This window comes from Streptomyces sp. NPDC058525 (assembly GCF_042719495.1).
GTDB lineage: Bacteria > Actinomycetota > Actinomycetes > Streptomycetales > Streptomycetaceae > Streptomyces.
Genome location: NZ_JBHXNP010000084.1, coordinates 1 through 42,372 on the forward strand (window position 1 = coordinate 1; position 42,372 = coordinate 42,372).

Annotated in this window: 31 protein-coding genes, 1 pseudogene and 1 riboswitch; of the genes and pseudogenes, 16 read left to right on the forward strand and 16 right to left on the reverse strand. The window is 72.0% G+C overall.

The window, feature by feature from the left end:
• Window positions 1–119: 119 nt before the first annotated feature.
• From ACFWP3_RS30845 to ACFWP3_RS30885, 9 genes are all read left to right on the forward strand, one after another.
• Window positions 120–1,052: a serine/threonine dehydratase gene (locus ACFWP3_RS30845; protein WP_384227529.1), complete on the forward strand. Its 933-nt coding sequence runs from the start codon at window positions 120–122 to the stop codon at window positions 1,050–1,052.
• Between the two features lie 178 nt (window positions 1,053–1,230).
• Window positions 1,231–1,596 carry a hypothetical protein gene (locus ACFWP3_RS30850; protein ID WP_384227532.1) on the forward strand — a complete coding sequence of 122 codons (366 nt, stop codon included), beginning with the start codon at window positions 1,231–1,233 and terminating at the stop codon, window positions 1,594–1,596.
• 294 nt (window positions 1,597–1,890) lie between these two features.
• Window positions 1,891–3,225 (forward strand): ABC transporter substrate-binding protein, encoded by a 1,335-nt coding sequence (locus ACFWP3_RS30855; protein ID WP_384227534.1) that lies wholly within the window; start codon window positions 1,891–1,893, stop codon window positions 3,223–3,225.
• Window positions 3,226–3,332: 107 nt separating this feature from the next.
• Window positions 3,333–4,208: a carbohydrate ABC transporter permease gene (locus ACFWP3_RS30860; protein WP_384227589.1), complete on the forward strand. Its 876-nt coding sequence runs from the start codon at window positions 3,333–3,335 to the stop codon at window positions 4,206–4,208.
• Window positions 4,205–5,026 carry a carbohydrate ABC transporter permease gene (locus ACFWP3_RS30865; RefSeq protein ID WP_384227536.1) on the forward strand — a complete coding sequence of 274 codons (822 nt, stop codon included), beginning with the start codon at window positions 4,205–4,207 and terminating at the stop codon, window positions 5,024–5,026. The genes ACFWP3_RS30860 and ACFWP3_RS30865 overlap by 4 nt, the downstream gene beginning before the upstream one ends.
• A 106-nt stretch (window positions 5,027–5,132) precedes the next feature.
• Window positions 5,133–8,156, forward strand: a complete 3,024-nt coding sequence (locus tag ACFWP3_RS30870) for an alpha-mannosidase (protein WP_384227538.1) — start codon at window positions 5,133–5,135, stop codon at window positions 8,154–8,156.
• A 125-nt stretch (window positions 8,157–8,281) separates the two neighbouring features.
• Window positions 8,282–8,632, forward strand: coding sequence for a hypothetical protein (locus tag ACFWP3_RS30875; RefSeq protein ID WP_384227540.1), 351 nt, complete (start codon window positions 8,282–8,284; stop codon window positions 8,630–8,632).
• Window positions 8,633–8,809: 177 nt separating this feature from the next.
• On the forward strand, window positions 8,810–10,831 hold the full coding sequence (locus ACFWP3_RS30880) for an FAD-dependent oxidoreductase (protein WP_384227542.1): 2,022 nt from the start codon (window positions 8,810–8,812) through the stop codon (window positions 10,829–10,831).
• Window positions 10,832–10,884: 53 nt separating this feature from the next.
• Window positions 10,885–11,298 carry a PaaI family thioesterase gene (locus ACFWP3_RS30885; RefSeq protein WP_384227544.1) on the forward strand — a complete coding sequence of 138 codons (414 nt, stop codon included), beginning with the start codon at window positions 10,885–10,887 and terminating at the stop codon, window positions 11,296–11,298.
• A gap of 8 nt (window positions 11,299–11,306) precedes the next feature.
• Here ACFWP3_RS30885 and ACFWP3_RS30890 read toward each other — a convergent pair whose 3' ends face one another.
• Together ACFWP3_RS30890 and ACFWP3_RS30895 are read right to left on the reverse strand one after the other, a co-directional pair.
• The gene (locus tag ACFWP3_RS30890) at window positions 11,307–12,821 is read right to left on the reverse strand and encodes a sensor histidine kinase (protein ID WP_384227546.1); all 1,515 of its coding nucleotides are present in this window, start codon (window positions 12,819–12,821) and stop codon (window positions 11,307–11,309) included.
• Window positions 12,814–13,491 (reverse strand): response regulator transcription factor, encoded by a 678-nt coding sequence (locus tag ACFWP3_RS30895; protein ID WP_384227548.1) that lies wholly within the window; start codon window positions 13,489–13,491, stop codon window positions 12,814–12,816. Before ACFWP3_RS30895 ends, ACFWP3_RS30890 begins: the two co-directional genes overlap by 8 nt.
• A gap of 136 nt (window positions 13,492–13,627) precedes the next feature.
• Here ACFWP3_RS30895 and ACFWP3_RS30900 point away from each other — a divergent pair, with 136 nt between their 5' ends.
• Window positions 13,628–14,266 carry a hypothetical protein gene (locus tag ACFWP3_RS30900; RefSeq protein WP_384227550.1) on the forward strand — a complete coding sequence of 213 codons (639 nt, stop codon included), beginning with the start codon at window positions 13,628–13,630 and terminating at the stop codon, window positions 14,264–14,266.
• A 44-nt stretch (window positions 14,267–14,310) separates the two neighbouring features.
• Here ACFWP3_RS30900 and ACFWP3_RS30905 read toward each other — a convergent pair whose 3' ends face one another.
• Entirely contained in the window at window positions 14,311–15,714 is a 1,404-nt protein-coding gene (locus ACFWP3_RS30905) for a short-chain fatty acyl-CoA regulator family protein (protein WP_384227552.1), read from the reverse strand.
• 240 nt (window positions 15,715–15,954) lie between these two features.
• Window positions 15,955–16,175, forward strand: a riboswitch (cobalamin riboswitch).
• A 164-nt stretch (window positions 16,176–16,339) separates the two neighbouring features.
• Here ACFWP3_RS30905 and metE point away from each other — a divergent pair.
• Window positions 16,340–18,664: a 5-methyltetrahydropteroyltriglutamate--homocysteine S-methyltransferase gene (metE, locus tag ACFWP3_RS30910; protein ID WP_384227554.1), complete on the forward strand. Its 2,325-nt coding sequence runs from the start codon at window positions 16,340–16,342 to the stop codon at window positions 18,662–18,664.
• Between the two features lie 178 nt (window positions 18,665–18,842).
• A pseudogene (locus ACFWP3_RS30915) lies at window positions 18,843–19,464 on the forward strand (NAD-dependent epimerase/dehydratase family protein); the annotation flags it as partial.
• A gap of 63 nt (window positions 19,465–19,527) precedes the next feature.
• Here ACFWP3_RS30915 and ACFWP3_RS30920 read toward each other — a convergent pair.
• On the reverse strand, window positions 19,528–21,771 hold the full coding sequence (locus ACFWP3_RS30920) for an MMPL family transporter (protein WP_384227556.1): 2,244 nt from the start codon (window positions 21,769–21,771) through the stop codon (window positions 19,528–19,530).
• A 482-nt stretch (window positions 21,772–22,253) separates the two neighbouring features.
• Here ACFWP3_RS30920 and ACFWP3_RS30925 point away from each other — a divergent pair, with 482 nt between their 5' ends.
• Window positions 22,254–23,483 (forward strand): cytochrome P450, encoded by a 1,230-nt coding sequence (locus tag ACFWP3_RS30925; RefSeq protein ID WP_384227558.1) that lies wholly within the window; start codon window positions 22,254–22,256, stop codon window positions 23,481–23,483.
• Between the two features lie 24 nt (window positions 23,484–23,507).
• On the opposite strand, the gene ACFWP3_RS30930 is transcribed toward ACFWP3_RS30925, so the two are convergent.
• From ACFWP3_RS30930 to kdpF, 7 genes are all read right to left on the reverse strand, one after another.
• Window positions 23,508–24,068, reverse strand: a complete 561-nt coding sequence (locus tag ACFWP3_RS30930; RefSeq protein WP_384227560.1) for a hypothetical protein — start codon at window positions 24,066–24,068, stop codon at window positions 23,508–23,510.
• A 515-nt stretch (window positions 24,069–24,583) separates the two neighbouring features.
• Window positions 24,584–27,133, reverse strand: coding sequence for an ATP-binding protein (locus ACFWP3_RS30935; RefSeq protein ID WP_384227562.1), 2,550 nt, complete (start codon window positions 27,131–27,133; stop codon window positions 24,584–24,586).
• Window positions 27,134–27,183: 50 nt separating this feature from the next.
• The gene (locus ACFWP3_RS30940; RefSeq protein WP_384227564.1) at window positions 27,184–27,873 is read right to left on the reverse strand and encodes a response regulator; all 690 of its coding nucleotides are present in this window, start codon (window positions 27,871–27,873) and stop codon (window positions 27,184–27,186) included.
• 135 nt (window positions 27,874–28,008) lie between these two features.
• A complete protein-coding gene (locus ACFWP3_RS30945; RefSeq protein ID WP_384227566.1) occupies window positions 28,009–28,725 on the reverse strand; it encodes a potassium-transporting ATPase subunit C in 717 nt (238 codons plus the stop codon).
• 4 nt (window positions 28,726–28,729) lie between these two features.
• The gene (gene kdpB, locus ACFWP3_RS30950) at window positions 28,730–30,832 is read right to left on the reverse strand and encodes a potassium-transporting ATPase subunit KdpB (RefSeq protein ID WP_384227568.1); all 2,103 of its coding nucleotides are present in this window, start codon (window positions 30,830–30,832) and stop codon (window positions 28,730–28,732) included.
• Window positions 30,829–32,493 (reverse strand): potassium-transporting ATPase subunit KdpA, encoded by a 1,665-nt coding sequence (gene kdpA / locus ACFWP3_RS30955; protein WP_384227570.1) that lies wholly within the window; start codon window positions 32,491–32,493, stop codon window positions 30,829–30,831. Before kdpA ends, kdpB (ACFWP3_RS30950) begins: the two co-directional genes overlap by 4 nt.
• Window positions 32,494–32,501: 8 nt before the next feature.
• Window positions 32,502–32,591, reverse strand: coding sequence for a K(+)-transporting ATPase subunit F (gene kdpF / locus ACFWP3_RS30960; protein WP_037789535.1), 90 nt, complete (start codon window positions 32,589–32,591; stop codon window positions 32,502–32,504).
• A 577-nt stretch (window positions 32,592–33,168) separates the two neighbouring features.
• On the opposite strand from kdpF, the gene kdpB (ACFWP3_RS30965) reads away from it, so the two are divergent.
• The 3 genes from kdpB (ACFWP3_RS30965) to ACFWP3_RS30975 all read left to right on the forward strand — a co-directional run bounded on the left by kdpB (ACFWP3_RS30965) (window position 33,169) and on the right by ACFWP3_RS30975 (window position 37,146).
• Window positions 33,169–35,319, forward strand: a complete 2,151-nt coding sequence (gene kdpB, locus ACFWP3_RS30965) for a potassium-transporting ATPase subunit KdpB (protein WP_384227574.1) — start codon at window positions 33,169–33,171, stop codon at window positions 35,317–35,319.
• Window positions 35,320–35,392: 73 nt separating this feature from the next.
• On the forward strand, window positions 35,393–36,658 hold the full coding sequence (locus tag ACFWP3_RS30970; protein ID WP_384227576.1) for an MFS transporter: 1,266 nt from the start codon (window positions 35,393–35,395) through the stop codon (window positions 36,656–36,658).
• Between the two features lie 35 nt (window positions 36,659–36,693).
• Window positions 36,694–37,146, forward strand: a complete 453-nt coding sequence (locus tag ACFWP3_RS30975; protein WP_384227579.1) for an SRPBCC family protein — start codon at window positions 36,694–36,696, stop codon at window positions 37,144–37,146.
• 25 nt (window positions 37,147–37,171) lie between these two features.
• Here ACFWP3_RS30975 and ACFWP3_RS30980 read toward each other — a convergent pair whose 3' ends face one another.
• The 5 genes from ACFWP3_RS30980 to ACFWP3_RS31000 all read right to left on the reverse strand — a co-directional run.
• Window positions 37,172–38,743, reverse strand: a complete 1,572-nt coding sequence (locus ACFWP3_RS30980; protein ID WP_384227591.1) for an alpha/beta hydrolase — start codon at window positions 38,741–38,743, stop codon at window positions 37,172–37,174.
• 201 nt (window positions 38,744–38,944) lie between these two features.
• Entirely contained in the window at window positions 38,945–39,397 is a 453-nt protein-coding gene (locus tag ACFWP3_RS30985) for a hypothetical protein (RefSeq protein WP_384227582.1), read from the reverse strand.
• An 89-nt stretch (window positions 39,398–39,486) separates the two neighbouring features.
• Window positions 39,487–40,518 carry an SCO0930 family lipoprotein gene (locus ACFWP3_RS30990; protein WP_384227594.1) on the reverse strand — a complete coding sequence of 344 codons (1,032 nt, stop codon included), beginning with the start codon at window positions 40,516–40,518 and terminating at the stop codon, window positions 39,487–39,489.
• 158 nt (window positions 40,519–40,676) lie between these two features.
• Window positions 40,677–42,125: an NADH-ubiquinone oxidoreductase-F iron-sulfur binding region domain-containing protein gene (locus ACFWP3_RS30995; protein ID WP_384227584.1), complete on the reverse strand. Its 1,449-nt coding sequence runs from the start codon at window positions 42,123–42,125 to the stop codon at window positions 40,677–40,679.
• Window positions 42,122–42,372 (reverse strand): hypothetical protein (locus ACFWP3_RS31000; protein ID WP_384227586.1); only part of this gene is annotated, 251 nt, incomplete at its 5' end. The genes ACFWP3_RS31000 and ACFWP3_RS30995, both read right to left, overlap by 4 nt.

Sequence of the window (42,372 nt, forward strand, 5' to 3'; positions counted from 1 at the left end):
ATTGCGCATGTAGGGGCCACCCCATCAGTACTTACTTCACGCGGAATTCAACGTATCCACTGGAGTCCGTGCGCACGAGATAGCGGAACCCACACACCACCTGACCGGGGAGACACGCCATGCACTCCGCACAGCAGCTCGACTACGCGGCCGTCCGCGCCGCCGCCGACCGCATCGCCGGATCGGTACGGCCCGTCGCCGTCGTCCCCGCCTCGGACGGGGTCTGGTACGCCCTGGAACACCTCCAGCACACCGGCTCCTTCAAGGCCCGCGGCGCGCGCAACTTCCTCGCCGCCCACCACCGGGCCGGCACCCTCCCGGCCGCCGGGGTCACCATCGCCTCCGGCGGCAACGCGGGGCTCGCCTGCGCCTGGGCGGCCCGTGACCAGGACGTGCCCGCGACGGTGTTCCTGCCCGCCAACGCCCCCCGGGTGAAGGTGGAACGGCTGCGGGGGTACGGGGCCGACGTGCGGCTCGTCGGCGACCGGTACGCCGAAGCGCTGGCCGCCTGCGAGCAGTTCGCCGCCGGGAGCGGGGCCCTCAGCAGCCACGCCTATGACCACCCGCTCATCGCCGCGGGCGCCGGCACCCTGCTCGACGAGATCCGGGCCGCGCTGCCCGGACTGGACGCGGTGGTCGTCGCGGTGGGCGGCGGCGGGCTGTTCGCCGGGATCGCCACCGCCGCGCGCGAACACGGCGTACGGGTGGTCGCCGCCGAGCCGGAGAACTGCCGCGCCCTGAACGCGGCTCTGGCGGCGGGCCGCCCGGTGGACGTCGAGGTGGACTCCGTGGCCGCCGACTCCCTGGGTGCCACCCGCGTCTCGGCGGACGCGCTGGCCGCCGCGCAGGACGCGGGCGTCCTGTCGGTCCTCGTCCCGGACGCGGCGATCACGGACGCGCGGCGGGCCCTGTGGGAGGAGCACCGGATCGTGGTCGAGGCGGGCGCGGCCACCGCCCTGGCGGCCCAGCGCGGAGCACCGGAGCCGCTGGGCGAGCGGGTCGCCGTCATCCTCTGCGGGGCCAACACCGACCCCGGGGACCTGATGCGGTGACGCCCCGAGCCCGAGCTGCGCCGGCCCGGGAGCCGGCGCCGCTCGGGGTGCCGACCTCGAACGACGATCGTCGCGGCGGCCGACGACTTTCGAGGACAGCCCCGGGCCCCCGCCCTTTGTGAGGCTCGCAGTGTCCAGGCGACCGACGCCGGACGCGGAGCGACACGGAGGAATCGGCGTGGCACAGCGCAAGGGTTGTCTGATCGGCTGCGGGGTGGCCCTGGTGCTGGGCGTCGGCCTCGCCGTGGCGGCGGTCTTCGGCATCGGCAAGGTACTCGACATGGCCGACAACACCCTGATCGACCCCAAGGTCTACGAGGCGGTGAAGGCCGGCGACGCGGAGAGCGAGGTGCGCGCCAAGCTCCCGTCGGGCGAATCCTTCGTCAAGAGCGCGCTGAAGGAGGGCGGCCCGGCCGAGCCCGAGGGCAGCGTCTGCGCCTGGTACGTCTCCAGCGACGACCCCAAGAACGGCAAGGAGACCGTGCTCCGCTTCTGCTTCAAGGACGGCAAGCTCGCGGAGAAGGCCGAGTACCCGATGAAGTAAACCGCATTAGTGCGAGCCCGCGCGGACCGGCGACAAAGCGTCAGATCGCACGGGAGAGAGCGCTTCGTTATCGAATCGATACCACCGCCGACTGCCTTTGTACTAAAGCGCATTAGTCCAGCTCGGGGCATACGGCGCAGAGGCCCTTCGGGGCCCGCGCGCCCTGGTCGCGGCATTCCGGAACAGGCCCCCACCGGCCATGGGGGCACCTGCCTCATTGACGGGGTCTTGGTTCCCGGAGACCGTGGGCACCGCCTCCGGCAATGAGGCCGGACTTCTGCGAAGGCGGCAACGATGACCCGTTCGAACCCGACCCGTACGGCCGTTGCCGTGCTGGTGGCCGGCGCCCTCCTGTCGACCGGTGCGTGTGGAATGAGCGGCGGCTCGGGGGAGGTGAGAGAGGCCGAGCGGACGGGCAGAGTGTCGGGCGAGATCACCTTCCGCACCCTCCAGCTGAAGCCCGTCTTCACGGCCTACGTCCAGGGCGTCATCGACGGGTTCGAGGCCAAGTACCCCGACGCGAAGGTCAAATGGGAGGACGTCCCGGGCGACGGCTACAACGAGAAGCTCGTCGCCGACGCCCAGGCCGGAGCCCTGCCGGACGTGGTCAACCTGTCCACCGACTCCTTCCAGCTCCTCGGCGACCGGGGGATGCTGGCCGACGTCGCCAGACTCGACGGAGCGCTGGCCCAGGAGTACGTGCCGGGCGCCTGGGAGCAGTTCAAGCTGCCGGGCAAGGGCGACGGCGTGTACGCCTACCCCTGGTACGTGACCCCGGAGATCCTCACCTACAACAAGGAGCTCTTCGAGAAGGCCGGCCTGGACCCGGCCAAACCGCCCACCAGCGTCGAGCAGTTCTTCGACTACGCCGAGCGGATAGCCGTCACCTCCGGCGGCCGCACGGCCGCCTTCATGGCCGACCCCAAGGGCCGGCTGCCCGGGGACTGGCAGAAGATGGGCGTCCCGATCCTCGACGCGAAGGGGGAGCGGTTCACCTTCGACACCGACCGGGCCGTCGCGTGGGTGGAACGGATGAAGGACCTGTACGCCAAGGGCGCGATGCCCAAGGAGTCCCTCCTCAAGTCCGACGACATCAACCAGCTCTACGGCGGCGGCAAGCTCGTCTTCGGCCCCGGCTCCCCGGGCTTCGTCAAGGACATCAAGCAGAACGCCCCGCAGGTCTACGCGAACACCCAGGTCGCCGGAGCCGTCACGGGCACCCTCGGGCACATCGGCATCTACGCCCAGTCCCTCGGCATCAAGAAGGACACCAAGCACCTCGACGCGGCCGCCGAGTTCGCCAAATGGGTCACCAACGGCCCCAACCAGGTGGCGTTCTCCAAGAAGGCCACCATCTACCCGTCGAACGCCCAGGGCCTCGCGGACCCGTACTTCACGGACAAGGGCGACGGCAAGGACGCCGAGACCCTGGCCCGCGCGGTCGGCGCGGAGCAGCTGAAGACGGCCGAGCTCGACGCCAACACCCCCGTCCAGTGGACCAGTCAGGTCGGCGACGCCGTCGTACGGGAGATGCAGAGGGCCATCAAGGGCGAACAGGATCCCCGTACGGCCGTCAGGAAGGCCCAGGAGGAGGCCAACAAGCTGCTCGCCGCCGCGGCGCGCAAGTGACCCGCGTACTGCCCGCCGCCCGCGAGAAGCGGACCGGGCGCGAGAAGCGGACCGGGCGGGAGAGGCGGGCCGGGCGCGAGAAACGGGCCGGGCGGGCCGGGACCGCGGTGCGCCACCGCGCCTGGTGGACCCCGTACCTCTTCCTCGCCCCCGGCCTGCTCATGGTGGTGCTGTTCAGCCTCTGGCCGTTCGTCAACACCGTCGTCCTCTCCTTCACCGACGCGCAGATCCTGCGCGGCGGCGGCTTCGTCGGCTTCGCCAACTACCGCCGCGCCCTCGCCGACCCCGACTTCTGGACCGCGACCGTCAACAGCGTGCTCTACCTCGCCGTCGTCGTGCCCTGCCTGGTCCTTCTGCCGCTGGCCCTCGCCGTCCTCGTACGGACCAAGGTCCCCGGCATCGGCTTCTTCCGCTCCGCCTTCTACACCCCCGTGATCGCCTCTGCCGTGGTCGTCGGCCTCATCTGGCAGTGGGTGCTGCGCAGCGACGGACTCGTCAACACCGTCTTCCGCAGGCTCAGCATCGTCTCCGAGCCGGTCCCGTTCCTGACCGACAGCACGATGCTGCTGGTCTCCGCGATGATCGTGACCGTGTGGAAGGGCCTCGGCTACTACATGGTCTTCTACCTCGCCGCCCTCGGGAACGTCTCCGCCTCCCTCTACGAGGCGGCCGCCCTCGACGGCGCCGGCCCCGTCCGCCGCTTCTTCAGCATCACCGTCCCCCAGGTGAAACCGATGATGCTGCTGGTCGGCACCCTCTCCGCGATCTCGGCGCTGCGCGTGTTCACCGAGATCTACATCCTCGGCGGCGAGAGCGGCGGCCCCGGCGGCGGCGCCCGCACCCTGCCCTTCCTCATCCGGCAGGTCGGCCTCGGCTTCTCCGGCGAGACCGGCTACGCCTCCGCCATCTCGATCCTGCTGTTCCTCCTGACGCTCGTCTTCAGCCTGCTGGGCCGCCGCCTGTCGAAGGGGGACGAGAGTTGAGGCGCCGCCATGCCGGACTCGCCGGCCGGTACGTCACGCTGGTCCTGATCCTCGTGATCATGCTGGGCCCGATCGTCTGGCAGTTCCTGACCTCGATCCGCGGCCGTACGGAGAACGTGTACGACGGCGTGCTGCCCTCGCAGCCCACCCTCGACAACTACCTGCGGGTCGCCGAGTCGTTCCCGCTGCTCCAGTACGTCGGCAACACCCTCGTCGTGGCCGCCCTCGCCGTCACCTCGAACGTGCTGTTCGGGGCGATGGGCGGCTACGCCCTGTCCCGGCCCGGCTGGAAGGGCCGCAAGGCCGTCTTCACGGTGCTCGTGGCGACGCTGATGTTCCCCTTCGAGTCCGTGATGATCTCGATGTTCCTCACGGTCCGCGAGCTGGGCCTGGTCGACACGCTGATCGGCGTCTGGCTGCCCGGCGCCGTCTCCGTGCTCAACATCATGATCATGAGAGCGGCCTTCCTGGCCGTTCCCAAGGAGGTGGAGGAGGCCGCGGTCCTGGACGGCGCGGACGAATGGACCCGCTTCACCCGGGTGTTCCTGCCCGCCGCCAAGGGGGCCCTGGCCGTCGTCTGCATCACCAGCTTCATGGGCGCCTGGGACGACTTCCTGTGGCCCCTGCTGGTCCTCACCAACAGCGAGAACTACACCCTCCAGCTCGGCCTGAAGACCCTGGCCGGCGCCACCACCGTCAACGACCAGCGGCTCATCGCCGCGGGCGCCATGGCCGCGCTCGTCCCGATGATGCTCCTCTTCTTCTTCCTCCAGCGTTTCTTCTTCAAGGGAGTCGGAGAGGGAGCCGTCAAGATCTGAACCGCCGCCTCCGCCCCCAGCCCCTCCCGCCTCCGCGTCCCCCTCCTCCGCGTCCCCCCCCCGCCCCTCCCGTGTCCCGACCCCTCTCCCTCCTGGAGCAGCCGTCATGCACGACGACCGCAGCATCACCGAACACCGCCTCCGCCGGGTCCTCAAGGAGCGCATCAAGCCCGCCGTCCACTCCCGCACGGTCCCGCTGACCCTCGCGCGCTGGGAGGCCCCCGAAGAGCCCGTCCCCGTCGCCCAGGGCCTGGCGGCGGCCTACGAGCCCTGCGAGACCGGGGCGTCGTGGGGGCCGGCCTGGGGCACCACCTGGTTCAAGGTCACCGGCAGCGTTCCGGCCGACTGGGCCGGCCGTACGGTCGAGGCCGTCCTCGACCTCGGCTTCGACCGGATGATGCCCGGCTTCCAGTGCGAGGGGCTGGTCCATCGGGCCGACGGCAGCGAGGTCAAGGCGCTGAACCCGTACAACGACTGGGTGCGCGTGGCCGACCGGGCGGAGGGCGGCGAGCGCGTCGAGTGGTACGTCGAGGCCGCGTCCAACCCGGTCCTCGTCGAGCACACGGCCACGTACGAGGGCGACCGGCTGACCAGCGGCGACCAGCCGCTCTACCGGATCGCCCGGACGGACCTCGCCGTCTTCGAGACCGAGGTGTGGGAACTGGTCCAGGACCTGGAGGTCCTGTACGACCTGATGACCCAGCTCGACACCGGGGACGCCCGGCGGTACGAGATCCTGCGCGCCGTCGACGCGGCGCTGGACGCCGTGGACCTCGGTGACGTGCCCGGCACCGCGCCCGCCGCCCGCGCCTGCCTGGCCGGCGTGCTCGCCGCCCCCGCCCACGCCTCGGCCCACCGGATCAGCGCGGTGGGCCACGCGCACATCGACTCGGCGTGGCTGTGGCCGCTGCGCGAGACGGTGCGCAAGGTCGCCCGCACCTCCTCCAACGTGGTCGGCCTGATGGACGACCACCCCGAGTTCGTGTTCGCCATGTCGCAGGCGCAGCAGCTGGACTGGATCAAGACGTACCGGCCCGAGCTCTTCGAGCGGATCAAGAAGAAGATCGCGGACGGGCAGTTCGTGCCGGTCGGCGGGATGTGGGTGGAGTCCGACACCAACATGGTCGGCGGCGAGGCCATGGCCCGACAGTTCCTCTACGGCAAGAAGTTCTTCCTCGACGAGTTCGGCATCGAGACCCACAACGTCTGGCTGCCCGACTCCTTCGGCTACACCGCCGCGCTGCCGCAGATCGTCAAGCTCTCCGGTTCCACCTGGTTCCTGACCCAGAAGATCTGCTGGTCCCAGGTCAACAAGTTCCCCCACCACACCTTCTGGTGGGAGGGCATCGACGGAACGCGCGTCTTCACCCACTTCCCGCCCGTCGACACCTACAACTCCGACCTCGGCGGCGCCCAGCTGGCGCACGCCGCCCGCAACTACCAGGAGAAGGGCCGCGGCTCGCGGTCGCTCGTGCCCTTCGGGTGGGGCGACGGCGGTGGCGGACCCACGCGCGAACACCTGGCCCGCGCCAAGCGCCAGCGCGACCTCGAAGGTTCCCCGCGGGTCGAGATCGAGCGGCCGGACGCCTTCTTCGAGAAGGCCCGCGCCGAGTACGCGGACGCGCCCGTCTGGGCCGGCGAGCTCTACCTGGAGCTGCACCGCGGCACCTACACCTCCCAGGCCAAGACCAAGCAGGGCAACCGGCACAGCGAATCGCTGCTGCGCGAGGCCGAGCTGTGGGCGGCCACCGCCGCGGTCCGCGTGCCGGGCCACGCCTACCCGTACGAGGATCTCGAACGGATCTGGAAGACGGTGCTGCTGCACCAGTTCCACGACATCCTGCCCGGCTCCTCCATCGCCTGGGTGCACCGCGAGGCGCGCGAGACCTACCGGGCGGTGCGCGAGGAGCTCGAGGGGATCACCCTGGCCGCGCAGACGGCACTGGCCGGGGAGGGTGCGCAGGAGCTCGTCTTCAACTGCGCCCCGCACGCCCGCCGCGGTGTCCCGGCCGGCGGCGCGGGCGTACCTGCGGGGGAGGGGCAGCCGGTCACGGTGGAGGAGCGGCACGGCGGCGGCCACGTCCTGGCCAACGGCCGGCTGCTGGTGGAGATCGACGGCCGCGGGCTGGTCGTCTCGGCCTACGACCTGGAGGCGGGCCGCGAGGCGGTCGCGCCGGGCGGCGCGGCGAACCTGCTCCAGATCCACCCCGACTTCCCGAACATGTGGGACGCCTGGGACATCGACACCTTCTACCGCAACAAGGTCACCGACCTGGTCGCGCTGGACGCCATGGAGGTCACCGAGAGCGGCCCGTCGGCCGTCACCGTGCGGGTCACCCGCTCCTTCGGCTCCTCGACGGCCGTCCAGTCGCTCACCCTGCGGTCCGGGGCCAAGACGCTCGACCTCGTCACGGACGTGGACTGGCACGAGACGGAGAAGTTCCTCAAGGCGGCCTTCCCGCTGGACGTCAAGGCGGAACGGACCGCATCGGAGACCCAGTTCGGGCACGTCTACCGGGCCACCCACACCAACACCTCGTGGGAGGCGGCCAAGTTCGAGATCTGCGCCCACCGCTGGATCCACGCGGAGGAGCCGGGCTGGGGGGTCGCCCTGCTCAACGAGTCGACGTACGGGCACGACGTCACCCGCGACGTGCGGGCCGACGGCGGCCAGACCACCACGGTCCGGCTCTCGCTGCTGCGCGCGCCGCGCTATCCCGACCCGGAGACCGACCAGGGCGCGCACACCCTGCGCTTCTCGCTGGCGCCCGGCGCGGAGATCGCGGACGCCGTCCGCGAGGGGCACGCGCTCAACCTGCCCGAGCGGGTGGTGAGCGGCGCGGGCCCGGTCGCCCCGCTGCTGTCGGTGGACAACGACGCGGTGGTCGTCGAGGCGGTCAAGCTGGCCGAGGACCGCGGCGGCGACGTGATCGTCCGCCTCTACGAGTCCCGCGGCGGCCGGGCCGGGGCCACCCTCTCGGCGGGCTTCCCGGTGGCGGCGGCCGTCGAGAGCGACCTGCTGGAGCGCCCCCTGGCGGGCTCGGCGGTCGGCGCCTGCTCGCCGGACGGCACGGTCGCCCTCACCCTGCGCCCGTTCCAGATCGTCACGGTCCGCCTGCGCCGCGCCTGAGGCCCGCGGAGCCGGGCCCGGTTCCCCGCGTTCATCCGGTCGGCCGAGCAACGGAAGCCACCCGCGCTCCGCGGGGCAAAGCTGTGGGCAGGAACTGCCGCCACCGCACAGACGAGGACCGCGCCATGTCCCACAGCCGACGCATCAGCACCATCGTGGGGGTCGCGGCGCTGCTGCTGACCGCCACCGCCTGCTCGGGCCTGGGCCGGAGCACCGTGGGCATGCTCAGCTTCCGCGGCCACGACTCTCCGGACGAGCTGAGCTACTCCAACACCCTCGTCCGGGGATGTCACAAGATCGCCATCCCGAAGGGGGCCACCCACGTCGAGAACAACACCCTCGTCGACATCGTGCTGTACCGGACGGAGGACTGCGGCCGGGCCGACCGGGCCGACGGCACCTACGTGGCGACGACGCTCTCGAACGTGACGGCCCCCGCCAGCCTGTCCTGGCGCAGCTTCAGGGTCATCCACTGACGCGCCCCGCCCCGGGGGCCGTGGTGGCGTGAACTCCGCCACAGCCTCCGGCCGGCCGGGCCCCGGGCCCCGGGAAATCCCGGGCCGGCGGGGCCCCACCTGGTTTTGCACCTAGTTGCAAAACCGGCCTCCCCTCGCTACAACAGGGTCATCACCCCCGCGCGAGGAGGCGCCCCCATGTCCCAGAGCCGGTACCCGCACCTGCTGAGCCCGCTGGACCTCGGATTCACCACGCTGCCGAACCGCGTGATCATGGGATCGATGCACACCGGCCTCGAAGAGCACCAGGGCGGCTTCGAGCGCCTCGCCGCCTTCTACGCCGAGCGCGCCCGCGGCGGCGCCGGCCTGATCGTCACCGGCGGCATCGCCCCGAACGACGCCGGCCGCCCCTTCGAGGGCGGCTCCCGCCTCACCACCGAGGACGAGGCCGCCGAGCACCGGGTGATCACCGAGGCGGTGCACGCCGAGGGCGGGAAGATCGCCATGCAGATCCTCCACTTCGGCCGCTACGCCTACCACAAGGACCTGGTCGCCCCCAGCGCCCTCCAGGCCCCGATCAGCCCCTTCGTCCCCAACGAGCTCAGCGACATCGAGGTCGAGCGCACGGTCGAGGACTTCGTCCGCGCCGCCCGCCTCGCCAAGCTCGCGGGCTACGACGGCGTCGAGATCATGGGCTCCGAGGGCTACCTGGTCAACGAGTTCATCGCCGCCGCGACGAACAAGCGCACCGACCGCTGGGGCGGCGCGTACGAGAACCGCGTGCGCTTCCCGCTGGAGATCGTCCGCCGCACCCGCGAGGCCGTCGGCGAGGACTTCATCGTCATCTACCGCCTCTCCATGCTCGACCTCATCCCCGGCGGCTCCACCCTCGACGAGGTCGTCCACCTCGCCAAGGAGATCGAGGCGGCCGGCGCCACCATCATCAACACCGGCATCGGCTGGCACGAGGCCCGCATCCCCACCATCGCCACCTCCGTCCCGCGCGGCGCCTACACCTGGGTCACCAAGCGGCTGATGGGCGCGGTGTCCGTCCCCCTCGTCACCAGCAACCGCATCAACACCCCCGAGATCGCCGAGGAACTGCTCGCCGACGGCCGCGCCGACCTGGTCTCCCTGGCCCGCCCCTTCCTCGCCGACGCCGACTTCGTCGCCAAGGCCGCGGCCGGCCGCGCCGAGACCATCAACACCTGCATCGGCTGCAACCAGGCCTGCCTAGACCACACCTTCAGCGGCAAGATCACCAGCTGCCTGGTCAACCCGCGCGCCTGCCACGAGACCGAGCTCGTCCTCAGGCCCACGCGGCTGAAGAAGCGCGTCGCGGTCGTCGGCGCCGGCCCCGCCGGACTCGCCTGCGCGGTCTCCGCCGCCGGCCGCGGCCACGCCGTCACCCTCTTCGAGGCCTCCGGCCACATCGGCGGCCAGCTCGACATCGCCCGCCGCATCCCCGGCAAGGAGGAGTTCGAGGAGACCATCCGCTACTACGGCACCCAGCTCGTCGACAGCGGTGTGGACGTACGCCTCGGCTCCCGCGCCGACGTGGAGACGCTCCAGGGCTACGACGAGGTCGTCGTCGCCACCGGAGTCACCCCCCGCACCCCCGCGATCGACGGCGTCGACCACCCCAACGTCGTCAGCTACCTCGACGTGCTGCGCGACGGCGCCCCCGTCGGCGAGCGCGTCGCCGTCGTCGGCGCCGGCGGCATCGGCTTCGACGTCGCCGAGTACCTCACCGACAGCGGCGAGGGCGCCTCCCAGGACCCGGCCGTCTACTTCCGCCACTGGGGCGTGGACACCGCGTACACCGGCCCCGGCGGACTCACCGCCGCCGAGCGCCCCGCGCCGCCCCGCCGGGTCCACCTGCTCCAGCGCAAGACGACCAAGGTCGGCGCCGGCCTCGGCACCACCACCGGCTGGATCCACCGGGCCGAGCTCAAGCACCGCGGAGTGGTCTCCGTCGCGGGGGCCTCGTACGAGCGCATCGACGACGAGGGCCTGCACATCACCGTCGACGGCGAGCAGCGGCTCGTACCGGCCGACACCGTCGTCCTGTGCACCGGGCAGGAGCCGCGCCGCGACCTGTACGAGGCGCTGCGCGCGGCCGGGGTCGAGGCGCACCTGATCGGCGGCGCCGACGTGGCCGCCGAACTCGACGCCAAGCGGGCCATCCGCCAGGGCACGGAACTCGCCGCCGCCCTCTGACCGAAAACCGACAGGGGATTGTGGTGGTCCGGCCGGGCCGCCACAATCGCCCGGTGACGTTCTCCTCCGCAGACGCAGACAAGATCCTCGCCGACAACTTCGCCCCCTGGGTGCTCGCCCTGGGCCTGAGCGTCCAGGAGACCGGCGAGCGGCACGCCGTCCTGCGGCTGCCCTGGTCCGAGGCCCTGGCCCGGGACGGCGGCGGGCTCTCCGGCCAGGCCCTGATGGCCGCCGCCGACACCGCCACCGTCATCGCGATCTCCAGCGCGCGCGGCGCGTACGGCCCGATGACCACCGTCCAGCAGTCGACGAGCTTCCAGCGCCCGGTGACCGGCGCCGACGTCCTGATCCACGTACGGGTCACCAAACTCGGCAAGCGGATGGCCTTCGCCGACATCACCATGACCCCCGAGGGCGCCGCGGAGCCGGCCGCCACCGCCTCCACGGTCTACGCCCTGCTCGGCTGAGCCCCCGGCTACCCGGGCAGGGCCGGGTCCCCGCCGTCCGCCACCGGCAGCCGCACCACCATCCGGGCTCCCCGCGGGGAGTCCTCGGCGGTGAGGGTGCCGCCGTGGTGGGCGGCCAGGTCCCGGGCTATGGCGAGGCCCAGGCCGGCCCCGCCGTGGTCGCGGCTGCGGGCGTCGTCGAGACGGGTGAAGCGCTCGAAGACCCGTTCCCGGTCGCCCGGCGGGATTCCGGGACCGTCGTCGGTCACTTCCAGCACGGCGGTCCGTCCGCCCGGACCGCCGGCGGTGCTCAGCACGAGGTCCACCCGCCCGCCCGCGAACCGCTGGGCGTTGTCGAGCAGGTTGGTGACCACCCGGGCCAGCCACAGCGCGCTGCCGTCCACCCGGACGCCGTCCGCCAGCCGCGTCCGCACCGGGACCCGGTCCCCGAGGCGCGCGTCCACGGCGCCCCGGACCACGGTGCCCAGGTCCAGCCGGGCCGAAGCCATCGGCTGGGCGGCGTCGATCCGGGCGAGCAGCAGCAGGTCGGAGGCGAGCTGCTGGAGCCGCTCGATGTCCTGGAGCGCGCCGCTGATCAGTTCCGGCCACAGTTCCGGGTCCCGGACCGCCAGAGCCACCTCCAGCTGGGTGCGCAGCACCGTGATGGGGCTGCGCAGTTCGTGGGAGGCGTCGGCGATGAACCGGCGCTGGCGGATCCCGGCGGACTCCAGCCGGTCCAGGGTGGAGTTCATCGTCTGCGCCAGCCGGGCGACCTCGTCGCGGGTGGGCGGTACGGGGACCCGGCGGTGCAGGTCCCGGTCGCTGATCCCGGCGACCTCGGCGCGGATCGCCTCGACCGGCCCGAGGGCCCGGCCCGTCACCCGCCAGGTGACGAAGGCGACGGTTGCGAGGAGCAGCGGGCCGCCCACCGCGAGCGCGGCGGCGGTGGTGTCGTCGGCCGCGTCCACATCGCGCAGCGAGGTCCCGACGAATACGGTGACCATGCCCTGCGGGGTCTCCGTGGTGACCTGGACGACCCGCTGGCGGTGTTCGCCGCCGAGCGGGCCGGCGTTCAGGGTGCGGGACTCCTTGCCGGGCCGCAGGGGTCTGACGGGGGCGATCGGGAACTCTCCGGCCGGGTTCGGATAGGCGCGCAGCACCCGCCCGCGGGCGTTCACCACCTGGACGAACTCGACACCGTGCAGGGTCGGCCGCATCTTCTCGAGGTCCCCGGAGGCCGCGAGCCGGGCGATCGTCTCGGCCTGCCGCGCGGCGTCGCGTTCGGCGTTGCGCAGCAGATTGGCCTCCAGCAGGCCCAGCAGGGCGAAGGAGGCCAGGGCCAGGGCCACGGCGACGACCAGGACGGCGCCGAGGGTGGCCCGGGCCCGGACGGTGGTGGGCAGGACTCGGCGCAGCGGAGAGCGCCGGAGCCGGTGCCGCAGCCGGCGCGGGCCGGGCAGGTCACGAAGTTCGCGCAGGTCGAGCAGTCCGCGCAGTCCGCGCAGGCGCGGGAACCGGTCGCGGGGGAGCAGGGGCTCAGCCACCGTCGACCGCCAGCCGGTAGCCCGCCCCGCGTACGGTCTCCAGCGCGGCGCGGCCGAACGGCGCGTCGATCTTGCGGCGCACGGCGCTGATGTGGACCTCGACCACGTTGGGGTCGCCGGCGAAGGCGATGTCCCACACCTGCTCCAGGATCTCCCGCTTCGGCACGACCTCGCCCGGGCGCCGCGCCAGGTACTCCAGGACCGCGAACTCCCGGGCCGTCAGCCGTATCTCGGTGTCGCCTCGGGAGCAGCTGTGCCGGGCCGGATCCAGCACCAGGTCGCCGAAGCGCATCACCTGGGGGCCGCGGCGGCCCGTGCGCCGGGCCAGCGCGCGCAGCCGGGCGACCAGGACGAGGTAGGAGAAGGGCTTGGACAGGAAGTCGTCGGCGCCGGTGTCCAGGGCCTCCGCCTCGTCGTACTCGCCGTCCTTCGCCGTGAGCATCAGGATGCCGGACTCGTTCCCGGCGGCGCGCAGCCGTGCGCAGACCCGGTAGCCGTTGAGGCCGGGCAGCATGATGTCGAGCACGATCAGGTCGTAGTCGTGCTCGGTGGCCAGCCACAGCCCTTGCGGCCCGTCGTGGGCCACGTCCACCGAGAACCCCTCCGACTGGAGTCCCCGTTGCAGGGCCACGGCCAGCCGGCGTTCGTCCTCCACCACCAGTACGCGCATGCCGACCAGGGTCTCAGGCCCGGCCCGCGACAGGCTGAAGAGGTCTTCAGCTGACTTCAGGTGGGCTTCAGCATCCGCTCAGCATGCTCTGCAACGAGCCGGGCGCCGTGCCTGGTTGTGCCTGAGGAGTCCTGGTATGTCTGAATCCTTCCCGCCGTCCGAGCAGCCCGGGCAGGCCCCGCCGCCCGCGAACGCCCCGCAGTCCGGCGCGCGCAAGCGCGTGGACCTGGGGCGCCTGGTGCCCCGGCGCAAGGGCGCCCGGTGGGCGGCGCTGGGCGCGGCCGTGGTGATCGTCGGCGGTGTGGCGGTGGCGGTGGCCGTGGACGAGCACCACGACGAGCGGAGGGCCGGGTTCCGCTTCGGCTGGGCCGAGCGCGGCCCCGAGGGCGGCGAGCGGCGCGGTCCGGCGGCCGGCGGCGAGCACGGCGAGCGGGTGTTCGGCGACACCGAGAACCGCAAGCACCCCAAGGACCTCAAGGTGTTCAAGGAGATGCGGGAAGGGGCCCCGAACCCGCGCGCCGCCGAAGAGGGTCCCGCGGGCTCCGCGAAGACCGCCCCCGCGCCCCTGCCCTCGCTGGCCATCGGGCAGGCGGCCGACAAGGCGGCCGGGGCGGTGGACGGCGGCAAGGTGGAGAGCATCCGCGTGGTCGCCCAGGAGGGCGGCGGCAGCGCGTGGCTGGCCGTCGTACTCGGACCGGACGGCGTCCGGCACGCGGTCACGGTCTCCGGCACGGACGGCACCGTCACCAGCAACGTCCCCGTCAACCGGCCGTAGCCGGGCGGGCGTAGGCGGGCGGGGGCGTCGTCGGGCGGCGCGGCTCAGCCGCGTTCGGCCGCGACCGGGTACGGCACGAAGCTGCTGCTGTTCTCGTCGACGGCGAGGGCCCGGCCGAGGGGCGGCACGGCCCGCTGCGGGCAGTCGAGGCGTTCGCAGAGGCGGCAGCCCATGCCGATCGGGGTGTCGGCGGAGGTCTTGCCGAGGTCGAGGCCGTCGGAGTAGACGAGCCGGGAGGCGTGCCGGATCTCGCAGCCCAGGCCGATCGCGAAGGTCTTGCCCGGTTCGCCCCAGCCGCCGCGGTGGCGGGTGACGGCGCGGGCGGTCCACAGATGGCGCTGTCCGTCGGGCATGGCGGCGACCTGCACGTGGATGCGGCCGGGCGCGGCGAAGGCCTCGTACACGTTCCACAGCGGGCAGGTGCCGCCGGCGCGGGAGAAGTGGAATCCGGTCGCCGACTGTCGCTTGGACATGTTGCCCGCCCGGTCGACCCGTACGAAGGAGAAGGGCACCCCGCGCAGCCGGGGGCGTTGCAGGGTGCTCAGCCGGTGGCAGACGGTCTCGTAGCCGAGGCCGAAGCGGTCCGTGAGCCGCTCGATGTCGTAGCGGAACTCCTCGGCGGCCGTGTGGAAGGCGCCGTACGGGAGGATCAGCGCGGCGGCGAAGTAGTTGGCGATGCCGATCCGGGCCAGGGCGTGGGCGGGGGAGTCCGCCGGGAAGTCCTCGGCCGCCAGCCGGTCGAGCTCCTGCCCGTACTCCAGCAGCGCCAGCTGGGTGGCCATCCGGAAGGCCTGCTGGCCCGGCCGCAGCCGGCTCGACACGTGCAGGACCCGGCTCGTCGCGTCGTAGTGGTGCAGCCGGTCCGAATCGGCCGCGAGGCGCACCCCGTGCCGGTCCAGGAGCCGCGCCGACAGGGCGCGTACGACGTCCCCCGGGCGGATCCCGATCTCGCGGGCCAGCGACTCGGCGGCGAGATCGGTGTCGTGGAGGTAGTTCTGCCGCCGGTAGAAGAACTCGCGGATCTCCTCGTGCGGCGAGCGCGGCCCCTCCGCCGCGCCGTCCCGGCCGTCCGCGTCCCCGGCGAGCCGCTCGGCGAGCAGCTGGGAGCGCCGGCCGAGGTCCAGCAGCACCCCGGCGACGGCGGGCATCCGGGTGGCCAGCTCCGCCAGGTCCGACGGGGACACCCGGGCCTCGGCGACCTCGGTGGCGAGGGCCTCGCGCAGGTCGGCCAGCAGCCGGCTGGTGTCGCGCTCCGAGAAGAAGCCGGGATCGACGCCGAAGGCCTCGGTCAGCCGCAGCAGCACGGGCACGGTGAGCGGCCGCGAGTCGTGTTCCATCTGGTTCAGGTAGCTCGGCGAGATCGCGAGGACGCGCGCCAGCTCGGCCTGGCTCATCCGGCGCTCCTCGCGCAGCCGCCGCAGTCTGGCCCCCGCGTACGTCTTGCCCACCGCGCTCCCCCTCCGTGTGACCGGGACGCCGCAACCCTACGCGGGATCCCGGCGCCGCAGGTCTTTGCAAACTTGGCAAAAACACCTCCTGGGATTCGCAGAACTTGGCATGCGTGCCTCTTCACCGGCCGCGGACGAGCGGTCCACGGGGACGATGACGGTCTTGGCAAGGGGGCGCCGTGTCCCATGTCACCGTCCGGCATGTGAGCCGCTGTACCGGTCCTCCAGGACCTGCGCATACGCTGATCGACAGCAGCTGGTTCGCCCCGTCCGCCAGACGGGATGCGTCGTAAGAGGGAACCCGGTGGGAATCCGGGACTGCCCCGCAGCGGTGAGCGGGAACGACCGCCGTCATACGCACTGGACCCGGACGGGTCTGGGAAGCGACGGCCAGTAGGTGTCTGCCCCAACGGCAGACGTGCCCGCAAGTCCGAAGACCTGCCCGTTGCCCGCGCACGCACAGCCGTGCGCGGACATCCCGGTGACCTCGTGGGCGGGTCGGCGAACAGATCTCGACGGCAGCAGCGGCGCATCGCGCCCCGGCGGACCGTCAGGTCCGTGACCCCTTCGCGCTCCACGTCCCGCCACCGGGACTCATGGAGACAAGCTCGCGAAGGAGAGTTCCGTGACAACCGAGTCCGCGACCGCGGCCGTAGAGGCCACCGTGTACGGCTACCCCCGCCAGGGGCAGAACCGTGAACTGAAGAAGGCCATCGAGGGCTACTGGAAGGGCCGCGTCAGCGCCGAAGCCCTCCACGAGACCGCCGCACTCCTGCGCCGGACCAACTGGGGCCGGCTGGCCGACGCCGGCATCACCGAGGTCCCCACCGGCGACTTCTCGTACTACGACCACGTCCTCGACACCAGCGTCATGGTCGGCGCCGTCCCCGCCCGCCACCGCGCCGCGGTCGCCGCCGACGCCCTCGACGGCTACTTCGCCATGGCTCGCGGCACCCAGGACGTGGCGCCGCTGGAGATGACCAAGTGGTTCGACACCAACTACCACTACCTGGTGCCGGAACTCGGGCCCGACACCCGCTTCACCGCCGACTCCACCCGGCAGGTCGCCGAACTGAAGGAAGCCCTGGCCCTCGGCCTGAAGGCCCGCCCGGTGCTCGTCGGACCGGTCACCTACCTGCTGCTCGCCAAGCCCGCCCCCGGCGTGGCCGAGGACTTCCAGCCGATCACCCTGCTCGACCGGCTGCTGCCCGTGTACGCCCAGGTCCTCGCCAACCTGCGCGCCGCCGGAGCCGAATGGGTCCAGCTGGACGAACCCGCCCTCGTGGCGGACCGCTCCCCGGCCGAACTGGGCGTCGCCGCACGGGCCTACCGCGAGCTCGGCGGACTCGACCAAGCCGAGCGGCCCAAGCTGCTGGTCGCCTCGTACTTCGACCGGCTCGGCGAGGCCCTGCCCGTGCTGGCCAAGGCCCCCGTGGAAGGACTCGCGCTCGACTTCACCGAGCGGGCGGCCGCCAACCTCGACGACCTCGCGGCGGTGGGCGGACTCCCCGGCAAGCGCCTGGTCGCGGGCGTGGTCAACGGCCGCAACATCTGGATCAACGACTACGAGAAGTCCCTCACCACCCTCGGCACCCTGCTCGGCCTCGCCGACCGCGTCGACGTCGCCGCGTCCTGCTCCCTGCTCCACGTACCGCTGGACGCGGGCGCCGAACGGGACATCGACCCGCAGATCCGCCGCTGGCTGGCCTTCGCCCGCCAGAAGACCGCCGAGATCACCACCCTCGCCCGCGGCCTCGCCCGGGGCACCGGAGCCATCGCGGCCGAACTCGCCGCCAACCGCGCCGACCTGGCCTCCCGTGCGAACTCCGCGATCACCCACGACCCGGCCGTACGGGCCCGGACCGCGGCCGTCACCGACACCGACGGCCGCCGCTCCCAGCCGTACGAGCAGCGTGCGGCGGCCCAGCGGGCCCACCTGGGGCTGCCGCTGCTGCCCACGACGACCATCGGCTCCTTCCCGCAGACCGCCGAACTGCGCACCGCCCGCGCCGACCTGCGCGCCGGGCGGCTCGACGAAGCCGGCTACGAGAGCCGCATCGAGGCCGAGATCCGCGAGGTGCTCTCCTTCCAGGAGAAGACCGGCATCGACGTCCTCGTGCACGGCGAGCCCGAACGCAACGACATGGTCCAGTACTTCGCGGAGCAGCTCACCGGATACCTGGCCACTCAGCACGGCTGGGTCCAGTCCTACGGCACCCGCTACGTGCGGCCGCCGGTCCTGGCCGGGGACATCTCTCGTCCGGAGCCGATGACCGTGCGCTGGACGACGTACGCGCAGTCGCAGACGGCCAAGCCGGTCAAGGGCATGCTGACCGGCCCCGTCACCATGCTCGCCTGGTCCTTCGTACGCGACGACCAGCCGCTCGGCGACACCGCCCGGCAGGTCGCGCTCGCCTTGCGCGACGAGGTGAACGACCTGGAGGCCGCCGGTACTTCGGTGATCCAGGTCGACGAGCCCGCCCTGCGCGAGACGCTGCCGCTGCGGGCGGCCGACCACGCCGCGTACCTGGCCTGGGCGACGGAGTCCTTCCGTCTCTCCACCAGCGGTGTCCGGCCGGACACCCAGATCCACACCCACATGTGCTACGCGGAGTTCGGCGACATCGTCGAGGCCATCGAGGCCCTCGACGCCGACGTCATCAGCCTGGAGGCGGCCCGCTCCCACATGCAGGTGGCCGACGAGCTCGCCGGTGCCGGATACCCCCGCGAGGTCGGCCCGGGCGTCTGGGACATCCACTCCCCGCGCATCCCCTCCGCCGAGGAGGCGGCGGCCCTGCTGCGCAAGGGGCTCGAGGCCATCCCGGCCGAGCGTTTGTGGGTCAACCCGGACTGCGGGCTGAAGACCCGCGGCTGGCCCGAGACGAAGGCCTCCCTGGAGCACCTCGTCGAGGCCGCGCAGCAGGTCCGTACGGAGATCGCGGCGAACTGAGACCGGGCGGGCCCGCGTCGGCCCTGACGGGCACGGGCGGGTACGGGCGCGGGCGCGGGGCGGGCGCGGGGATGTGCCACCCCGCACCCGCCCGTCGTACCCGGGCCCCCGGGCCGTGCGGTCCGCCGCTCGCGCTCGTGTGCGCGGGTGAGTTCTCAAGTCGTCCACGTTGTCGTAGGGGTACGGCCCGGTGGACGGCCCGCTGACCGAGGGGCTGCCGCTCGCGGCGACCGGCCCCAAGGGGCGGGTGCGGGCGGCGGCCTGGGAGCAGGCGCGGCCGCTGCACGAGCAGGGCCGCATCAGGGCGGTCGAGGTGCGGGCCTCGGACTTCTTCGGGCCCGGCGTCACCGACGGCGGCCACCTGGCCGCACGGGTCGTGCCCCCGCTGCTGCGCGGCAAGCCGGTCTCCGTGCTCGGGGATCCGGACGCCCCGCACAGCTGGACCTATCTGCCCGACGTGGCCGGGGCGCTGGCCGAGGTCGCGGGCGAGGAGCGGGCCTGGGGACGGCCCTGGCACGTCCCGACGGAGCCCGCGCTCTCGGTCCGGGAGATGGCCGGCCGGCTGGCCGCCCGGGCGGGAACGGCGCCGGCCGCGGTGCGCGGGTACGCCGCCGGCCGTGGGCGGGCTCTTCTCCCTGCTGCTCCGCGAACTCAAGGAGATCCGCTACCGGTTCGACCATCCGTTCGTGGTCGATTCGAGTGCCTACGAGGCCGCCTTCGCGCTCCGGGCCACTCCCCTCGAGGAGCAGGTCGCGGCGACCGTGGACTGGTGGCGCGAGCGGGTGGCGGCCACCGGATGACGCGACGGGCCGGCCCCGGCTGTGAGAACAGCCGGGACCGGCCCGCCCCGTTCACGCGGATCCTCAGCGGGAGGAGTCCGCGAGGTGCAGGTCCCGCTCCCGGGCGCGCCCCGGGGCCCCGCCGTCCCCGAGCTTCGCGCCCTCCACGTCCACGTTCGGCAGCAGCCGGTCCAGCCACCCGGGCAGCCACCAGGCCGACCTGCCGAGCAGGGCGAACAGGGCCGGGACGATGGCCATGCGGACGACGAACGCGTCGAAGAGGACGGCCGTCGCCAGGGCGAAGCCGATCATCTTGATCATGTCGTTCTGCTCCGTGATGAAGCCGGAGAACACGCTGATCATGATGATCGCGGCCGCGCTGACCACGCGCCCGCCGTAGCGGAAGCCGGTGACGACCGCCTCGCCGGGCCGCGCCCCGTGGGCGTAGGCCTCGCGCATCCGGCTGACCAGGAACACCTCGTAGTCCATCGCGAGGCCGAACACCACGCCGATCATGAAGATAGGCATCGTGCTCATCACCGGACCGGCCTCCTTGACGCCGAACACGTCGGCGAGCCAGCCCCACTGGAACACCGCCACCACGGCCCCGAGCGCCGCGCCCACCGACAGCAGGAAGCCGAGGGCCGCCTTGAGCGGGACGAGGACCGATCGGAAGACGAGCATCAGGAGGAGGAAGGCGAGGCCGACCACGAGTGCCAGGTACGGCACCAGGGCGTCGTCGAGGGTCTTCGAGAAGTCGATGAACATGGCGGTCTGACCGGTCACCAGCACCTCGTCGGCGCCAGTGGAGCCCTCGATGCCGCCCATGCCGGCCCGGATGGAGCGGACCAGTTCCTCGGTGGCGTGGTCGGTGGGGCCGGTGGCCGGTACGAGGTTCAGGATCGCGGTGTCGTTGGCCGCGTTGGGCGCGGCCGGTGACACGGTGGCGACCCCGTCCAGACCGGCCAGGGCCCGGCCGACTCCGCCGGCGGCGGCCGAGGCGTCCGGGGCGCTCACCGTGATCGTCAGCGGTCCGTTGAAGCCGGGGCCGAAGGACTCCGAGAGCATGTCGTAGGCCTTGCGCTGGGTGGTCTCCGGCGCCATCGTGCCCTCGCCGGGCAGCCCGAGCTCCAGGGAGGCGGCGGGCAGCGCGACCGCGCCCAGTCCGACCACGCCGACCAGCAGCACGGCCACCGGGTGGCGCAGCACGTAACGGGCCCAGCGGGTGCCCAGGTTGGGCTTCTGGCGTGCGGCCGCCTTGGCGGCCTTGCGCTGCTGCCGGGCGGAGAGCGGCTTGCCGTTGACCGCCTTGCGGTCGATGCGGCGCAGCACCTTGACCGGTGCGAAGCCGAGCAGGGCGGGGACGAGCGTGACGGCGATGAGGACGGCGACGGCGACGGTGCCCGCGGCGGCCACGCCCATCTTGGTGAGCATCGGGATGTTCACCACGGCGAGGCCGGCCAGCGCGATGATGACCGTCAGTCCGGCGAAGACGACGGCCGATCCCGCGGTGCCGACGGCGCGTCCGGCCGCCTCCCGCCGCTCGCGGCCCTCGGCGATCTCCGAGCGGTAGCGGGAGATGATGAACAGGGCGTAGTCGATGCCGACCGCGAGGCCGATCATCATGGCCAGCGTGGACGTGGTCGCGGACAGTCCGAGGGTGCTGCCGAGCGCGGTGATGGCGCTGATGCCGACGCCGACGCCGATGAGCGCGGTCAGCAGGGGCATGCCGGCGGCGACCAGCGATCCGAAGGTGATGAGCAGGACGATCGCCGAGACGAGGATGCCGATGCCCTCGGCGCCGCCCATCGCGGCTTCGATCCGGACGGCGTCCCCGCCCGCCTCGACGGTCAGGCCGGAGCCGCGGGCCTTGTCCAACGCCTGGTCGAGGGCGTCGTGTTCCTTGTCGGTCAGCTCGGTCGCCGCGACCTTGTACGTCACGACCGCGTACGCGGTGGTGGAGTCCTTGCTGAGGGCGCCGGCCGCGTACGGATCGGTGACGGAGGCCACCTCCGGGGCCGCGGTCAGGTCGGAGACGAGCCCGGAGACCGCCGCCTTCCGCTCGGGGCCGGCGATGTCCTGGCCCTGGGGGGCGCGGATGACCACGCGGGCGCTCGCACCGTCGGCGCCGGCGGCCGGGAACTTCTCCTTCAGCAGGTCGAAGGCCTTCTGCGACTCGGTGCCCGGCATCGAGAAGGTGTCGGCCGGTGGCGGCGGCGCGGAGGAGGCGGCGGTGATCACCCCGCCGAGGACCAGCACCCACAGGAGTGCCATCAGGCCGCGCCGTCGGAAGGCGAGGCGGCCCAGCTTGTAGAGGAAAGTAGCCACGGCGAAACAGGCTCCTGTCGGATCGGCGGAGAAGGGGCGGACCGCGCGGCAGTCGGCGCAAGCGGTCGCGAAGCAGTTGACGGGTCCGGCAGGCGCCAGCGCCGGGGACCGTGTGACGCCTACAGTGGCACCAAGATGGCACCATCGCAACCCCGCGGCGTCACTCGATGGCGTCGGGGGGTTGCCAAGGGTGCCGCCTACCTGCTCGTTCCCTTGCTTTCGGGGCTCTCTTTCGGTGGGGACGGGTGATGCCAACCGATCCCCGCTGCCCGCCTGATCCGTATCTCCGCAGGTGATGAGGGGTGCGGGCGGAGTGGGGCCGCTGGGTGCCACCTCGCGTGCGCCGCAATGGCTCGCCTTGGCGCCGTGCGTGTGTCATAGTGGCGCCACGGGCTCCCGGGGTCGGCTGATCCGCCCGAAGCCCTCCCGCCGGACATGCCCGGGCACCTTCACCTCACCACCCACGCACCGGAGTCGCAGCCATGACCGAACCCACCGCCGCCCCGCTCGTGTTAACCCACGCCGACGTCGACACCGCTGCACACGGCCACGCGCCGCTGACACGGGTGACGCTGCCGCAGATGACCACGCCCGTGTGGCTGGCCACGCAGTACGAGGTGGTCAAGGCGGCCCTCGGGGACAGCCGGTTCGTCCGCGACCTGACGAAGGTTCCGGGAGCCGAAGGCGGCGGCGTGGGCGCGGAGTTGCTCGACGAGGCGGGCCTGCCGCAGGAGTACCGGCAGTACCTGGAGATCCTCGTGATGGTCGACGGGCCCGAGCACAGCCGGCTGCGCAACCACGTGATGCGCGCTTTCGCACCGCGCCGGATCGCCGCGCTGCGGCCGCGGATCGAGCGCATCGCCGAGGAGCTGGCCGGCGAACTCGCCGCGAAGAGGGAGGAGTTCGACCTCCTGCACGCCTTCGCCTACCCGATGACGACCAACGTCATCTGCGAGATCATCGGAGTGGAGGAGGCCGACCGGACGAAGGTGGGCGGCTGGATCCGCGCCTACGAGTCGGGCGAGCCGGACCGCTTCGTGGCCGGGATCGACCAGCTCGCCGCCTACATCGACGCCCTCCTCGACCGCCGCGCCGTGGCGCCCGCCGAGGACCTGGCCTCCGACCTGCTGCGCTCCAGCGCCGAGGCGGACGAGGACCAGCGCCTGACCCGGCAGGAGATGATCGCGCTGGTCTTCCTGCTGATCAACACCGGTATGGCGCCGCCGTCCCTCTTCCTCACCGACGCGGTGCTCACCCTCCTCGACCACCCGCGCGAGGTGGCCCGGCTGCGCGCGGAGCCGGAACTGCTGCCGCGCGCCGTGCAGGAGCTGCTGCGGTACGTGTCCACCGTCCGGATCGGCGCCACCCTCTACGCCACCGAGGACGTGGAACTCGGCGGCGTCCTGGTCCGCCGCGGTGAGGGCGTGACGAGCGGTCTGCTCGCCGCCAACCGCGACCCGGGCACCTTCGACGGAGCCGCAGCCCTGGACCTCACCCGGGAGCCGGTGCGCGGGGCCGGGCACATCGCGTACGGGCACGGCGCGCACCGCTGCATCGGAGCCGCGCTGGCCAACCTGCAGATCGAGGTGGTCCTCGACGAACTGCTGCTGCGCCGCGACGGCCTCGCGCTCGCCGTGCGGCGGGACGCGGTCGAGCGGGTCGGATTCGCGGGCGAGGGCACCTACCCGGTCGGGCTGCCGGTCCGGTTCTGAGGCCGGCGCGCGCCCGCGGTCCGGTCACTCCAGTCCGGAGACCTTGAAGACCGTACGGGCCGTCTCGCGGTCGATGCGCTCGCCGAGCCGGCGCAGGGCGGTCGCACCGCACATCAGGGTCCCGCGCCGGATCGACGTACGGGCGTCCGTCTCCAGACGGCTCCACATCGCGGGATTGCGGACCAGGACGGTCGGGTCGATCTCGGCCTGGTTCCCCTCCGTGTCGCGCAGGAGCATGCGCTGGGCCACCCCGTCGGACCACCTGACCGAGACGAGGGAGTCGGTGCGGACACGGTGGTCCACCAGCAGCCCGCGGGCGCTCAGCAGGCCGGGGCCCACGGTGACCCGGGGCGGCAGCAGGATCATGAACACGACGACGGCGAGCAGGGTCCACAGGGCGCCGCGGGCGCCGTCGAGTTCGCCCACGCCCGCGTCCAGGGCGAGCAGGGCCGCGTACAGCAGCGCCGCGACACCGACCGCTGAACGGCGCTCACCGGCCCAGTGGAGGTCGGAAGCGAAGGGTCCAGGAGGTTCCGCGCCGGCGCCGTGCGCGCCGCTCGCGGACTGCGCGATTCGTCGTCCCATGGGCATTGACGGTAGGACGGGTTCGGGCCGGGAAGCCGCGCCCTGACGCACCGCTGACGCGGCGGCTACGACATCGTGACGGAGCACGGCCCCCGGCATGGGGTACCGCTTCGACGCGTGAGCCCGGGCCGGCCCGTCGGCCGGGCCCTTCGTCAGGGCGGCGTCAAAGATCGACTGCCCGGCGGAAGGAACCCGTCAAGGAGCGTGGCCACGGCCGCCGGCCGGGGTCAGACTGGTGGAGCGACGGAGCCGGGTGACGGCCCGGCGGCACGCGGCTGGAGGTCGGTGACCTGAACACCGCCGCAGAGACGCGAGGTCCGGCCGTGGGGGTACGGGCCGATGCGACCGCGTGCCGGTCAGCCATCGCACAGCGCATGAGCCGCCTGGCTCCCCGTGTGGGGATATCGGAGCCAGGCGGCTCATGCATGCCCGGGCCTTGTTGGGCCTTCGTCCTTGTTCGGTTCTCGCCGGGTGCCTTCGGACGCATCCCGGCGACTCCGTGGACTCCGTGGACGTCAGGTGACCGCGGACGTCGGGAGCTCCGGTGCGACCAGGGGGCCGTCCCCCGCTATGGGGAGCGTGATGACCATGGTGAGGCCGCCGCCCGGAGTGTCCTCCGCCGCGAGGGTGCCGCCGATGGCCTCGGTGAACCCGCGGGCGACGGCGAGGCCGAGGCCCACCCCCGCTCCGCGCGGAGCGTCGCCGTGGCGCTGGAAGGGCTCGAAGATCCGGTCCTTCGCCTCGTCCGGCACCCCGGGCCCGCAGTCGACGACCCGCAGCTCGACCCTGCTGGCCAGGGCGCTGGCGGAGACGTGCACGGGCCGGCCGTCGGGGCTGTACTTGACGGCGTTCTCCACGATGTTGGCGACGGCCCGCTCCAGCAGCCCGCGGTCCACGGCGACCATCGGAAGGGTCTCGGGGATGTCGAGTTCGACGCTGTCCTCCGGTACGCCTCCCAGGGCCATCGGGACCACCTCGTCGAGGTCGGTCCGGCGGATCAGGGGGACGACCGTGCCGGTGTTGAGGCGGGACATGTCCAGCAGGTTGCCGATCAGCGCGGCGAGGCGGTCGGCGCCGTCCTCGATGCCCTCGAGCAGCTCGGCCCGGTCCTCCTCCGACCATTCCACGTCGTCGGAGCGCAGGGAGCTGACGGAGGCCTTGATGCCGGCGAGCGGGGTGCGCAGGTCGTGGCTGACGGCGGCGAGCAGCGCCGTGCGGATGCGGTTGCCCTCGGCGAGCTCGCGGACCTTGCCGGCCTCGTCGACCAGGCGCTGGCGGTCCAGTACGACGGCCGCCTGGGCGGCGAAGGCGCCGAGGACGCGGCGGTCCTCGGCGGGCAGCACCCGGCCGGTCAGGGCCAGCGCCATGTTCTCGCCTATGGGCAGGTCGACGTCGGCGTCCTCGGGGCGGGCCACCGGGTGCGGGCCGACGCAGGCCGCCGTGGACCAGGAGTCGACCTCGCTCTGCCGCTCCAGCAGCACCACCGAGTCCATGGCGAACGTCTCGCGGAGCCGCTCCAGCAGGGCGTCGAGCGAGTTCTCGCCGCGCAGGACGCTGCCCGCGAGGAAGGAGAGGATCTCGGACTCGGCGCGCAGCCGGGCCGCCTGATGCGTCCGCCGGGCGGCCAGATCGACCACGGACGCCACCGACACCGCGACGCCTACGAAGATCGCGATGGCGACGATGTTCTTGGGGTCGGAGATCGTCAGCTGGTGGAGCGGCGGGGTGAAGTAGTAGTTGAGGAGCAGGGAGCCGAAGGCCGCCGAGGCCAGCGCGGGCAGCAGCCCGCCGAGCAGTGCCGCCGCCACCGTGAAGGTGAGGAAGAGCAGCATGTCGTTGGCCAGGCCGAGGTCGGGGACCACCCGGCTCAGCAGCAGCGCGAGCAGGACGGGACCGGCGACGCCCGTGAACCAGCCCCAGATCAGGCGCGAGCGCCCCAGCCGGGCCCCGCGGGCCACGGGCAGACCACGGCCGCGGCCCTTCGCGGCCTCGTCGTGGGTGACGATGTGCACGTCGAGGTCCGGCCCCGACTCGCGGGCCACGGTGGCGCTCACGCCCGGCCCGAACACGTACTGCCAGGACCGCCGGCGGCTCACGCCCAGCACGATCTGGGTGGCGTTGACCCCGCGGGCGAACTCCAGCAGGGCGCTGGGCACGTTGTCGCCTATGACGTGGTGGAAGGTGCCGCCGACGTCCTCGACCAGGGTGCGCTGGACCGCGAGTTCCTTCGGAGAGGCCGAGCTGAGCCCGTCGCTGGCCGCGATGTAGACGGCGAGGACCTCCCCGCCGGCGCCCTTCTCGGCGAGGCGGGCGGCACGCCGGATCAGCTGGCGCCCCTCGGGACCGCCCGTGAGCCCGACGACGATGCGCTCCCGGGCCTGCCAGGTGGACCGGATGTTGTGCTCGCCGCGGTACTCCTGAAGGTATTCGTCGACGCGGTCGGCGACCCAGAGGAGGGCGAGTTCGCGCAGGGCGGTGAGGTTGCCGGGGCGGAAGTAGTTGGAGAGGGCGGCGTCGACCTTGTCGGGTTTGTAGATGTTGCCGTGGGCCATGCGGCGGCGCAGGGCCTGCGGGGACATGTCGACGAGTTCGATCTGGTCGGCGCGGCGGACGACTTCGTCGGGTACGGTCTCGCGCTGGCGGACGCCGGTGATGGTCTCGACGACGTCGCCGAGGGATTCGAGGTGCTGGATGTTGACGGTGGAGACGACGTCGATGCCGGCCTGGAGGAGTTCCTCGACGTCCTGCCAGCGCTTGGTGTTGCGCGAGCCGGGCACGTTGGTGTGGGCGAGTTCGTCCACGAGGGCCACGGCGGGGCGGCGCGCGAGCACGGCGTCCACGTCCATCTCGGTGAACGTGGAGCCCCGGTACTCCAGCTCTCGCCGCTCGATGAGCTCGAGGCCGTGCAGCATGACCTCGGTGCGCGGCCGGTTGTGGTGCTCGACGAAGGCGACGACGCAGTCGGTGCCCCGTTCGACCCTGCGGTGCGCCTCGGAGAGCATCGCGTACGTCTTGCCGACGCCCGGTGCCGCGCCGAGGTAGATCCGGAGCTTTCCGCGTCCCATGTGGCGAGTACTCGTTCTTCCGTTGGGTGTGCTGTCAGGGTTCGAAGCGGTCAGGGCTCGAAGCGGTAGCCCATGCCCGGTTCCGTGATCAGGTACCGGGGGTGGGAGGGGTCGGCTTCGAGCTTGCGCCGGAGCTGCGCCATGTACACGCGCAGGTAGTTGGTGTTCTCGCCGTAGGTGGGACCCCACACTTCCAGGAGCAGCCGGCTCTGGGTGATCAGGCGTCCGGGGTTGGTGATGAGGATCTCCAGCAGGTGCCACTCGGTCGGGGTCAGCCGCACCGCGCGCTCCCCCCGGCGCACCTTCTTCGCCACGAGGTCGACGGTGAACTCGTCGGTCGTGATCACGGCGGCCTGGTCGGTGCGGGAGGCCGGGGAGGCCTCCTGGCGGCGGGTGGCCGCGCGGAGCCGGGCGAGCAGCTCGTCCATGCTGAACGGCTTCGTCACGTAGTCGTCGGCTCCCGCGTCCAGCGCGCGGATCTTGTCCTCGGAGGTGTGACGGGCCGAGAGGACCAGGATCGGTACCCGGCTCCAGCCGCGGACGCCCTTGATGACGTCGATGCCGTCCATGTCGGGCAGCCCGAGGTCCAGCACGATGACGTCGGGCTTGTGCGCGGCGGCGAGCCGCAGGGCCGAGCTGCCGTCGGAGGCTTCCTCGACGTCGAACTTGCGCGCCTGGAGGTTGATCTTGAGCGCGCGGACGAGTTGAGGGTCGTCCTCCACCACCAGCACCCGGGTCATGGGTGTGCAGCCTTTCCTTCGTTAGCAGACACGGCAAGGGCCGGCGGGGTGCTGGGGGCGCCTCCCAGCACTGGCTGGGGGAGCTCCGCACCCCGCCGGCTTCCCGTCCCGTCCGTGCGTCGTGGAACGTCAGCGTCAGCTCTTGGTCAGGGCCTTGAGCGCGATGTTGAGTTCGAGGACGTTGACGCGGGGTTCTCCCATGAAGCCGAGGGTCCGGCCGGTGGTGTGGTCCGCGACGAGCTTTTCGACCTGCTTGACGTCGAGGTCGTTCTGCTCGGCGACGCGGTGGATCTGGAGCTTGGCGTAGGCGGGGGAGATGTCGGGGTCCAGGCCGGAGCCGGAGGAGGTGACGGCGTCGGCCGGGACGTCCTCGGGCTTGATCTGGTGGCCGGTGGTGGAGTTGTCGGTGATGACGGCGTCCTTGGCGGCGAGGACCTGGGCGCAGAGGGTGCCCTCTTCGGCCTTGTCGGTGCACTTGCCGTTGATGGCGCCGTTGTCGGCGGAGCGGTTGGTGGCTCCGGAGAGGATGAGGGAGTACTGGGTGTTGACGCTGTTGGAGCCGAGGCCGTTGGAGGGGCGCGGCTGGAACCATTTCAGGTCCGGCTTGGCGGCTTCTTCGGGGTCGTCGGGGTTCTGCTTGGGGAGGTGGTAGCTCTGGCCGATGAGGGAGGAGCCGACGACCTGCCCGTTGTGGTCCTTGATCTCGGAGCCGTTGGCCTTGTTGTTGAACAGGGCCTGGGCGATCCCGGTCACGGCCAGGGGGTAGATGACCCCGCAGACGATCGTCAGGACCAGCAGGGCGCGGAGGCCTGCTCCGAGCAACCGTGCTGAGTTGCCTACAGAGTTGTTCATGAGGTCAGCCGATTCCGGGGATGAGGGAGATGAGCATGTCGATGAGCTTGATGCCGATGAAGGGGGCGATGAGGCCGCCGAGTCCGTAGATCCCGAGGTTGCGGCGGAGCATCTTGTCGGCGCTGGTGGGCCGGTACTGGACGCCCTTGAGGGCGAGCGGCACGAGCGCGATGATGATCAGTGCGTTGAAGATGACCGCGGACAGGATCGCGGAGTTGGGGGAGGACAGGCCCATGATGTTGAGCTTGTCCAGGCCGGGGTAGACCACCGCGAACATGGCGGGGATGATCGCGAAGTACTTCGCTACGTCGTTGGCGATGGAGAAGGTCGTGAGCGCGCCTCGGGTGATGAGGAGCTGCTTGCCGATCTCGACGATCTCGATGAGTTTGGTGGGGTTGGAGTCCAGGTCCACCATGTTCCCGGCCTCCTTGGCGGCCGAGGTTCCGGTGTTCATCGCCACACCGACGTCCGCCTGCGCCAGCGCGGGGGCGTCGTTGGTGCCGTCGCCGGTCATGGCGACGAGTTTGCCGCCGGCCTGCTCGCGCTTGATGAGGGCCATCTTGTCCTCGGGGGTGGCTTCCGCGAGGAAGTCGTCCACGCCCGCTTCTTCGGCGATGGCCTTGGCGGTGAGCGGGTTGTCACCGGTGATCATGACGGTTTTGATGCCCATGCGGCGCAGTTCGTCGAACCGTTCGCGCATGCCTTCCTTGACGACGTCCTTGAGGTGGATGACGCCCAGGACGCGGGCGCCCTTCTCGTCGTGGACGGCGACCAGCAGCGGGGTGCCGCCGGCTTCGGAGATCTTGTTGGCGAGGGTGTCGGCGTCCTGGGAGACCTGGCCGCCTTGTTCGGCGACCCAGGCGATGACGGAGCCGGCTGCGCCCTTGCGGGTCTTCTTGCCGTCGACGTCGACGCCGGACATGCGGGTCTGGGCGGTGAAGGCGATCCATTCGGCGTGGGTGAGTTCGCCCTGGTGGCGTTCGCGCAGGCCGTACTTCTCCTTGGCCAGGACGACGATGGAGCGGCCCTCGGGGGTTTCGTCGGCGAGGGAGGAGAGCTGGGCGGCGTCCGCGAGTTCGGCTTCGGTGGTGCCCTTGACGGGGACGAACTCGGAGGCCTGGCGGTTGCCGAGGGTGATGGTGCCGGTCTTGTCCAGGAGCAGGGTGGAGACGTCGCCGGCGGCTTCGACGGCGCGGCCGGACATGGCCAGTACGTTGCGCTGGACGAGGCGGTCCATGCCGGCGATGCCGATCGCGGACAGGAGTGCGCCGATGGTGGTGGGGATGAGGCAGACCAGGAGTGCGGTGAGCACGATCATGGACTGTTTGGCGTCGGCGTAGATCGCGAACGGCTGGAGGGTGACGACCGCGAGGAGGAAGACGATGGTCAGCGAGGCGAGCAGAATGTTCAGCGCGATCTCGTTGGGGGTCTTCTGGCGGGCGGCGCCTTCGACGAGGGCGATCATGCGGTCGATGAAGGTTTCGCCGGGCTTCGTCGTGATTTTGATGACGATGCGGTCGGAGAGGACCTTGGTGCCGCCGGTGACGGCGGAGCGGTCGCCGCCGGATTCGCGGATGACGGGTGCGGATTCGCCGGTGATGGCGGATTCGTCGACGGAGGCGACGCCTTCGACGACGTCTCCGTCGCCGGGGATGGTGTCGCCGGCCTCGCAGACGACGAGGTCGCCGATCTTCAGCTCGGTGCCGGGGACCTGCTCCTCGTTCTTGCCGTCCTTGGTGAGGCGGCGGGCGACGGAGTCGGTCTTGGCCTTGCGCAGGGTGTCGGCCTGGGCCTTGCCGCGGCCTTCGGCGACGGCTTCGGCGAGGTTGGCGAAGATGGTGGTGAGCCACAGCCAGGCGGTGATGGCCCAGCCGAACCAGTCGGTGGGGTCCTTGATGGCCAGGACGGTGGTGACGATGGAGCCGATCAGGACGACGAACATGACCGGCGACTTGATCATGACGCGCGGGTCGAGCTTGCGCACGGCGTCGGGGAACGACTTCAGCAGCTGCTTCGGATCGAACAGACCGCCGCCGACCCGCCCGGTCTGCTTGTGACCTGTCGGGATGTCTTCGTGTGGTGCGCGGGTGGGGGTGATGGTGCTCATGACGCGAGCCCTTCGGCGAGCGGACCCAGCGCCAGGGCCGGGAAGTAGGTCAGACCGGTGATGATCAGGATGGTTCCGACGAGCAGACCGGTGTAGAGGGGTTTGTCGGTGCGCAGCGTTCCCGTCGTGGCGGGGACGGGCTTCTGCTCGGCGAGCGAGCCGGCCAGCGCGAGGACGAACACCATGGGCAGGAAGCGGCCCAGCAGCATGGCGATGCCGATGGTGCTGTTGAACCACTGCGTGTCGGCGTTCAGGCCGGCGAACGCGGAGCCGTTGTTGTTCGCGCCGGAGGTGTAGGCGTAGAGGATCTCGGAGAAGCCGTGCGCACCCGTGTTCGTCATCGAGTTCGCCGGGGTGTCGAGCGCCATCGCGGCGGCGGTGAAGCACAGCACCAGGGCGGGGGTGATGAGGATGTAGCAGGCCGCGAACTTGATCTCGCGGGTGCCGATCTTCTTGCCGAGGTACTCGGGGGTGCGGCCGACCATGAGGCCCGCGATGAACACCGCGATGATCGCCATGATCAGCATGCCGTAGAGGCCGGACCCGACACCGCCGGGAGCGATCTCGCCGAGCTGCATGCCCAGCATCGCGATGCCGCCGCCGAAGCCGGTGTAGGAGGAGTGGAAGGAGTTGACCGCGCCCGTGGACGTCAGCGTGGTGGCCACGGCGAAGATCGAGGATCCGGCGATGCCGAAGCGGGTTTCCTTGCCTTCCATAGCGCCGCCGGAGACGTCGAAGGCGGGGCCGTGGTGGGCGAACTCGGTCCACATCATCAGCGCGGTGAACCCGAGCCAGATGGTGGCCATCGTCGCGAGGATCGCGTAGCCCTGCTTGACGGAGCCGACCATCTTGCCGAAGGTGCGGGTCATCGCGAAGGGGATGAGCAGGATCAGGAAGATCTCGAAGAGGTTCGAGAACGGGTTGGGGTTCTCGAAGGGGTGCGCGGAGTTGGCGTTGAAGTAGCCGCCGCCGTTGGTGCCCAGTTCCTTGATGACTTCCTGGGAGGCGACCGCGCCGCCGTTCCACTGCTGGGTTCCGCCGGTGAACTGGCCGACCTCGTGGATGGCGGAGAAGTTCTGGATGGCGCCGCAGGCGACGAGGATGACCGCGCCGATCACCGAGACCGGGATCAGGATGCGGACGGTGCCGCGGACCAGGTCGGCCCAGAAGTTGCCCAGCTCGCCGGTGCGGGAGCGGGCGAAGCCGCGGACCAGGGCCACGGCGACGGCCATGCCGACCGCGGCGGAGACGAAGTTCTGCACGGCCAGGCCGCCGGTCTGCACGACGTGGCCCATGGCCTGCTCGCCGTAGTACGACTGCCAGTTGGTGTTCGCGACGAAGGAGGCGGCGGTGTTGAAGGCCTGGTCCGGGTCGATCGCGGAGAAGCCGAGCGAGCCGGGCAGGATGCCCTGGGCGCGCTGGAGGGCGTAGAGGAACAGCACGCTCACGGCGGAGAAGGCCAGGACGGCGCGCAGGTAGGCGGGCCAGCGCATTTCCGCGGTGGGGTTGGCGCCGATGGCCTTGTAGATCCACTTCTCCGGCTTGTAGTGCTTTTCGGAGGAGTAGACGCGGGCCATGTAGTCGCCCAGGGGGCGGTAGGCCAGCGCGAGGGCGGCGATCAGTGCGAGGAGCTGGAGCACACCAGCGGTTACGGGGCTCATGTCAGTGCTCAGAACCTCTCCGGGTACACAAGGGCGAGGACGAGGTAACCCAGCAGGGAGACGGCCACGACGAGGCCGACGATGTTCTCGGCGTTCACAGCTTGGTCACCCCCCGGGCGATGAGAGCCACCAGCGCGAACACCGCGACCGTGGTGACGACGAAGGCCAGATCGGCCATCGCGAGCTCCTGAGTGAAGAGGGACGGGGAAAGAACGAATCGGCCAGTTGGCTGGCCGATGACGAGATAACCGTGTCTTCATCCCGGCGTTAAGCCACTTTGACGGGCTCCATACGGGGTGACGGGGACTCTTAACGCCGCCCTGACGCCTGCCCCCGGGAAACCACCGTCGGCCCTGGTGGGACGGGTCGGCCGGGGCCCCCGGCCGACCCGTGTCCCCGGTGCGCGGGCCGACCCCCGTTGACGGGTTCCTGACGGCGGCTTGACGCGTCGTGTGCGCGGCCGTCAAGACGGCGCCAAATCCGTCGTCCGCGCGGGCGATACCCGTGGAACGGGCAGTAGTTTCCTGCCTGTTGCGCTGCCGGGGACCTCCGATACTCACATGACGGCCGAGGGGGTCCATGGGAGACGGTCCCCGGCGGCGACACCCCTTCACCCGCACCCCGGCCGCGACCCGCCCGGTCTGCCGCGCCCCGAACCCGACAGAAGGTCGCTTCATGCCTCCCGCCGCCGCGCAGCACGTTCACCCGGGTCCGGGCACCCCTCCGCGGGTTCCGGCCGGCCGTCCGTCCCGGAAGCGCACCGGCCAGGTGAACGTACTGGAGCCCGAGCTCCTCACCGCCTCGGTCCGGGAGGCCTTCGCCAAGCTCCACCCGCGGGAGCTGGTCAAGAAGCCGGTGCTGTTCGTCGTCGCCGTCGGGTCAGTCCTGACCACGGTCTCGGCCCTCATCCACCCCTCCGTCTTCACCTGGGTGATCAGCGTCTGGCTCTGGCTGACGGTCCTGTTCGCCAACCTGGCCGAAGCGGTCGCCGAAGGCCGCGGGCGCGCCCAGGCCGCGTCGCTGCGCAAGGCCCGCGCGGACACGGTGGCCCTGCGGCTGAACCACTGGACGTACGGGACGGACCTGCGCGCCGCCGCCACCGAGGTGGTCACACCGGCCGAGCTCCAGCCCTTCGACTTCGTGCTCGTCGAGGCGGGTGAGCTGGTCCCGGCCGACGGAGACGTGGTCGACGGCGCCGCGATGGTCGACGAATCGGCCGTCACCGGAGAGTCCGCCCCGGTCCTGCGGGAATCCGGCGGAGACCGCTCCGGGGTCACCGGCGGTACCACCGTGCTGTCCGACTCGATCGTCGTACGGGTCACCTCAAGGCCCGGCAACAGCTTCATCGACCGGATGATCGCCCTGGTCGAAGGCGCGTCCCGGCAGAAGACCCCGAACGAGATCGCCCTGAACATCCTGCTGGCCGCCCTGACCGTCGTCTTCGTCCTGGTCGTCGTCAGCATCGGGCCCATGGCCGCGTACGCGGACGCCGCACCGTCCACGACCGTGCTGGTGGCGCTCCTCGTCACCCTCATCCCCACCACCATCGGCGCGCTGCTCTCCGCGATCGGCATCGCGGGCATGGACCGCCTCGTCCAGCGCAACGTCCTCGCCATGAGCGGCCGCGCCGTCGAGGCGGCCGGCGATGTGAACACCCTGCTCCTCGACAAGACCGGCACCATCACCCTCGGCAACCGGGAGGCCACCGCCTTCATCCCGCTCCCCGGCGTCGACCACGTCAAGCTCGCCGACGCCGCCCAGCTGTCCTCGCTCGCCGACGAGACGCCGGAAGGCCGGTCCGTCGTGGCGCTGGCCGAGCGGTACGGGCTCCAGCCGGCCGCCGAAGCCGACCTCGGCAACCCGCGCTTCACCGAGTTCAGCGCCCGCACCCGGATGAGCGGCATCAACCTCAGCTGGGACAACGGCGCGGGCTGCGCCATCCGCAAGGGCGCGGTGACCCAGATATGCGACTGGGTGGTGGCCCGCGGCGGGACCGTCCCGGCGGAGGCGACGCACTGGTCGGCCGCCGTCTCCGAGTCCGGGGGCACCCCGCTGCTGGTCGCGGTCCACGACTGGGACGGGCCGCGGGTCCTCGGGATCGTCCACCTCAAGGACGTGGTCAAGGAGGGGATCCGGGAGCGGTTCGCGGAGCTGCGCCGGATGGGGATCCGTACCGTCATGGTGACCGGTGACAACGAGCTGACCGCGCGCGCCATCGCGGGCGAGGCGGGCGTCGACGAATACCTCGCCGAGGCCACCCCCGAGGACAAGCTCGCACTGATCAAGCGGGAGCAGGCGGGCGGCAGGCTCGTCGCGATGACCGGCGACGGCACGAACGACGCCCCCGCCCTCGCCCAGGCGGACGTCGGTGTCGCCATGAACACCGGCACCTCGGCCGCCAAGGAGGCCGGGAACATGGTGGACCTGGACTCCAACCCCACCAAACTCATCGACATCGTCGAGATCGGCAAGCAGCTCCTCATCACCCGGGGCGCCCTGACCACCTTCTCCATCACGAACGACGTCGCGAAGTACTTCGCGATCATCCCCGCCATGTTCACCGCGGCCTACCCGGGCCTCGAATCCCTGAACATCATGGGCCTGCACAGCCCGACGTCGGCGATCACCTCGGCGATCATCTTCAACGCCCTGATCATCGTCGCGCTGATCCCGCTCGCCCTGCGCGGCGTCCGCTACAAGCCCGCCTCCGCGCACGACCTGCTCCGCCGCAACCTCGCCGTCTACGGCCTCGGCGGCCTGATCCTGCCGTTCATCGGCATCAAACTCATCGACCTGCTGGTGTCCGCCATCCCCGGCCTCGGCTGACACCCGGCGCTGCCGGCGGGACGCGCCGGAAATCCGGGCGACAGGCCGGGATCACGTCGCCTACCGTCCCGGTGTGCGTGCGGCGGCGCCCCTGCGGCGGAACAAGGACTTCAACATCTTCTGGCTCGGCCAGGCGCTGTCCGTGCTCGGCGGTTCCGTCTCGCTGCTCGCGCTGCCGCTGCTCGTCCTCGACGCGACCGGGTCCCTCGTACAGATGGGCCTGGTCACCGTCATCTCCGGGGTCACCGGCATCGGCACGGGCATGTTCGCCGGGTACGTGGTGGACCGGGCGGACCGCCGACGCCTCATGATCCTCTGCGATCTGCTGCGGGCCGTGCTCTTCTGCGCCGTACCCGTCCTGTGGTGGGCCGGCGGGCCCCGGGTCTGGCTGCTGTACGTCCTGACCGCGCTGGCCACCGTACTGAAGACCCTCTTCGACGTGGCCTACGTGACGGCCGTGCCGCAGCTGGTGCGCACCGAGGACCTCACCGCCGCCAACGGACGACTGATGGGGACCTTCGCCGTCGGCACCCTCCTCGGGCCCGTCCTGGCCGGGCTCCTCACGGCCGCGGCGGGCGCCGACCGGGCGCTGGCCGTGGACGGGGCGACCTTCCTCGTCTCCGCCGCCAGCCTGGCCTGGGTGACCTTCGGCAAACCCGTCGGCGGCGAGCGGGCCGGCCCGTCCTCGGGGGTGTTCCGCGAGGTGTTCGTCGTCGGCTTCCGCTTCCTGTGGACGCACGCGCTGCTACGCCCCCTGACCGTGCTGCTCACCCTGCTGACCTTCGTCACCATGGGCGCCACCGACCTGCTGATCTTCCGCGTCCAGCACGATCTGGGCCGGGACGCCGCCACGGTCGGCTACGTCATCGCCGTGAGCGGGACCGGCGTCGTGGCCGCGGCCCTCACGGCCGGGCGGCTGCGCCGCACCTTCGGCTTCGGCCCCTGCTGGCTGGCCTCGGTCGCGATGATCGGCGTCGCGGTGGCGGTGACCGGCGTCAGCCGCAGCGTGCCCGTGATCGCCGCGCTGGCGGCCGTGTTCATGTTCGGGCTGACCCTGGGCGGGGTGTGCAGCATGACCCTGCGCCAGGAGGTGACCCCCGACCACCTGCTCGGCCGCGTCACCTCCGCCTTCTGGACCGTGCACAACGCCTCGGGCCCGGTGGGCGCGGCCGTGCTCACAGTGCTGGCCGCCCGCCACGGGGTCCCGGCCGTCAGCCTGGCCGCGGGGGCCTTCTGCCTGCTGGTCCTCGGCGCCGGACTGCTGACCCCGCTGCGCCCCCGCCCCGCAGCCCGGGAACAGGCCGTGCCGTGCGGGCCGGGAGGGGGTCTGGGAGCATGAGGAAGACGACCGGGGACCCGGAGCGAGGAGCCGACATGTCCGGACAGTTCGAGGCGAGCGTCGAGATCGACCGGCCGGTCGAGGAGGTCTTCGCGTACCTCGCCGACGGCCGCAACGACCCCGATTTCAGCCCGCGCGTCCAGGAGATCACCAAGACCCCCGACGGCCCCACCGCGCTCGGCACGGTCTTCCGCAGCACCGTCAAGGACGCCGGCATGAAGACCGGCCGCGAGTTCCGCATCGTCGGCTTCGAGCCGCCGCACCTGATCCGCTGGACGGAGCAGAGCCGGAACCTGGTCACCGCGGAGGGCGGCTACGACCTGGAGGCCCTCCCCGGCGGCCGCACCCGGGTCCGGATCTTCAACACCCTGGAGGGCCACGGCCTCGGCAAGCTGCTCGTCGGCCTCGCCGTGAGCGCCGCACGCAAGGACGCCCCCGCGTTCGGCCGCCGGATCAAGGCGGCCGCGGAGGCGTCCCTCACGCCGTAGCGGTCATCCGGCCGTCACGGCGCGGTCAGAACCGCCCCGGGCCGGCCGGGATCGGCAGCGGCTTCGACGGCGCCACGGAGTCCTGCTTGCCGGCGGCGGGCGCCGCGCTCTGGCAGGTCACGTTCTCGGCGGGCAGCCGGCCCGTGGTCAGGTACGAGTTGACCTGCGCGTCGGCGCAGGAGGTCGGGTCGGTGAGGTACACGCCGTGGCCCTCGCCGCCGGCGACCGTGATCATCCGCGAGCCCTTGAGCGCGCGGTGCATGCCCTCGCCGCTGGTCAGCGGGGTCTGGGAGTCCCACTCGTTCTGCACCGTCAGGACCTTCGCCTGCTTCTTCATCGGCGTGGCCGACTCGGCCGGCCGGTCCCAGAACGCGCACGGCTTGATGTTGGACGCGAAGTCCCCGTACAGCGGGTACTTCACCTTGTCCTTCGCCGCGTCCCGCTCGTACTGCTCGGTGTAGCGGGGCCAGCTGCCCGTGTCCCCGCAGACCACGGCCCAGAAGACCGCGGTGCCGTTGTCCGACGCGGGCTCGGCCGCCGCCCGCTCACCGCTGAGCAGCCGCTTCAGACCGGCCGTGTCCGGGCCCGCCGGCAGCGGCTTGCCCTCGGCGGCGGCCTTGAGGGCCGCGATCAGCGGAGTGGCCTGCGCCGGGTAGAAGAACACCCCGCGAGCGGACCGGATCAGGTCCCCGTCGACCTTCTGCCCCTCGAAGTCGATCGGCTCGCGGTCGGCGCGCGCCACCAGACCCCAGAAGGTGTCGGAGACGGCCTTCGGGGTGTCGCCGAGCCCGTACTCGGCCGACCGCTCGGCCGCCCAGCCGGTCCACCGCTGGTAGGCGGGCTCGGCCTCGGTCGCCCACACCTGGATCATGCCGCGCCAGATCCGCTGCGGGTCCACGCCGCTGTCCAGTACGAAGCGGTCGGTCCGCTCCGGGAACATCTGCGAGTAGACCGCGCCGAGGTAGGTGCCGTACGAGTAGCCCAGGTACGACAGCTTGCGCTCGCCCAGCACCGCACGGATCGTGTCCATGTCGCGCGCCGTGTTGCGGGTCGTGATGTGCGGGAGCACGGAGCCGGCGTTCTCGCGGCACTTGTCGGCGACCGTACGGGCCCACGTCACGTCGGAGGAGAAGGTCTCGGGCCGGTACGGCCGGTCGAAGTTCTGCTCGGTGTCGTCGAGCCCGCAGCTGATCGGGCTGCTGGCGCCGACGCCGCGCGGATCGAAGCCGATGAGGTCGTAGCGGTCCCGTACGTCCTTGGACATCATCTCGCCCATCGCGAGCGGCAGATCGCGCCCGGTGCCGCCCGGGCCGCCGGGGTTGAGGAGCATGACGCCGTGCCGCTTGGCGGGGTTCTCGCTCTTCACCCGGGATATCGCGAGGTCGATGGTGGAGCCCTGGGGGCGGCGGTAGTCGAGCGGCACCTTGAGGGTGGCGCACTCGTACGCGGCCGGCTGGTCCGGGCTGCACCGGTGCCAGGAGGGCTTCTGGTTCAGGTACTCAGCCGCCGGAGCGGCGGAGACCTGGGTCGCGGTCAGCAGGGGCAGGGTGGACGCGATGAGTCCGGCGGTGGCGAGCAGCGGTGCGAGGCGTTTCATGCGCACGGATGGCCGTTCCTTTCGGTGAAGCGGTGAAGTCGCTTACCCGCTCACCTTGTTGGAAACGGCGGCGGGGCGAATCATCCCGAAGGTCGGGGCATGTGCGTCTCGCGAATGAGCCGATATCCGGACAACTGGCCGACACGCCGCTGGTGCGCGCGGTCCTCGGTCCTGGTGCGGCCGGTGCGCGCGGCCGGAGGGTCAGTGGTGCCCGCCGCCGTGCGCCGCGCCGGATTCGAGGTCGCCGCCGATCCGGCCGCGCAGGGCGGTCAGGGCGTCCGCCGACGGGGCGGTCACCACCCAGCGGCTCCCCACCAGGTAGGTGCCGCCGTACATGCGCGCCTCGGTCAGCCAGGACCGCTGCCCCTCGTCGGCGGCGAAGGTCACCATGCGGAAGGCGCCCTCCCCGGTCTGGCAGCCTCCCTCGCGCAACTCCTCGGCCTGCACGTCCACATGGGCGGTGCAGCCGACGGCCGCCGCGATCTCCTCGATCGAGGCGGACGGCGGCCGGCTCTCCTGAGCCCGCGCCCCGTGGTGCGGGGCCGGACTTCCGGCGCAGCCGCCGGTCGCCGGCACGGCGCACACGGCGGCCACCGCCAGCGCGGCGGCACGCGGAACACGGCGGTGCGGACGGGTGGTTGACGGCGGCGCCATGGCGGCTCTCGCTTTCTCGCTGGCTGACGGGGGCGGCCGTGGTGCCCGGGTGGGAGGGGGCCGGGCACCACGGGTCCGAAGGGCCTTTCCTAGTGCGCCGCCTTCGCCTTCTTTCCCTTGTCGGTCATGGCGAACCAGAGGCCCTGCTTGTTGTGCCCGGTGATATCGCCGGGCTGCTTGTCACCGGTGAAGGAATAGACCGGCCAGCAGTCGATCGTCAATTGCTCCGAACCGTCGGGACGCTTCACGGAGCCGACCAGTTCGGCGGCGATTCCCGACACCTTCGACTTGTCCACCGGCTTGGCGGGCTTCCAGGTGTCCAGGCAGGCGTCGAGGCAGCCGAATTTCATCGGCCAGGCGCTGTCCTTGTCGAAGCGGTAGAGCGTGCGGCCCTCCGCGTCCGCGAGGATGCCGCCGAGCATCGGATTCTGCGCGACGGACAGCTCGGCCGCCCCGGCGCCCGGCTCCGCCCCCGCCCCCGCGCCCGCCCCGGCGCCCGGGGCCGGCGCCTTCTCGGCGGCGGCCGGCTTCCCGTCCGCGCCCAGCGCGTGCCAGGTTCCGCCGACGCCCTCACCGAGCGCGTCCCCGGGCTTCGCGTCCTTCGCGTACCGGTACACGGGCCAGCCCGCCAGGGTCAGCTGCCGGGTGCCGTCGGCCCGGGCGACCGACCCGAGCAGACCCGCGTCAATCCCCTCACCTGCGGTGACGTCATCGGCGGCGACGGCGGGCCACGCCGTCGCACAGTCGCCCTCACAGGCGGACTTGGGGGGCTTGGGCGTGTCCTTGTCGAACCGGTACAGCGTGAAGCCCGCGCTGTCGGTGACCGCGCCGCCCAGGCCCGCGACCTCGGCCACCTTCAGCTCCCCGGCCGGACCGCCCTTGTCGGCGCCGCCCGCCGGAAGGGCGCCGGAGCCGCCGTCCCCGTAGGCGGGATCCGCCCCCGAGCCCGACCCGTACGCGCCGTCCCCGCCGTCCGCCCCGTACACGGATCCGACCTTCTTGCTGTCACCCGCCGGCTGTACCGCATTCCCCTGGCCCGGAGGTTTGTCGGCGAATCCGCATCCGGCGGTCAGCAGCAGTACCGCGACCGCTGCCGACCCGGCGAATATCTCACGACGCATTTTCTTCACGATCTCTCCTTCAGGTCCGGTCCAGTGATTTCCGTTCGTCCCTGCCGTAATTGATACGGGGCCGGGAGCGGTGCCGACGCAATTCACAGGGAATTTGTCGGATCGCGCCAAGAAATGAACCGGGGGACGGGCCGCGTACGTGCACCGGCTCAGTCCTGGATGCGCAGCGCGAGCGCCGGGCAGCGCCGTACCGCGCGCAGCGCCTTCGGCCGCAGCCGCGCGGGCACCGGCATGGACGCCTTGGCCGGGTAGCCGTCCGCGTCGAGCCGTACGACATCGGGGAGGATGTCCACGCACAGCCCGTGCCCTTTGCACAGCGTCCAGTCCACGACGAGCCGTTCGGGACTCTCGTCGCGCGGCAGCGGCAGCGCGCCCAGCACCCGCCGGCCGCACCCGCTGCCGAAGGCGTGGTCGTGGAACTCGTCGGGGAAGGCGGCCAGCGCTGAGGCGACGAAGTGCGAGGTGCCGTCGGGATGGCTGCACGCACCGCGGCCGCGGACCGCCGTCATGCGCGCCTCCACCGTCTCGATCGCCGCACCGCCCCCGCCGCGCAGGACGTCGTCCAGTACGTCGGCCAGCGCCGGCAACCCCCGTACGCAGGGCCCGCACTGGCCCGCCGACTCCTTCGCCATCCACCGGGTCACCCGTGCGACCTCACCGGCCGGACAGGTGTCCTCGGGCAGCGGCAGTACCGCCCCCGCCCCCAGCACCGCTCCGAAGGCCGCCAGGGACTGCCGGGACACCAGGGCCGAGCGCGCGGACACCGGGTCCAGCCATCTGCCGTGGTAGCCGCCGACCAGGACGCCCTGCCCGGGATCCGTACCGCACAGCTCCAGTACGTACGCCAGCGAGGCGCCGGTCGGCGTCTCGACCACCGTGGAACCGGCCACGGTCAGCAGCACCGTGCCCGGCTCGGCCGGCAGGCCGGCCGAGCGGTACTCCTGCGCGCCCAGCCGGGCGGCGACGCCGAGCTGCGCGTAGGTCTCGGTGTTCGACAGCAGGGTGGGCACACCGCCCAGCCCCCGCTCGCTGGTCCGCACCTTCTGGCCGGACGGCAGCACCGGCCCGCCGTTCAGACCGCTGACCAGTGCCGTCCCCTCCCCGGTGACGAAGCGTTCGGGAAGCCGCACCACGCGCACCCGGCGCCCGGCCGGGCCGCGTTCCGCCACGGCGTCGCGCACCGACTGCTCCACGTCCTCCCGGGTGACGGCCACCACCACGTCGTCGGCGCCGAGGGCCGCCGCGGCCAGCAGGGCCCCGTCGAGCACCAGATGCGGGGCGTGCAGCAGCAGCGCGGTGTCCTTGAGGCAACTCGGCTCGCCCTCGCTGCCGTTGACGACCACGGCCGTGGGAGCGTCCCGCCCCCGGGCCGAGCGGGTGACGGCCCGCAGTTTGCGGGCGAACGGAAAGCCGGCTCCGCCGCGGCCCCGCAGGTCGATGTCGTCGGCCAGGCCGACGAGTTCGTCCGGGCGGTACCGGGGCAGAACACCGTGCGCCGTGAGATGGGCCGAGCGGTCGAGCCGGGGGATCCGGTCGAGGCCGGCCAGCAGCCTGGGGGCGCCCACGCAGCCGAGGCCGGGGCGCGGCTCGCCGGTCACAGCCACCGCTCCGCGGCGGCCGGCTGCTCGCCGTACATCCGCGTCCGCCGGCCGGCCGTGGCGTACGACCGGGGGCCGGGGCGCGGCAGCGGCGGCCGCCCGCCGGACACGAGCGGACGCGTTGCGCCGCCCGAACCGCCGCCCGAACCGCCGCCCGGACCGCCGCCCGAACCGCCGCCCGGACCGCCGCCCGGACCGCCGCCCGGACCGCCGCCCGGACCGCCGCCCGGACCGCCACCCGGACCGG

What these genes read in the sequence shown, in the direction of transcription:
- ACFWP3_RS30845 (WP_384227529.1), top strand. Translation starts at nt 120, where the DNA reads ATGCACTCCGCACAGCAGCTCGACTACGCGGCCGTCCGCGCCGCCGCC.
- ACFWP3_RS30855 (WP_384227534.1), top strand. Translation starts at nt 1,891, where the DNA reads ATGACCCGTTCGAACCCGACCCGTACGGCCGTTGCCGTGCTGGTGGCC.
- ACFWP3_RS30870 (WP_384227538.1), top strand. Translation starts at nt 5,133, where the DNA reads ATGCACGACGACCGCAGCATCACCGAACACCGCCTCCGCCGGGTCCTC.
- ACFWP3_RS30875 (WP_384227540.1), top strand. Translation starts at nt 8,282, where the DNA reads ATGTCCCACAGCCGACGCATCAGCACCATCGTGGGGGTCGCGGCGCTG.
- ACFWP3_RS30880 (WP_384227542.1), top strand. Translation starts at nt 8,810, where the DNA reads ATGTCCCAGAGCCGGTACCCGCACCTGCTGAGCCCGCTGGACCTCGGA.
- ACFWP3_RS30895 (WP_384227548.1), bottom strand. Translation starts at nt 13,491, where the DNA reads ATGCGCGTACTGGTGGTGGAGGACGAACGCCGGCTGGCCGTGGCCCTG.
- ACFWP3_RS30900 (WP_384227550.1), top strand. Translation starts at nt 13,628, where the DNA reads ATGTCTGAATCCTTCCCGCCGTCCGAGCAGCCCGGGCAGGCCCCGCCG.
- ACFWP3_RS30925 (WP_384227558.1), top strand. Translation starts at nt 22,254, where the DNA reads ATGACCGAACCCACCGCCGCCCCGCTCGTGTTAACCCACGCCGACGTC.
- ACFWP3_RS30930 (WP_384227560.1), bottom strand. Translation starts at nt 24,068, where the DNA reads ATGGGACGACGAATCGCGCAGTCCGCGAGCGGCGCGCACGGCGCCGGC.
- ACFWP3_RS30935 (WP_384227562.1), bottom strand. Translation starts at nt 27,133, where the DNA reads ATGGGACGCGGAAAGCTCCGGATCTACCTCGGCGCGGCACCGGGCGTC.
- ACFWP3_RS30940 (WP_384227564.1), bottom strand. Translation starts at nt 27,873, where the DNA reads ATGACCCGGGTGCTGGTGGTGGAGGACGACCCTCAACTCGTCCGCGCG.
- ACFWP3_RS30945 (WP_384227566.1), bottom strand. Translation starts at nt 28,725, where the DNA reads ATGAACAACTCTGTAGGCAACTCAGCACGGTTGCTCGGAGCAGGCCTC.
- kdpB (WP_384227568.1), bottom strand. Translation starts at nt 30,832, where the DNA reads ATGAGCACCATCACCCCCACCCGCGCACCACACGAAGACATCCCGACA.
- kdpA (WP_384227570.1), bottom strand. Translation starts at nt 32,493, where the DNA reads ATGAGCCCCGTAACCGCTGGTGTGCTCCAGCTCCTCGCACTGATCGCC.
- kdpB (WP_384227574.1), top strand. Translation starts at nt 33,169, where the DNA reads ATGCCTCCCGCCGCCGCGCAGCACGTTCACCCGGGTCCGGGCACCCCT.
- ACFWP3_RS30975 (WP_384227579.1), top strand. Translation starts at nt 36,694, where the DNA reads ATGTCCGGACAGTTCGAGGCGAGCGTCGAGATCGACCGGCCGGTCGAG.
- ACFWP3_RS30980 (WP_384227591.1), bottom strand. Translation starts at nt 38,743, where the DNA reads ATGAAACGCCTCGCACCGCTGCTCGCCACCGCCGGACTCATCGCGTCC.
- ACFWP3_RS30985 (WP_384227582.1), bottom strand. Translation starts at nt 39,397, where the DNA reads ATGGCGCCGCCGTCAACCACCCGTCCGCACCGCCGTGTTCCGCGTGCC.
- ACFWP3_RS30990 (WP_384227594.1), bottom strand. Translation starts at nt 40,518, where the DNA reads ATGCGTCGTGAGATATTCGCCGGGTCGGCAGCGGTCGCGGTACTGCTG.